Here is a 57121-nt window from a genome sequence, read left to right as displayed (position 1 = left end):
GGCATCGGAATGTCCCTGTACTTCGCCCCGGCGTCCAACCTGGTCATGTCCAGCGTCCGTCCGCAGGAACAGGGCATCGCCTCCGGCGCCAACAACGCGCTGCGCGAGGTGGGCGGCGCGCTCGGCATCGCGGTGATGTCGTCGATCTTCTCCGCCCAGGGCGGCTACGAGACCGCGAAGACCTTCGTGGACGGACTGCGGCCCGCGCTGGTGGTGGGCTCCGCGGTGGTCGCCCTGGCGGGAGTCGCGGTGCTGCTCATCCCCTCGGCACGGCGCGCGGCGCGCTCGGAGACCGTGACCGAGGTCCCGGCCCCCGCCCTCACCCCGGCCCTGGAAGCCGCCTCGCGCTGAATCGCCTGTCCGCATCCCGTACGACACGAGACGGCCCCGCCTCCACGGCGGGGCCGTCTCCATGCCGTCCTCGAGCCGCCTGCCGGCGCGGGCGCTGGTCCGGCGGCTCGCCCGTCCGTACCGCGGGCCGAGAGTCCCGAGCCTTCTCGTAGTCTTGAGCCCGTGCAGGAACTCCATGACGCCCCGCTCGCCCCGTTGACCACCTTCCGGCTCGGGGGGCCCGCGACCCGGCTGATCACCGCCACGACCGACGCCGAGGTGATCGCCGCCGTCCGCGAGGCCGACGACACCGGTACCCCGCTGCTGCTGATCGGCGGCGGATCGAACCTCGTCATCGGCGACAAGGGCTTCGCCGGTACCGCCCTGCGCATCGCGACGAGCGGGTTCGCGCTCGACGGGACGGCCCTGGAGCTGGCCGCGGGCGAGGTGTGGAGCGACGCGGTCGCCCGCACCGTCGAGGCCGGACTCGCGGGCGTCGAGTGCCTCGCAGGCATCCCCGGTTCCGCGGGCGCGACCCCGATCCAGAACGTGGGCGCGTACGGCCAGGAAGTGTCGTCGACCATCACTGAAGTGATCGCGTACGACCGGAAGACGCGCGAGACGGTCACCCTCACGAACGCCGACTGCTCCTTCTCCTACCGCCACAGCCGCTTCAAGGCCGACCCCGAGCGTCATGTCGTGCTGCGCGTCCGGTTCGAGCTGGAGGACGCGGCGGGACTGTCGGCTCCGGTCAAGTACGCCGAGACGGCCCGCGCGCTGGGCGTGGAGCCCGGCGACCGCGTGCCCCTCGCATCCGCCCGTGAAACCGTCCTCAAGCTGCGCTCCGGCAAGGGCATGGTGCTCGACCCCGAGGACCACGACACCTGGTCCGCCGGGTCGTTCTTCACCAATCCGATCCTCACGGACGACGAGTTCGCCGCGTTCCACGCGCGCGTGGCGCAGCGGCTCGGCTCCGACGTCGTGCCGCCCGCCTATCCGGCGGGCGAGGGACACACCAAGACGTCCGCCGCCTGGCTGATCGACAAGTCCGGATTCACCAAGGGGTACGGCTCCGGGCCCGCCCGGATCTCCACCAAGCACACGCTGGCCCTCACCAACCGCGGCCGGGCCACCACCGAGGACCTCCTCGCGCTGGCCCGCGAGGTCGTCACCGGCGTGCGGGACGCCTTCGGGATCACCCTGGTCAACGAACCGGTGACGGTGGGCGTGCGCCTGTAGGCCGTGTCCGGCCGAATCGCGTCGGCCCGGGAGCGACCCCCGCTCCCCCTCCTCCCACGTCCTCGCGTCGGCTCAATAGGCGATCCCCACCCCCTGCCCCACCGTCCCCGCGTCGGTGACCATCGCCAGCATCGCGTGCGCCACGTCGGCGCGCGCGATGAAGCGGCCCCTGAGCGGGAAGCCCCCCACCGCCGTCCGGTACGAGCCGGTCACCGGCTTGTTCCGCAGCCGCGGCGGGCGTACGACCGTCCAGTCGGTCGCGCTCCGGGCCAGTTCGCCCTCCATGGCTCTCAGGTCGGCGTAGACGTCCTTCAGGATCACGGAGATCAGGCCCCGCGCGGCACGGTCGGCGAAAGAGGCGCCCTCGGCGTCGGGACCGACCGGCCCGGCGCTCACCACCAGCAGCCGGCGCACCCCCTCGGCCCGCATCGCGCCGAGCACCGTACGGGTCAGCCGGGTCGTGACCCCGGCGTCCTTGCGGCTGCGGGCGCCGAGCCCGGAGAGGACCGCGTCCCGGCCCCGGACCGCGGGGCGCAGCGCCTCGGGGTCGGTGAGATCCGAGCGGAGGACCTCCAGGCCCGCGCCCGTGACGGACAACCGTGCCGGATCCCGTACGACGGCCGTGACCTGGTGGCCGGAGGCCAGTGCCTGCCGGACGATCTCCTGGCCGATACCGCCGGTGGCACCGAAGACGGTCAGTTTCATGGCGTGTTCCCCTTGGTCGAATTCATGGGGCGCTTCCGTCGGCCGGCGCGGCAGGACGGACGCGCGCCGCCGGGCGGAATCTCCGTCGCGGCGGGCCTCGCGAGGGTCACGCTCGTCAGGCGACCGGGGCGGCCAGCCAGTCGTCGATGCCGGCCAGCAGCTTCCCCCTGACGTCCTGGGGTGCCGCCGAGCCCCGTACGGACTGGCGGGCCAGTTCGGCCAGTTCGGCGTCCGTGAAGCCGTGGTGGTGGCGCGCCAGCTCGTACTGGGCGGCGAGCCGCGAGCCGAACAGGAGCGGGTCGTCGGCGCCGAGGGCCATCGGGACACCGGCTTCGAAGAGCGTGCGCAGGGGGATGTCCTCGGCCTTCTCGTACACGCCCAGGGCGACGTTCGACGCCGGGCACACCTCACAGGTGATGCCGCGCTCCGCGAGCCGCGCCAGCAGCCGTGGGTTCTCGGCGGCGCGCACCCCGTGCCCGATCCGGGTGGCGTGCAGGTCGTCCAGGCAGTCGCGGACCGAGGCCGGACCGGCCAGTTCGCCGCCGTGCGGCGCGGACAGCAGCCCGCCCTCGCGCGCGATCGCGAAGGCCCGGTCGAAGTCGCGCGCCATGCCCCGCCGCTCGTCGTTCGACAGCCCGAAACCGACGACGCCCCGGTCCGCGTAACGCACCGCGAGCCGGGCCAGCGTGCGCGCGTCCAGGGGGTGCTTCATACGGTTCGCGGCCACCACGACCCGCATCCCGATGCCGGTCTCGCGCACGGCCGAGTCGACGCCGTCCAGGATGATCTCCAGGGCCGGGATGAGGCCGCCCAGGCGGGGCGCGTACGAGGTCGGATCGACCTGGATCTCCAGCCACCCGGAGCCGTCCTTGATGTCCTCCTCGGCGGCCTCGCGCACCAGCCGCCGGATGTCGTCGGGCTCTCTGAGGCAGGACCGTGCCGCGTCGTACAGCCGCTGGAAGCGGAACCAGCCGCGCTCGTCGGTCGCCCGCAGCCTCGGCGGTTCCCCGCTGGTCAGCGCCTCGGTCAGGGCTTCGGGCAGCCGGACGCCGTACTTGTCGGCCAGCTCCAGCAGGGTGGTCGGCCGCATCGAACCGGTGAAGTGCAGGTGCAGATGGGCTTTCGGCAGTTCAGAGAGATCACGTACGCGCTCCATTCCAGGATCCTGCCGCACGTCCGGGTCGTCCCGGTAGCGCTTTCCCCTTTAGTGGTCTTGCTCGCACGAAGAAGCGGGCCGTCTCCCCGGGGGGAAACGGCCCGCACACGCGCGTGGAGCGCGCCCACGCGAAACGTACGACGAGAGGCGCCGGGGACGTCAGTCCTGCGCCTCGGCCAGCAGCTTCTGGATCCGGCTGACGCCCTCGACGAGATCCTCGTCACCCAGGGCGTACGAGAGACGCAGATACCCCGGCGTACCGAAGGCCTCGCCGGGGACGACCGCGACCTCGGCCTCCTCGAGGATGAGCGCGGCCAGCTCCACCGTGTCCTGGGGGCGCCTGCCGCGGATCTCCTTGCCGATCAGCGCCTTGACCGAGGGGTACGCGTAGAAGGCGCCCTCGGGCTCGGGGCACAGGACACCCTCGATCTCGTTGAGCATGCGCACGATGGTCTTGCGGCGGCGGTCGAAGGCCTCGCGCATCTCGGCCACGGCCGTCAGGTCGCCGGAGACGGCGGCGAGGGCGGCGACCTGGGCCACGTTGGACACGTTCGAGGTGGCGTGCGACTGGAGGTTGGTCGCGGCCTTGATGACGTCCTTGGGGCCGATGACCCAGCCCACGCGCCAGCCGGTCATGGCGTACGTCTTCGCCACGCCGTTGACGACGATGCACTTGTCGGCGAGCTCGGGCACCACCACGGGCACGGAGTGGAACTCGGCGTCGCCGTAGACCAGGTGCTCGTAGATCTCGTCGGTCAGGACCCACAGGCCCTTGTCGGCGGCCCAGCGGCCGATCTCCTCGATCTGCTCGCGGGTGTAGACCGCGCCCGTCGGGTTGGACGGGGAGACGAAGAGCAGCACCTTGGTGTTCTCGGTGCGGGCGGCCTCCAGCTGCTCGACGGACACGCGGTAGCCGGTGGTCTCGTCGGCGACGACCTCGACCGGGACACCACCGGCGAGACGGATGGACTCCGGGTAGGTCGTCCAGTAGGGAGCCGGGACGATGACCTCGTCGCCCGGGTCGAGGATGGCGGCGAAGGCCTCGTAGATGGCCTGCTTGCCGCCGTTGGTCACCAGGACCTGGGCGGCCTCCACCTCGTAGCCGGAGTCGCGCAGGGTCTTGGCGGCGATGGCGGCCTTCAGCTCGGGCAGGCCGCCGGCGGGCGTGTAGCGGTGGTACTTCGGGTTCGAGCAGGCCTCGATGGCGGCCTGGACGATGTAGTCCGGGGTCGGGAAGTCGGGCTCACCGGCGCCGAAGCCGATCACCGGCCGCCCGGCGGCCTTGAGGGCCTTGGCCTTGGCGTCCACGGCGAGAGTGGCGGACTCGGAGATCGCGCCGACTCGGGCGGAGACCCGGCGCTCGGTGGGAGGGGTTGCAGCGCTCATGGGGCCCATCGTTTCAGACCGGAAACGCCCCCGGCACGCGGGTTTCACAGACTGAACAGCGGGAGAACACCAGTCCGGACGCGCACCGCCCACCGGTCGATCTCCGACGCACAAAGTCCTTACGGACACTTTCTGTTCGACGCCCGGCCCCGGACCACGTACACTCTCACCTCGTTGGCCTTCACCGGCCGCACCCACCGTGCGCACAGCGAGCACTCGGTCGGATGCGGTACGTTGGGGGAAAACCAAAGGGTCGTAGCTCAATTGGTAGAGCACTGGTCTCCAAAACCAGCGGTTGGGGGTTCAAGTCCCTCCGGCCCTGCTACACACTCCTTCGCCAGGATGTGTGCACGCATGTACGTACTGCAATGCACCGCCGTGCGGCTCAACCGGGCGCGGCACGGCCACGACCCGGAATCAGGTGAGGACGAGTGACGGACGCCGTGGGCTCCATCGACATGCCTGATGCCGAGGCGCCCGAGTCCAAGAAGAAGGCTCGCAAGGGTGGTAAGCGTGCCAAGAAGGGCCCGCTGAAGCGCCTCGCCACCTTCTATCGCCAGATCGTCGCGGAGCTCCGCAAGGTCGTCTGGCCGACTCGCAATCAGCTGACGACGTACACCACAGTGGTGATCGTTTTTGTCGTCATCATGATTGGCCTGGTGACCGTGATTGACTATGGGCTCAACCACGCCGCCAAGTACGTCTTCGGCTGAGCCGAGAGCGAAGGGCGCCGTCACCGGCGCCCCTTTCGCGTGTTCCACCCCCATGTATCCAGGAAGAAGCAGCCACCGTGTCTGACCCGAACCTGAACGACGCCAGCGAGTCGGTCGAGTCCGTTGACGACGAGCTCGACATCGTCGAGGGAGCGGACGTCGTGGACGAGTTCGAGGCTGCCGATGCCGCCGCCGGCGAGCCCGCCGAGGAAACGGCCCTGCACGTCGAGGACGAGTCCGGTGAGGACGTCGAGGACGAGGACGTCCCCGAGGGCGCTCTCGCCGAGGACGAGGACGCCGATGAGGCGGAGGCCGAGCCGGCCGAGCCCGTCGACCCCGTGGAGGCCCTCCGCGAGGAGCTCCGCACCCTCCCCGGCGAGTGGTACGTCATCCACACCTACGCCGGTTACGAGAACCGCGTGAAGACCAACCTCGAGCAGCGTGCCGTCTCGCTGAACGTCGAGGACTTCATCTTCCAGGCCGAGGTGCCCCAGGAAGAGGTCGCGCAGATCAAGAACGGCGAGCGCAAGACCATCCGTCAGAACAAGCTCCCCGGCTACGTGCTCGTGCGCATGGACCTGACGAACGAGTCCTGGGGCGTCGTCCGCAACACTCCCGGCGTCACCGGCTTCGTGGGCAACGCCTACGACCCGTACCCGCTGACCCTGGACGAGATCGTCAAGATGCTCGCTCCGGAGGCCGAGGAGAAGGCCGCGCGTGAGGCCGCCGAGGCCGAGGGCAAGCCCGCTCCGCAGCGCAAGGTCGAGGTCCAGGTGCTGGACTTCGAGGTCGGCGACTCGGTCACCGTCACCGACGGCCCGTTCGCCACGCTGCAGGCGACGATCAACGAGATCAACGCCGACTCGAAGAAGGTCAAGGGCCTCGTCGAGATCTTCGGCCGCGAGACCCCGGTCGAGCTTTCCTTCGACCAGATCCAGAAGAACTAGCGGCTTCTGGACGTACGTCTTCCGAACAGGTCAGACGGGCTCACGCAGCCCGTCTGACCTGCTCGGTTTTTGGCCCCGCATGGATACCCGTTATCGTTGTGCGGTATGCCTCCATCCGGATGAACCGGACGGAAGCTGAAAACTCTCACTAGGACCCGGAGAGAGCACATGCCTCCCAAGAAGAAGAAGGTCACGGGGCTCATCAAGCTCCAGATCAACGCCGGTGCGGCGAACCCGGCCCCGCCGGTCGGCCCCGCGCTCGGTCAGCACGGCGTCAACATCATGGAGTTCTGCAAGGCCTACAACGCCGCGACCGAGTCGCAGCGTGGCTGGGTGATCCCGGTGGAGATCACGGTCTACGAAGACCGCTCCTTCACCTTCATCACCAAGACTCCGCCGGCCGCGAAGATGATCCTCAAGGCCGCTGGTGTCGAGAAGGGCTCGGGCGAGCCGCACAAGACCAAGGTCGCCAAGATCACCGAGGCGCAGGTCCGCGAGATCGCCACGACCAAGCTTCCCGACCTGAACGCCAACGACCTGGACGCCGCGTCGAAGATCATCGCCGGCACCGCCCGTTCCATGGGCATCACGGTCGAGGGCTGACGCCCACCTTCGTAGGCCACGCGGCGCGAGCCGCACATCGAGAACGACCGTGGCAGGGCCTGCTCGGCCCGCACCACGACTCCTCAGAACACATCAGGAGCAGTAGTGAGCAAGCGCAGCAAGTCTCTCCGCGCTGCGGACGCCAAGATCGACCGGGAGAAGCTCTACGCCCCGCTCGAGGCCGTCCGTCTCGCCAAGGAGACCTCCACGAGCAAGTTCGACGGCACCGTCGAGGTCGCCTTCCGTCTGGGTGTCGACCCGCGCAAGGCCGACCAGATGGTCCGTGGCACCGTGAACCTCCCGCACGGCACCGGCAAGACCGCCCGGGTCCTGGTCTTCGCGACCGGTGACCGTGCCGAGGCAGCACTCGCCGCGGGCGCCGACATCGTCGGCTCCGACGAGCTCATCGACGAGGTGTCGAAGGGCCGTCTGGACTTCGACGCCGTCGTCGCCACCCCGGACCTCATGGGCAAGGTCGGCCGCCTCGGCCGTGTCCTCGGCCCGCGTGGTCTGATGCCGAACCCGAAGACCGGCACCGTGACCCCGGACGTGGCCAAGGCCGTGACCGAGATCAAGGGCGGCAAGATCGAGTTCCGCGTCGACAAGCACTCGAACCTCCACTTCATCATCGGCAAGACCTCCTTCGACGAGGACAAGCTGGTGGAGAACTACGGCGCCGCGCTCGACGAGATCCTTCGTCTGAAGCCGTCGGCCGCCAAGGGTCGCTACATCAAGAAGGCCGCGATCAGCACCACGATCGGCCCCGGCGTTCCCGTCGACCCGAACCGCACCCGCAACCTCCTCGTCGAGGAGGACCCGGCCGCCGTCTGAGCCCTCCGCTCACCCCGGTGACCGCGTCGCATACGCGTTCTTGGTACGGGCCCCGCAACCTTTCGAGGTGCGGGGCCCGTCCCCATTCCTGGACACACGATCCGACAGGGGTGTCAGCGCGCTGCGCTAGCGTGCGGCTCTCAGGATTCGCATAGGGGTGGGGACGAATGAAGAGCACGACCATGCGCCGCGTGACCCTCTCGATCGCTCTGGTGAGCGCGCTGACGACAGTGACCGCCTGCTCCTCGGGCTCGTCGGGGGGATCCGGCAAGGACGACAAGGCGGCCCACAGGAGCACGACCCGTGTGAGCCCCGTGGCGGCACTGCAGTCCGCCGAGAAGTCCACCGACGGCGCGGACTCGGCCAAGGTCGAGTCGACGACGACCATGGGCACGCTGATGTCCATGAAGTCGGACGGCGTCATGGGCTGGAGCGACGGCCTCACCGGCAACATGACGATCACCTACACCGGCGGCACGATGGCCGAGACGATGCGCAAGGCGGGCGCGACGTCCATGCAGGCCCGCTATCTGTCGGACGCCTACTACGCGAAGATGGGCGAGACCTTCGCCCGGCAGACCGGCGGCAAGCACTGGATCAGGTACGCGTACGACGACCTGGCGAAGCTCGGGGGCGGCTCAGGAGCCCTTCTCAAGGACCAGATGCAGAACAACTCGCCGAACCAGTCGGTGAAGCTCCTGCTGGCCTCCGGTGACGTCAAGAAGGTCGCCGAGGAGAAGGTCCGGGGCGAGCAGACCACGCACTACGCGGGCACGGTGGAGGTCTCGGACCTCGCCGCCAAGAGCTCGCACCTCTCCGCCGGCCAGCTCGCCGACCTGAAGAAGCAGTTCACGCAGGCCGGTATCACCACGGAGGACGTCGACATCTGGGTCAACGGCGACGACCTGCTCGTCAAGGCAGTCTCCAAGGGAGATCTGTCGAGCGGCACGATGTCCTCGACGACGTACTACAGCGACTACGGGGTGAAGGTCTCCAGCCAGGCGCCGCCGGCGGGCGACACGGCCGACTTCAAGGACCTGCTGAAGACGCAGGGCGCCGCCGGCTGAGGCCACCGAGGTTCAAGAAAACCAAAAGAATTCAGGAGACCACCGGCACCCCCCTGGGCTAGGCTCGCGCCGAGTCTGTTAATCGTTCAAGTGTTCCCTGGGGGGATCCTGATGTTCTCTGTACGTGGTTCCGTGCGTCGTGGCGCGACGGGGGCGGCGCTCGCCGCCCTGGTCCTCGGCGGCGGCGCCGTCGCCTGTGCGAAGAGTGACGAGTCGCCGAAGATGACGCCCGCGGCGGCCGTGGCCCAGGCAGCGAAGAACACGGAGGCCATCACGTCCCTCACCTACCGGATGACCGGCAAGGTCCCGGAGACCGGCCGGGTCGAGGCCGAGGCGGCGATGAGCATGAAGCCGCTGGCCATGAGCATGAAGATGAACGCTCTCGACGAGGGCGCCGACGGCAAGGGCGAGATCCGGGTCGTCGACGGGGCGATGTACCTGGGCGGCGGAGAGGCCGTGGCGAAGGAGCTCGACGGCAAGCGCTGGATGAAGTTCGACCTCTCCGGGGCGGCCAAGGGCGCCGACGCCGCCGCGGGCCGCGGCGCCGGCGGACTGTCGAGCCAGGCCAACCAGGACCCGTCGCAGGAGTCCACCTACCTGACCGGGTCCAAGGACGTGAAGAAGGTCGGCACCGAGAAGGTCGACGGTGTCCGGACCACGCACTACAAGGGCACGGTCACCCTCGACGACCTCCGCGCCACGTTCAAGGACGAGGACAAGGCGACGCGGGAGAAGCGCGAGAAGAGCCTGAAGCAGTACGAGGACCTGGGCGCCGACAAGCTCACGATGGACCTGTGGATCGGTCCGGACGACCACGCCAAGCAGGTGCGGGTGCGCGCCGCCGCCGACAAGGGCCCGTTCGACGTGACCGTGACCTTCCTGGACTACAACAAGCCGGTGACGGTGAAGGCCCCGCCCGCCAAGGACACCGTCGACCTGGCCGAGATGATGAAGGACGCCCAGCAGGGCTGAACCCGGGCGCTGTCGAGCGGATTTGCTTGACAGCGCGCCCTTCACGTACTGTTCCCCAGAAGCCAAAGACCGCTGGTCGTTGCTTTGCGCTCGTAAGAGGGCAGGGTGGCCGAAGGATCCGCTGAAACTGCGGACGACCCGCGTAGGTGACCGTGGATGTGCTCCCGGAGTTCGCTTGCCCAGCTTGCGGACATGCCGGTCGAGCTACGCCCCGTGCGCCTGCGCCGGGGCGTTTCGTTTGCCCAGCCCCTTCCGAGCGGTCCTCATCACCCGGAAGGAGGCCGACGCTCTATGGCAAGGCCCGACAAGGCTGCCGCGGTAGCCGAGCTCGCGGACCAGTTCCGCAGCTCGAACGCCGCCGTGCTGACCGAGTACCGGGGTCTCACCGTGGCGCAGCTCAAGACGCTGCGCCGTTCGCTCGGTGAAGACGCCCAGTACGCCGTGGTGAAGAACACGCTGACCAAGATTGCGGCCAACGAGGCCGGGATCTCCACGCTCGACGACCTTTTCAACGGTCCGACGGCGGTCGCCTTCATCACCGGTGACCCGGTGACGTCGGCGAAGGGTCTTCGTGACTTCGCCAAGGACAACCCCAACCTCGTCATCAAGGGCGGTGTCCTTGACGGCAAGGCGCTGTCCGCCGACGAGATCAAGAAGCTTGCGGACCTCGAGTCCCGCGAGGTTCTGCTCGCCAAGCTGGCGGGTGCCTTCAAGGGCAAGCAGACGCAGACTGCTCGCCTCTTCCAGGCGCTTCCCTCGAAGTTCGTCCGCACCGCGGAGGCGCTTCGTGCCAAGCAGGCCGAGCAGGGCGGTGCCGAGTAATTCGGCTCGCGCATTGACCGCCGCCTGAGGCGACGGTCGTAGCGGGCCGAACGTACGCCCGCCTCACCAGTACATCCGGCACCTGCCGAATTAGTGGAAGGACGCCATCATGGCGAAGCTGTCCCAGGAAGAGCTGCTCGCGCAGTTCGAGAACCTCACCCTCATCGAGCTCGCCGAGTTCGTGAAGGCCTTCGAGGAGAAGTTCGACGTCACCGCCGCCGCCGCGGTCGCCGTCGGCCCCGCCGCCGCTGCCGCCCCGGCCGAGGCCGAGGCCGAGCAGGACGAGTTCGACGTCATCCTCACGGGTGCCGGCGAGAAGAAGATCCAGGTCATCAAGGTCGTGCGTGAGCTGACCTCGCTGGGCCTGAAGGAGGCCAAGGACCTCGTCGACGGCGCTCCGAAGCCCGTCCTCGAGAAGGTCGCCAAGGAGGCCGCCGAGAAGGCTGCCGAGTCCCTCAAGGGCGCCGGCGCCTCCGTCGAGGTCAAGTAGTCCCAGGAGCCCGCTGAGGGCTCCCTCGCGAGCTGCCGCAGTCGCCCGCGTGGCGCTGTAACGCTGACGCACCGAAGAGCGATCACCCAACTGGGTGGTCGCTCTTCGGCGTTCAGGGGGTCCGGCAGCGGCTGCCTTGCACTGCGGTTCGCGACGAGTATGGTGATCTTCGTTGTGCCTCCGGCCGAGCCCGTGACGGGCTGCAAGACGGGCTGCAAGACAGGTTGCACGTGACGATCGCGGCACTTGCTTTGGGCATGGGGGGCCTTGACGAACGGCACGCAGCGCGCAATTCTCAGGACGCGTCGTCACAACGATCCGGATCCGAGGCATGGATCGGCGACGAAGAGGGCAGTATCGATGTGCATTGAGGGCGTGGCTTGCCGCAGGTGTTGACGACAACGAGGGTCTCTAAAAACCGGGACTGGACATCAGTGGGCCTAGTGGCTACACTGACCCTTTGCGCTGCCTGTTAGCTGCCTCCTGCCCGTCACCAGGGGCATGCCCTCGCTTGAGCACCGACGACCGGATTATCTCTGACCTGGCCTTTTAGGCTGAGTCGGGAACAGTCTGTCTCTGTGTCCCAGTGGGGGGCCGGTACGCGCGTAGTGAGTCCGAGCCCTCGGAAGGACCCCCTCTTGGCCGCCTCGCGCACTGCCTCGACCGCGAATACGAACAACGGCGCCAGCACCGCCCCGCTGCGCATCTCCTTTGCAAAGATCAAGGAGCCCCTCGAGGTTCCGAACCTTCTTGCGCTGCAAACCGAGAGCTTCGACTGGCTGCTCGGAAACGAAGCGTGGAAGGCTCGTGTCGAGGCGGCTCTGGACAGCGGACAGGACGTCCCCACGAAGTCCGGTCTGGAGGAGATCTTCGAGGAGATCTCCCCGATCGAGGACTTCTCCGGGTCGATGTCCCTGACGTTCCGCGACCACCGCTTCGAGCCCCCGAAGAACTCCATCGACGAGTGCAAGGAGCGCGACTTCACGTACGCGGCCCCGCTCTTCGTCACCGCCGAGTTCACCAACAACGAGACCGGCGAGATCAAGTCCCAGACGGTCTTCATGGGCGACTTCCCGCTCATGACCAACAAGGGCACCTTCGTCATCAACGGCACCGAGCGTGTCGTGGTGTCCCAGCTGGTCCGCTCGCCGGGCGTCTACTTCGACTCCTCCATCGACAAGACGTCCGACAAGGACATCTTCTCCGCCAAGGTCATCCCGTCCCGGGGCGCCTGGCTGGAGATGGAGATCGACAAGCGCGACATGGTCGGTGTCCGCATCGACCGCAAGCGCAAGCAGTCCGTCACCGTTCTCCTGAAGGCTCTCGGTTGGACCACCGAGCAGATCCTCGAGGAGTTCGGCGAGTACGAGTCCATGCGCGCCACCCTGGAGAAGGACCACACCCAGGGCCAGGACGACGCGCTGCTCGACATCTACCGCAAGCTGCGTCCGGGTGAGCCCCCGACCCGTGAGGCCGCGCAGACGCTGCTCGAGAACCTCTACTTCAACCCGAAGCGCTACGACCTCGCCAAGGTCGGCCGCTACAAGGTCAACAAGAAGCTGGGCGGCGAAGCCCCGCTGGACGCCGGCATCCTGACCGTCGAGGACATCATCTCGACGATCAAGTACCTGGTGAAGCTGCACGCCGGTGAGACCGAGACCGTTGGTGACAACGGCACCTCGATCGTCGTCGAGACCGACGACATCGACCACTTCGGCAACCGTCGTCTGCGCAACGTCGGCGAGCTCATCCAGAACCAGGTCCGCACGGGTCTGGCTCGTATGGAGCGCGTCGTGCGCGAGCGCATGACGACCCAGGACGTCGAGGCGATCACGCCGCAGACCCTGATCAACATCCGGCCGGTCGTCGCCTCCATCAAGGAGTTCTTCGGCACCAGCCAGCTGTCGCAGTTCATGGACCAGAACAACCCGCTGTCGGGTCTCACCCACAAGCGCCGTCTGTCGGCTCTTGGCCCGGGTGGTCTCTCCCGTGAGCGGGCCGGCTTCGAGGTCCGTGACGTGCACCCCTCGCACTACGGCCGCATGTGCCCGATCGAGACGCCCGAAGGCCCGAACATCGGTCTGATCGGCTCGCTCGCCTCCTACGGCCGGGTCAACGCGTTCGGTTTCGTCGAGACCCCGTACCGCAAGGTCACGGGCGGCGTCGTCACCGACGACGTCGACTACCTGACGGCCGACGAAGAGGACCGCTTCGTCATCGCGCAGGCCAACGCGCCGCTGACCGACGAGCTCCGCTTCGAGGAGTCCCGCGTCCTGGTTCGCCGTCGTGGCGGAGAGGTCGACTACGTCCCCGGTGAGGACGTCGACTACATGGACGTCTCGCCGCGCCAGATGGTGTCGGTCGCGACCGCGATGATCCCGTTCCTGGAGCACGACGACGCCAACCGTGCCCTCATGGGCGCGAACATGATGCGCCAGGCCGTTCCGCTGATCAAGTCCGAGGCCCCGCTCGTCGGCACCGGCATGGAGTACCGCTGCGCCGTCGACGCCGGCGACGTGCTCAAGTCGGAGAAGGACGGTGTGGTCCAGGAGGTCTCCGCGGACTACGTCACCACCGCCAACGACGACGGCACGTACACCACGTACCGCCTGCACAAGTTCTCCCGCTCCAACCAGGGCACGTCCGTCAACCAGAAGGTTGTCGTGGACGAGGGCGCCCGGGTCATCGCCGGCCAGGTACTGGCCGACGGCCCGGCGACCGAGAACGGCGAGATGGCGCTCGGCAAGAACCTGCTCGTGGCGTTCATGCCGTGGGAGGGTCACAACTACGAGGACGCGATCATCCTGTCGCAGCGCCTCGTGCAGGACGACGTCCTCTCCTCGATCCACATCGAGGAGCACGAGGTCGACGCCCGTGACACCAAGCTCGGCCCCGAGGAGATCACCCGGGACATCCCGAACGTCTCCGAGGAGGTCCTCGCCGACCTCGACGAGCGCGGCATCATCCGTATCGGTGCCGAGGTCGTCGCCGGCGACATCCTGGTCGGCAAGGTCACGCCCAAGGGTGAGACCGAGCTGACCCCCGAGGAGCGCCTGCTCCGCGCGATCTTCGGTGAGAAGGCGCGCGAGGTGCGCGACACCTCGCTGAAGGTGCCGCACGGCGAGATCGGCAAGGTCATCGGCGTCCGCGTCTTCGACCGTGAAGAGGGCGACGAGCTGCCGCCGGGCGTGAACCAGCTGGTTCGTGTCTACGTGGCGCAGAAGCGCAAGATCACGGACGGTGACAAGCTCGCCGGCCGCCACGGCAACAAGGGCGTCATCTCGAAGATCCTGCCGATCGAGGACATGCCGTTCCTGGAGGACGGCACCCCGGTCGACATCATCCTCAACCCCCTCGGTGTCCCGTCCCGAATGAACCCGGGACAGGTCCTGGAGATCCACCTCGGCTGGCTCGCCAGCCGCGGCTGGGACGTCTCCGGCCTCGGGGAGGACTGGGCGCAGCGCCTGCAGGCCATCGAGGCCGACCAGGTCGCCCCGGGCACCAACGTCGCCACCCCCGTCTTCGACGGTGCGCGTGAGGACGAGCTCGCGGGTCTGCTGCAGCACACGATCCCGAACCGCGACGGCGAGCGCATGGTGCTCCCGACCGGCAAGGCGCCGCTGTTCGACGGCCGCTCCGGCGAGCCGTTCCCGGAGCCGATCTCGGTCGGCTACATGTACATCCTCAAGCTCCACCACCTGGTCGACGACAAGCTGCACGCCCGCTCGACCGGTCCGTACTCGATGATCACCCAGCAGCCGCTGGGTGGTAAGGCCCAGTTCGGTGGCCAGCGCTTCGGTGAGATGGAGGTGTGGGCGCTGGAGGCGTACGGCGCCGCCTACGCCCTCCAGGAGCTGCTGACCATCAAGTCCGACGACGTGACCGGTCGCGTGAAGGTCTACGAGGCCATCGTCAAGGGCGAGAACATCCCCGAGCCCGGCATCCCCGAGTCCTTCAAGGTGCTCATCAAGGAGATGCAGTCTCTCTGCCTCAACGTGGAGGTGCTGTCCAGCGACGGTATGTCCATCGAAATGCGTGACACCGACGAGGACGTCTTCCGCGCGGCGGAGGAGCTCGGCATCGACCTGTCCCGGCGCGAGCCGAGCAGCGTCGAAGAGGTCTGACGGGAGTCCGGTTACGGGGGCTCGACGATGAACATCGCTGAGCCCCCGGCCGGCCCCAGGACCCCCGTATCAGACCCCATGACTTACAACCCTGAGAGGGATTGACGCATAGTGCTCGACGTCAACTTCTTCGATGAGCTCCGGATCGGTCTGGCCACCGCTGACGACATCCGTCAGTGGAGCCACGGCGAGGTCAAGAAGCCCGAGACCATCAACTACCGCACCCTCAAGCCCGAAAAGGACGGACTCTTCTGCGAGAAGATCTTCGGTCCGACCCGGGACTGGGAGTGCTACTGCGGCAAGTACAAGCGCGTCCGCTTCAAGGGCATCATCTGTGAGCGCTGCGGCGTCGAGGTCACTCGCGCCAAGGTGCGCCGTGAGCGGATGGGCCACATCGAGCTGGCCGCTCCCGTCACCCACATCTGGTACTTCAAGGGCGTTCCGTCGCGTCTGGGCTACCTGCTCGACCTCGCCCCGAAGGACCTCGAGAAGGTCATCTACTTCGCCGCGTACATGATCACGTACGTCGACGAGGAGCGCCGCACCCGCGACCTGCCCTCGCTGGAGGCGCACGTCTCCGTCGAGCGTCAGCAGATCGAGAACCGCCGCGACGCCGACCTGGAAGCCCGCGCCAAGAAGCTCGAGACCGACCTGGCCGAGCTGGAGGCCGAGGGCGCCAAGGCCGACGTGCGCCGCAAGGTGCGCGAGGGTGCCGAGCGCGAGATGAAGCAGCTGCGCGACCGTGCGCAGCGCGAGATCGACCGTCTCGACGAGGTGTGGACCCGCTTCAAGAACCTCAAGGTCCAGGACCTGGAGGGCGACGAGCTCCTCTACCGCGAGCTGCGTGACCGCTTCGGCACGTACTTCGACGGTTCGATGGGTGCCGCGGCGCTGCAGAAGCGCCTGGAGTCCTTCGACCTCGACGAGGAGGCCGAGCGCCTCCGCGAGATCATCCGCACCGGCAAGGGCCAGAAGAAGACCCGTGCGCTCAAGCGCCTCAAGGTCGTCTCCGCGTTCCTGCAGACCAGCAACAGCCCCAAGGGCATGGTGCTCGACTGCGTGCCGGTCATCCCGCCGGACCTGCGTCCGATGGTGCAGCTGGACGGTGGCCGCTTCGCGACCTCCGACCTGAACGACCTGTACCGCCGCGTGATCAACCGCAACAACCGTCTGAAGCGCCTTCTCGACCTCGGTGCCCCCGAGATCATCGTGAACAACGAGAAGCGCATGCTTCAGGAGGCCGTCGACGCGCTCTTCGACAACGGCCGTCGTGGTCGCCCGGTCACGGGCCCCGGCAACCGCCCGCTGAAGTCGCTGTCCGACATGCTCAAGGGCAAGCAGGGTCGATTCCGTCAGAACCTGCTCGGCAAGCGTGTGGACTACTCCGCGCGTTCCGTGATCGTCGTCGGTCCGCAGCTGAAGCTGCACCAGTGCGGTCTGCCGAAGGCCATGGCGCTGGAGCTCTTCAAGCCGTTCGTGATGAAGCGCCTGGTCGACCTGAACCACGCGCAGAACATCAAGAGCGCCAAGCGGATGGTCGAGCGCGGCCGCACGGTCGTCTACGACGTCCTGGAAGAGGTCATCGCCGAGCACCCGGTTCTGCTGAACCGTGCGCCGACGCTGCACCGCCTCGGCATCCAGGCCTTCGAGCCGCAGCTGGTCGAGGGCAAGGCCATCCAGATCCACCCGCTCGTCTGCACCGCGTTCAACGCGGACTTCGACGGTGACCAGATGGCCGTCCACCTGCCGCTCTCCGCGGAGGCGCAGGCCGAGGCCCGCATCCTGATGCTGTCCTCGAACAACATCCTCAAGCCGGCCGACGGCCGCCCGGTCACGATGCCGACCCAGGACATGGTCCTCGGTCTGTTCTTCCTGACCACGGACGGCGAGCTGCGCGACGTCAAGGGCGAGGGCCGCGCGTTCGGCTCCACCGCCGAGGCGACGATGGCCTTCGACGCCGGGGAGCTCGCTCTCCAGTCGGCGGTCGACATCCGCTTCCCGGTGGGCACCATCCCGCCGCGCGGCTGGACCCCGCCGGCCGTCGAGGAGGGCGAGCCGGAGTACCAGACCGGTGACACCTTCCGGCTGCGCACCACCCTGGGCCGCGCGCTCTTCAACGAGCTGCTGCCCGAGGACTACCCGTTCGTCGACTACTCGGTCGGCAAGAAGCAGCTCTCCGAGATCGTCAACGACCTCGCCGAGCGCTACCCCAAGGTCATCGTGGCGGCGACGCTCGACAACCTGAAGGCGGCCGGCTTCTACTGGGCGACCCGTTCCGGCGTCACCGTGGCCATCTCCGACGTCGTCGTTCCCGAGGCGAAGAAGGAGATCGTCAAGGGCTACGAGGCGCAGGACGAGAAGGTCCAGAAGCAGTACGAGCGTGGTCTGATCACCAAGGACGAGCGCACGCAGGAGCTCATCGCGATCTGGACCAAGGCGACCAACGAGGTCGCCGAGGCGATGAACGCGAACTTCCCGAAGACGAACCCCATCTTCATGATGGTCGACTCGGGTGCCCGAGGAAACATGATGCAGATGCGTCAGATCGCGGGTATGCGTGGTCTGGTGTCGAACGCCAAGAACGAGACGATCCCGCGTCCGATCAAGGCCTCCTTCCGTGAGGGCCTGTCGGTGCTGGAGTACTTCATCTCGACCCACGGTGCTCGTAAGGGTCTGGCGGACACCGCTCTGCGTACCGCCGACTCGGGTTACCTCACCCGTCGTCTGGTCGACGTCTCCCAGGACGTCATCATCCGCGAGGAGGACTGCGGCACCGACCGTGGCCTCAAGCTGCACATCGCGGAGCGCGGCGCGGACGGCGTGCTGCGCAAGGCGGAGAACGTCGAGACCAGCGTGTACGCCCGTGCGCTGGCCGAGGACATCACCGTCGACGGCAAGGTGCTGGCCCCGGCCAACACCGACCTCGGCGACGTCCTCATCGACGAGCTGGTCAAGCACGGCATCGAGGAGGTCAAGACCCGCTCGGTCCTGACCTGCGAGTCCGCCGTCGGTACCTGCGCCATGTGCTACGGCCGTTCGCTGGCCACCGGCAAGCTGGTCGACATCGGTGAGGCGGTCGGCATCATCGCCGCCCAGTCCATCGGTGAGCCCGGTACCCAGCTGACGATGCGTACCTTCCACACCGGTGGTGTGGCCGGTGACGACATCACCCAGGGTCTGCCCCGTGTCGTCGAGCTCTTCGAGGCTCGTACGCCCAAGGGTGTCGCCCCGATCTCGGAGGCGGCCGGCCGCGTCCGTATCGAGGAGACCGAGAAGACCAAGAAGATCGTCGTCACCCCGGACGACGGCAGCGACGAGACGGCGTTCCCGATCTCGAAGCGTGCCAAGGTCATGGTGCGTGAGGGTGACCACGTCGAGGTGGGCCAGAAGCTCACCTTCGGTGCCACCAACCCGCACGACGTGCTGCGGATCCTCGGTCAGCGCGCGGTCCAGGTCCACCTGGTCGGCGAGGTCCAGAAGGTCTACAACTCGCAGGGTGTGTCGATCCACGACAAGCACATCGAGATCATCATCCGGCAGATGCTGCGCCGCGTGACGATCATCGAGTCGGGCGACGCGGAGCTGCTGCCCGGCGAGCTGGTCGAGCGTTCGAAGTTCGAGACCGAGAACCGTCGTGTGGTGCAGGAAGGCGGCCACCCGGCCTCCGGCCGTCCGCAGCTGATGGGTATCACCAAGGCCTCGCTGGCGACCGAGTCGTGGCTGTCGGCGGCGTCCTTCCAGGAGACGACCAGGGTTCTGACGGACGCGGCGATCAACGCCAAGTCCGACTCCCTGATCGGCCTCAAGGAGAACGTCATCATCGGTAAGCTCATCCCGGCCGGTACGGGTCTGTCCCGTTACCGCAACATCCGGGTCGAGCCGACCGAAGAGGCCAAGGCCGCGATGTACTCGGCCGTCGGTTACGACGACATCGACTACTCGCCGTTCGGCACGGGCTCCGGCCAGGCCGTTCCGCTGGAGGACTACGACTACGGTCCGTACAACCAGTAAGGCGTACGTCAACTGACGGGCGGTCACCCTTCGTGGGTGGCCGCCCGTCGGCGTTCTCCGGGCTCGTCCGGCGGTATGGAGGTCCTGCGGGAACCGGTGCCGGAAATGCCGCGTTGGAGCATGATGGAGGAATCCGTCTGGGGGGAGGCATTCCGTGTCGTACCCGACGCCGTGGCAGCCGTGGCAGGGGCAGAGCGGGCCGTCGATGCTCGCGTCGCACGCCGACCGGGAGCGGGCGGTGGACGTGCTGAGAGCCGGCTTCGGCGAAGGCCGCCTGGATCAGGACGAGTTCGAGAAGCGGGTGGCGCGGGCCTACGCGGCCAGGACGGTGGGCGAACTGGCCGTGCTCGTCGGCGACCTGCCACAGGGTCCCGTGCCGATGTCGGCGGGCTCCGGGGCCGTCGTCCCGCTGACCTTCCTGCCCGCGCCGCGTCCGGTGACGAACGGGAAGGCGGTCGGGGCCGTGGTCTGCGGACTGCTCACCCTGGTGACGCTCGGTGCCACCGGCATTCCCGCGGTCGTCCTGGGGCACGCCGCGCGCTCGGAGATGCGCCGTACCGGGGAGAGCGGTGAGGGCCTCGCGATGACCGGTCTCGTGCTGGGCTGGCTGTCGGTCTCGGCCTGGGCGCTGTTCCTGATGCTGGTCATGATCGTCGGGGTGGTGTCCGGGAGCTGAGCGGCCGGCCGGCCTCCGGCGTCAGCCGCGGATTCGGCCGGCCCCTCTGCCGTCAGGCGGGCGGCTGGAGATACGGCTGGAGGTGGTGCAGCCGTGTGTAGTGGTCCGGGTGGGACGAGAGCAGCTTGCTGAGCGGGCTCTCCCGCGGGGGGACGCCCCCGTTGCGGGCGGTGAGCGCGGCCGTCTCGTACTGCTCCTGCTGGTGCAGCTTGTGGAGGACGGCGGCCAGCATCGGGGCGAAGCCGAGGGCCGCGGCGTGCTCGTCGGCGCGCAGTTCGGCCCGGCGCCCGACGGCGGCGAGCGCGTACGGCACGGCGAGGACGAGCAGCGGAAGTCCGTACAGCGTGCTGACCGTCGCCAGGGCGAGGCCGCCGAGGACCAGCACGACGAACGCGGCCCCGAAGCAGGAGAACGCGCGCGACACCTTGAGGACGATGCTCGCGAACCCGCGCAGGACCCGCCAGGCGAGCCGGCCGGGCAGCGCGTACCAGTAGCCGAGCAGCGAGGACCAGGCGTGGCCGCCGACGTGGTGGCCCAGTTCGTGTGCGAGGACCGCGGCGAGTTCCCCGTTGGGGAGGTGGTTCATGGCGAAGCGGGTGACGCCGACGATGTGGCCGGCCGCGGCGACCGCGTTCAGGCCGTCGCTGTCCTCCACCCACAGTTCGTAGGTGCGGCCCTCGACTCCGGCGCGCGCCGTGACCTCGTGCCAGACCGGTTCGAGTTTGGCTCGTTCTTGCGGGGTGGGGTAGCGCAGGCGGAGCAGACGGCGCGCGATGGCGCTCTCGGTGGGCCGGTGGAACACCAGTGCGCCGCTGACCAGCCAGGCGAGGACCACGAGGAACCCGAGGTCGCCGAAGAAGGCGGAGAACAGGGCGACGACGAACAGGCTGCACAGGAAGTTCGGCAGGTGGAGCAGCAGACTGCCCACGGCGGTGGAGTCGGTGCGGCGCTGCTGGCTGCGGATGTGGACGCGGCCGTGGTCGGTGCTGATGTGGTGCGGGTGGGCGGGGTCGTCGGGGGAGAGGGCCTGGGCCGGGATGGAGGGCGGCGCGGCCTGCGGGTACCCGGGCTGGGGCGGGGGAGTGGCGGTCTGTGGGTATTGCGGGGGCTGCGGGTGGTACAGGGCCTGTGGGTGTTGGCCTCCTGGATAGGTCGGGGGTTGCTGGCCCGGATACGGCGGGGGTTGCTGGCCCGGATAGGCCGGGGGTTGGTGGCCCGGATAAGGCGCGGGTTGCTGGCCTGGATACGACGGAGGTTGTTGGCCTGGATACGACGGGGGCAGCTGTTGACCGGGGTAGGTCGGGGGCTGTTGTCCCGGGTAGGGCGGGGGTACCTGGGACGGGGGCGGTGCGGGGTGCTCGGGGTACTCCGGTGGCGAGGGCGGTGGCTGGGTCACGGTGCTTCCTTTGCGTGGGGACGAGCGGCGAGTACGGCCGGCCGGTGTCAGCCGATCAGCAGTGAGGCGGGCAGCAGGACCGTGCCGACGCAGAAGGCGATCAGCCCGGTGCGGATCCACTGGTGTTTGCGCGCGGCGATCCCGCTCGTCTCGGCGAGGGCCTTGGCCAGGCCTCCGGTGGGATCGCGCCCGGTGTCCGCGAGGGCGCTCCGCAGACAGCCGAGCCGTACGGCCTGCTGGATGTCGCCGAAGTACGACAGCGGATGGCCCGGCGCCCAGTCCGCGGCGCCGTAGCGCGGGAGCACCGCCAGCAGCAGGGCGAGAAGGGAGAGGGCGAGGGAGCCGACGCCCGCCCAGCACAGTGCCGCACCCGGAACGGAGAGCGCTGCCGGCGTCCAGTCGTGCCCCGCGAGCAGACCGCTGAAGACGCCCGCGGTCATGCCGAGCGCGGCGACCAGCACCGATGCCTTGCTGTCGGCGCGGGTGATCTCGGCACGGAGGTCCGTGAGGAGGCGCTCGCACAGGCGGACGATCTCGGGCGTGGTGGCGTCCTGGTGGTGGTCCGGGAGGGGAGCGCCGGTGGCCGGGGCTCCGGGCGGGACCCCGAGCGGAGCGGCCGGGTCCCCGTCCGGGTCGGTGGCGGGCGTGGGTACCGGTGCCGGGTCGAGTGCGGTCACGTGCCGTCCTCCGCGGTGCCGGCGGCCGGCTCGTCGGGCCTTGATCCGGGCCTCGGTGCGTCGGGCTTCGGTGCGTCGGACCGCGGTGCGTCGGGCCCCGGTTCAGCGGATCTCGGTCCTTCGGGGCGCGGATGGTCGGGGCGCGGATGGTCGGCCCGCGGGGTGTCGTGGACCGGTTGGCCGACGGCTGTCACGTCCTGCGCGGGCAGGGTCGGGGTGCTGCCGTAGCCCGGGGGCGGCTGCCAGGCCGGGGTTGCGGGCGCGAAGGGCCCGGTCGGCGGGGCGGGGACGCCCGGGTAAGGGGTCGGAGGCACCAGTGGAGGCACGACCGGGGGCGGCGGGGCGTACGGCTGCGGGGACTGCCCGCTGGGACCGCCAGGAGCCCCGTACGGGCTTCCCACCGGTCCCGGCTGGGCACCGGGGTGCTGACCCGCCGCCGGGCCCGGCTGCCCGGCGTACGAGCCGTACGGCCCGTACGGCTGCGTGGCGGCGGGGCCCGCTCCGGGACCCGCTCCGGGCGCCGGTGCGGATGCGGGTGCCGACGCGGGTGTGGACGTGGGCGTCGGTGCGAGGCGGCCGTCCTGGTCGGCTGCCTGCGCCGTGGGCTCCTGGAGCGGCGGCCGGCCGGGAGCCGGGGGTTCGGCCTGGCCGGGGCCGGTCGGCGCGTATCCCGGCATCGGAGGGTCCGGGTACGCCGGACCGGCGGCCGACGGAAGGAGCGGAGGGGTCTGCGGAACCCCCGGGAGGCGCTGGTTGAGGATGTCGCTGACCGTGCGCAGGGCCAGCTGCTTCGGGCCCTCCAGCTCGTAGCCCTCGGCCGTGTCGCCGCTCAGCAGCTGTTTCACCAGGTCCATCTGGGCCTGGATCATCCGGAGCTGGTCCTCGCGCATGCTGGACATGACGAGGTGGGAGTCCTCCGGGCGCTGGGCGAGATGCAGCGCCCAGGCATGGACACCGCCCTGCTGGAGGTGCCACTGGTAGAAGGCGATCTTCTCCTCCTCCAGTTTCTGGAGTTCGATCTGCTGGTGCCCCTGCTGGAGGGCGAGCTGATGCTGCTGCCCGCTGAGCAGGAGCGCCTGCTCGTGCTGCCACCGCTGCTGCTGGAGCGCGAGTTCCTGCTGCCGGTTGCCGTACGCCATCGCCCGGTCGATCTGGAGGGCGTCCTGCTGCCGGAACCGGCGGTCGGCCTCGACGTCGACCTCCATGCCGCGCTGCGCCACCCGCACCTGTTCGGCGGCGGAGTACTCGATGGCCTGCAGCCGCTGCTGGTGCTCGATGTTCGCCTGGTCGCGACGGAGCCGCAGGGTCCAGGTGACCTGCAGTCCCGCCGGTGCCCCGAGCGGCCCGAGCACGGTGACCGCCTGGAGCAGTTCCCGCTCGGCCGCGGCGCTGTCCGCGATGGCGAAACGGCGGCTCACCGGCCGGGCCGCCTGCTGGAGTTCGCCGATGAGCGCCGCCGGAACGTTCCGGTGCCCGCTCTCCACGAACCGGCCCGGATCGAGGACCTGCCAGGACAGGTCGAGGACCGCGGTGAACTCGAAGGCGTCGTTGTCGCTCGGGAGGGTGAGTTCGGCCGAGTGGGGATGCACGCCCATGTCCACCTCGTACACGGCCGAGTACCGCTTCGCCGCGATCTCGCTGCGCGTCGGCCTCCGGGGCGGCAGATACGTCTCGTAGCCGCCCTTGGGAGTGGAGAAGACCAGGGCGTGGTCGATGCGGACCAGATGCTTCAGCGAGAGCTCGAAGCGCGACAGCTGGCGCACGGTGAGCACCGGGTCGACCAGGTCGGAGTGACGGTCCGCCTGCTGCTGCCACTCGGGCGGGCGGTTGAAGGTGGGCATGTGCGTGTCTCCTCGGGAACGCCGGGGCGCTTCGCCTCCGGTCGCCTGGGTCGGAAGGTTCTGGCGGCGGGCCCCCGGTCAGCGGGCCGGAAGGGTGGTCAGCAGGCGGGCGGCCACCAGGGGCGGGGGCGCTCCGTCCTCGCCGGGCATGGTCCGCAGCAGATGGCTCAGCCGCTGGTGCTCGGCGGTGGTGGTGACGAGAGCGGGCAGCAGGGCGGCCAGCGCCCATTCGGCGGCCGGCGTCCGGTCGGCGATCAGCACCCAGTCGCGCAGCACGTCGAGCGCGTGCCGGGTGGCCCGGGGGTCGGCGAGCGCCGCCCGCCACAGGGCCGGGATGCCGTGGGCGGCCGCCGCGCCCTCGGTCGCCGCCCGCGCGTACCAGCCGAGGACCAGCGGGGTGCCGTACCGCTCGTCGTCCTCGGTGCGGCGGCAGGCGTTGACGAAGCCGCCGAGGGTGAGGTCGTGTACGGCACGGTCGTCGTCGAGGCGGCCGAGCAGCTCGGCGAGCACGACATCGCTGGCGGGGGAGAGGAGCAACAGCTCCACGGCCTCGGCGAGTTCGCGCGCCATCTCGCCGTCCAGGTCGTCGGGGGCGTCCGTGTACAGGCGGCGGACGGCACCGCGCAGCGCGGCGAGCGCCTGTACCGGCCGCTCGGGTCCGATCAGCGCGTACGCCCGCGCCGCCACCCAGCGCAGCCGCGGATCGTCGTGGGTGCACCAGTCGTCGAGGATGCGCGGGATGTTGGGCGTGCCGACGAGGTGCGCGAGGGTGAGTGCGTTGACGGCCACGAGCCGGTGCCGGAACAGCTTGGACGTGCCCCAGGGTTCGATGACCAGGGCCATCGCGGAGGGCAGGTCGGTACGGGCGAGGACGGCGACGGTGGAGGCGGCCCGGGTACGGACCAGGGGGCGGCCGTCGTCGGCGAGCCGGCGCAGCCAGGCGATCAGGGCGGGCCGCGCGGACGGGTGGCCCGTCCACACCTCGCGGAGCAGGACGAGGGAGGCCCGGTCGTCGCGGAACGCCGCCTTCCGCTGGGTCACCGGGCCCCATTCGGTGTGCTCGTCCTCCTCGTAGCGGTGGGCGCGGGCCAGTTGGAGGCGTTTGCCGACATGCGTGCCGAAGACGGGGACCTCCGGGACGCGGGCCCGGTTCTCGGTCTCCTGGAGGAAGCGGTAGAGCAGATCGCTGAGTTCGGCGGTGAGGGCGTACGGGCCGCCGTCGAAGGCGGCCAGCGCGACGAGGAACGCCTTGTCCCGCAGGTGGATCGAGGCCTCGTCCTCCTCGAACCACTCCTGGACCTGGTTCTCCAGCGACACGAGCGAGAACCGCGCCACGGCGTCCTCGGTCACCTCCCCGGCCGCGTACCGACCGAGCAGCCGGGCGAAGGCGGCGACCTCGCGCAACTGGTGCCCGCGGCCCAGGAATTCGGTGGTGTCGGGGAGCCCGAGCAGCTTGGCGGCGCTCTCCTCGTCGGTGCGGGCGCGCAGGTGGGTGGCGAGGACGTCGGCCGCGGCCGGGGGCTCCCAGCGGACGGCGGGGACGTCCTCCAGTGCGGCGCTGGGGCCGACGGTGATCACCAGGTAGGCGTCCTGCTCGGCGAGGCGGTCCCGGGCGGCGAGCAGATGGGGTTCGCGCAGCGGGCGGTCCCGGCGGGTGGCGAGGTCGCACAGGACGTACCCGCGCGCACGGTCGCCGTCGCGCTTCTCCACGGCTTCCGGCGTGAACCCGTCGGCGAGGCTGCCCGGGGCGGTGTCGGGAACGAGGGTGCGGACGGGGGCGGCGCCGAGGCGGTGCAGGAGCATCAGGGCGGCCGTGCGTCTGCCGGTGAAACGGGCGCCGGACAGGACCAGGACGCGGTCGCGGCGCAGCCGGTCGAGCAGGTCGTCCATGACCCGGGCGTCGGCGACGAAGCTGCCGTCCAACCGCTCCAGGGTGGAGCGCGGGACCTCGCCGGCGGACGGTGCGGGCGAGGCCGTGCCGGCCGTTGCCAGGTGGTAGATCTCCGTCCTGCCGCCCATGAAGACGTCACCGGTGAAGTGACCGCCGCTGATACCGCCGTGCTGGTCACCCCCGAGCAGGCCGCCGCCGAAGCGGGCCCGGGCGCCGACGTTCATGGTCCGAGGGCTGTGGTCGACCAGGTCACGCCGGGCCGACCAGGCGGTCTGTGGCTGGTCGTGCTCCTCGGACGCGTCCTGGTCGTCGCCACGGGGGGTGTCGTCGGGTACGGGGGTGGTGGAGGGCTGGTCCGCGGCGGGGCCGGGGCCGCCGTGGCCGGAGGGCGGGCCGTCGTGGCCGGGGCGGGGGCCGGCCGGGGAACCCTGGCCGGCCGGCTCCTGGGTGCTCACGCGCTGCCGCCCCGCTCCTGGCCGTCCTGTGCCCGGCCGCCGTGGCTGCGGCCGCCCCGCTCCCGGTCGCCGGGGTCGCCGAAGGTGACGTTGCCGCTGAAGTGGCCGCCGCTGATCCCGCCGTACTGGTTGCCGCCGAGCACTCCACCGCTGATGTCGACGGAGCCGCCGTCGACGCGGAGCGCGGGGCCCGGCGCCGGGGCTCCCCCTGATCCGGCCGGCGCCGGGCGGTCCTCGCCGGGGCCGCCCCGCGGGGGGACCGTGGGCGCCGGGCGGTCCCCCGAACCGCCCGGTGCCCCGGCCTCCCCCGCCCCCGTGTCGGCGTGGTCTCGTGTGGGCGCCGCGGCGCCGGGAAGCGGGCCGTGCAGCCATGCCTTCAGCGGGCCGTTCTTGCTGTCCACCGTCATCGGACGGAAGTCGGCGGCCGGGACTCCGGGGTGGTCGTGCCGTACGACGCCGGTGTAGAGCGCGTCGGAGACACAGAGCGCGAAGTCGTCGGCGCGCTCGCGCAGGGCGGCACGCAGGGGCCGGGCGTCCAGCAGGCGGCAGGCGTGGTTCAGGTCGGAGCCGACCCAGCCGTCGAGCGCGTCGACCGCGACGTAGCCGGTGGCGAGGACGCCGCGCAGGCGGATCTGGGCGGAGCGGGACGCCATGCGGTTGACGGTCCTCAGCTGGGCCGGGACCTCCGTGAGCAGCGCGCGGAGCAGGGTGGTCACCGGGGCGTTCGCGTCGATGAGCGCCATCACGGCGTCACCGCGGTCGGCACGCAGCCGCCGGGTCTCGTCGATGCCGGCGTGTTCCAGGGCGCGGTCGGTGACGTCGTAGAGCATGCGCCGCAGGTACGCCTGCTCCACGTCGTCCCGGTCGCTGAACCTCTCGATGTCCAGCAACAGGATCGTGCGGCTCACGGGGTGGGTCATGGTCGCCTCTCGGAGGTGTGCCGTGCAGACCAGCAGCCTGGTGGCGGGACGCCCCGGGCCGTGAGGGCGGATGACCCACTCGGAGTGTGACCGTGTGCACAGAAGGTCCCCGGGAGGCCGGGGGACACGGCGGGACACCGGGGGACGCCTCGGGGACATGGGGCGAGCCGCTCCTCGGCCGTCCCGGACGGCTCAGTCACCCCGGACGGACAGGGGCCCCGGACGCACAGTCACCGCCGACGGCTCCGGCACTCCGGACGGACAGTCACCCCGGACGGCGCGCCCCGACTTCACCCGCGCCCCCGCTTCCCTCCCGACGCCGCCCGCCGCCCGCCGCCCGCCGCCCGCCGCGCCTACGTCTTGCCGCCTACGCCTCGCCGCCTACGCCTCCCCGCCCGAGCCGCCCCGGGGCAGCTGTCCCTCCCCCTCCCGAGGGACCTGCGGGGACGGAATCCCGGCGGCCGGGAACTCCGTGGCCGCGATGCGGCGGAGTATGTCGGGGCGCAGGATCAGCAGCGTGCGGCGCCCCGTGGAGACGGCCTGCTTGTCGCGGAGTTCTCTGAGCAGCCGCTGCACCATCTCGCGCGACGCGCCGACCGAGCCCGCCAGTTCCTGCTTGCTCAGCGGCACCGCGAGCTCGATGCCCTCGGCCGTCCGGCGGCCGTGCGTACGGGCCAGGTCCAGGAGCAGGACCGCGAAACGCTGCCGCACGCTCATCGAGGCGAACTCCAGCCGCCGCCGGTCGGCCGCCCGCGTGCGGTCCGCGGTCAGGCCGAGGAGCGCGAAGGAGACGTCGGGTGAACGGCTCAGGAAATCACGGAAGCGCTCGTGCTCCACGGCCACCGCCCGCACCGGCTCCAGCGCGGTCACCGTCGCGGACCGCGGCCGCCCGGTGAGCACCGCGGACTCCCCGACGATGTCACCGGGGCCACGCAGCGCGAGCAGGGCCTCGTACCCGTTGGCGGCCGAGGCGGTGACCTTCGTCCAGCCGGTCACGAGGAAGAGGACGTGCGCGGACGGTTCGTGCTGGTGCAGCAGGATGACGCGCGGGGCGAAGTCCAGCGAGCGGCCGAGTCCGAGCAGTGCCGAACGGTCCTCGGCCTCCAGCCGGGCCAGGAAGGGCACCCGGTCGTCCAGGCCCCCGTCGTCCGACGGATGGGCCACCGTCCCTGTCGTCATGCTCGTCCCCCAGTCCTCGCAGCGGACGGATCAACGTACTGAAAGCGCAAGACCGCCGAGCCCGAAAGGGCGCGATCCGGCCAGGATGCGCAGCCCGTCTCCCGGGCTCCGGCGGCCCCGGCACGGCCTACCGTGCGACGGTCGCGGGGGCCCGGACAGGTCGTCGCGGACGTGGTCGGCGAGCCCGTCCGAGGGGGGTGGGAAGTCCGGCGTGTCGCCCTGGACAGCATTTGTTTTGACCGAAGTCCGTGAGGTAGGTACGCTCAGACCTTGTGCCTGGGGTGTGCCCTGGCTCGCGTGCGTGCCTTCAAACCGCAAGGCGAGCCGTAACCGGCCACCGTAATCTGCGCCCTTTTCGCCTCGCGGCGGGAATCTGCAGCATTCGACACACCCGACCGCGTGGGTCGGTGGCGTTCCAGGTTAGCTTCACCATTCGGCACACAGAAACCGGAGAAGTAGTGCCTACGATCCAGCAGCTGGTCCGGAAGGGCCGGCAGGACAAGGTCGAGAAGAACAAGACGCCCGCACTCGAGGGTTCGCCCCAGCGTCGCGGCGTCTGCACGCGTGTGTTCACGACCACCCCGAAGAAGCCGAACTCGGCCCTGCGTAAGGTCGCGCGTGTGCGTCTGACCAGCGGGATCGAAGTCACCGCTTACATTCCGGGTGAGGGACACAACCTGCAGGAGCACTCCATCGTGCTCGTGCGCGGCGGCCGTGTGAAGGACCTGCCGGGTGTTCGCTACAAGATCATCCGTGGCTCGCTCGACACCCAGGGTGTCAAGAACCGCAAGCAGGCCCGCAGCCGCTACGGCGCCAAGAAGGAGAAGTAAGAATGCCTCGTAAGGGCCCCGCCCCGAAGCGCCCGGTCATCATCGACCCGGTCTACGGTTCTCCTCTTGTCACGTCGCTGATCAACAAGGTGCTGCTCAACGGCAAGCGCTCCACCGCCGAGCGCATCGTCTACGGCGCCATGGAGGGTCTGCGTGAGAAGACGGGCAACGACCCGATCATCACGCTGAAGCGCGCGCTGGAGAACATCAAGCCGACCCTCGAGGTCAAGTCCCGCCGTGTCGGTGGTGCGACGTACCAGGTTCCGATCGAGGTCAAGCCCGGTCGCGCCAACACGCTCGCGCTGCGCTGGCTCGTCGGTTACTCCCGCGCCCGTCGCGAGAAGACCATGACCGAGCGTCTGCTCAACGAACTTCTCGACGCGTCCAACGGCCTCGGTGCCGCTGTGAAGAAGCGCGAGGACACCCACAAGATGGCCGAGTCCAACAAGGCCTTCGCGCACTACCGCTGGTAGTCGCTACCCACATCGAGACCGAGAGAAGACCGAAGCCTTATGGCTACCACTTCACTTGACCTGGCCAGGGTCCGCAACATCGGGATCATGGCCCACATCGACGCGGGCAAGACGACCACCACCGAGCGGATCCTCTTCTACACCGGCGTCAGCTACAAGATCGGTGAGGTCCACGACGGCGCTGCCACCATGGACTGGATGGAGCAGGAGCAGGAGCGTGGCATCACGATCACCTCTGCTGCCACCACCTGTCACTGGCCGCTTGAGGACAACGACTACACGATCAACATCATCGACACCCCGGGTCACGTCGACTTCACGGTCGAGGTGGAGCGTTCGCTCCGCGTCCTCGACGGTGCCGTCACGGTGTTCGACGGTGTCGCCGGTGTCGAGCCGCAGTCCGAGACGGTGTGGCGTCAGGCCGACCGTTACGGCGTGCCGCGCATCTGCTTCGTGAACAAGCTGGACCGTACGGGCGCCGAGTTCCACCGCTGCGTGGACATGATCTCGGACCGCCTGGGCGCTCAGCCGCTGGTCATGCAGCTCCCGATCGGTGCCGAGATGGACTTCAAGGGCGTTGTGGACCTGGTCCGCATGAAGGCGCTCGTGTGGTCCGCCGAGGCGGCGAAGGGCGAGATGTACGACGTCGTCGACATCCCGGCCACGCACACCGAGGCCGCCGAGGAGTGGCGCGGCAAGCTGATCGAGGCCGTCGCGGAGAACGACGAAGAGATCATGGAGCTGTACCTGGAGGGCCAGGAGCCCACCGAGGAGCAGCTGTACGCCGCGATCCGTCGCATCACCATCGCGTCCGGCAAGTCCAACGACACCACGGTCACCCCGGTGTTCTGTGGCACCGCGTTCAAGAACAAGGGCGTCCAGCCCCTGCTCGACGCGGTCGTGCGCTACCTGCCGACCCCGCTTGACGTCGAGGCCATCGAGGGCCACGACGTGAAGGACCCCGAGGTCGTCGTCAAGCGCAAGCCGTCCGTGGACGAGCCGCTCTCCGCGCTCGCGTTCAAGATCATGAGCGACCCGCACCTGGGCAAGCTCACCTTCGTCCGGGTGTACTCGGGCCGCCTGGAGTCCGGCAGCGCTGTGCTGAACTCCGTCAAGGGCAAGAAGGAGCGCATCGGCAAGATCTACCGTATGCACGCGAACAAGCGTGAGGAGATCGAGGCGGTGGGCGCCGGCGACATCGTCGCCGTCATGGGCCTGAAGCAGACCACCACCGGTGAGACGCTGTCGGACGACAAGAACCCGGTCATCCTGGAGTCCATGGACTTCCCGGCGCCGGTCATTCAGGTCGCCATCGAGCCCAAGTCCAAGGGTGACCAGGAGAAGCTGGGTGTAGCCATCCAGCGTCTCGCGGAGGAGGACCCCTCCTTCCAGGTTCACTCGGACGAGGAGACCGGCCAGACCATCATCGGTGGTATGGGCGAGCTGCACCTCGAGGTGCTGGTCGACCGTATGCGCCGTGAGTTCAAGGTCGAGGCCAACGTCGGCAAGCCGCAGGTCGCGTACCGCGAGACGATCCGCAAGGCCGTCGAGCGTCACGACTACACGCACAAGAAGCAGACCGGTGGTACCGGTCAGTTCGCCAAGGTGCAGATCGCGATCGAGCCCATCGAGGGCGGCGAGGCGTCGTACGAGTTCGTGAACAAGGTCACCGGTGGCCGTATCCCGCGGGAGTACATCCCGTCGGTGGACGCCGGCGCGCAGGAGGCCATGCAGTTCGGCATCCTGGCGGGCTACGAGATGACGGGCGTTCGCGTCATTCTTCTCGACGGTGGCTACCACGAGGTCGACTCCTCCGAGCTCGCGTTCAAGATCGCCGGTTCGCAGGCCTTCAAGGAGGCCGCGCGCAAGGCCAGCCCCGTGCTGCTCGAGCCGATGATGGCCGTCGAGGTCACCACGCCCGAGGACTACATGGGTGAGGTCATCGGCGACATCAACTCCCGCCGTGGTCAGATCCAGGCCATGGAGGAGCGGGCCGGTGCCCGTGTCGTGAAGGGCCTCGTGCCCCTCTCGGAGATGTTCGGCTACGTCGGAGACCTCCGCAGCAAGACGTCGGGTCGCGCAAGCTACTCGATGCAGTTCGACTCCTACGCCGAGGTTCCCCGGAACGTCGCCGAGGAGATCATCGCGAAGGCCAAGGGCGAGTAACGCACACCGTTTGCACGCTTTAGGCTTGACACCGACCGCCGGGGTTCAACCGGTAAGGGAGAATCCCGGCGGGCGGCACCCCAGCAAAGATCACCTGGCGCCGATGAGTAAGGCGTACAGAACCACTCCGTAGGAGGACCCCAGTGGCGAAGGCGAAGTTCGAGCGGACTAAGCCGCACGTCAACATCGGCACCATCGGTCACATCGACCACGGTAAGACGACCCTCACGGCCGCCATTACCAAGGTGCTGCATGACGCGTTTCCGGACCTGAACGAGGCCTCGGCCTTCGACCAGATCGACAAGGCTCCTGAGGAGCGCCAGCGCGGTATCACCATCTCCATCGCGCACGTCGAGTACCAGACGGAGACCCGTCACTACGCCCACGTCGACTGCCCCGGTCACGCGGACTACATCAAGAACATGATCACGGGTGCGGCGCAGATGGACGGCGCCATCCTCGTTGTCGCCGCCACGGACGGCCCGATGCCGCAGACCAAGGAGCACGTGCTCCTGGCCCGCCAGGTCGGCGTTCCGTACATCGTCGTCGCCCTGAACAAGGCCGACATGGTGGACGACGAGGAGATCCTGGAGCTCGTCGAGCTCGAGGTCCGTGAGCTGCTCTCCGAGTACGAGTTCCCGGGCGACGACCTGCCGGTCGTCAAGGTCTCGGCGCTCAAGGCCCTTGAGGGCGACAAGGAGTGGGGCCAGTCCGTCCTCGACCTGATGAAGGCCGTCGACGAGAACATCCCGCAGCCCGAGCGTGACGTCGACAAGCCGTTCCTGATGCCGATCGAGGACGTCTTCACGATCACCGGTCGTGGCACCGTCGTCACCGGTCGTATCGAGCGTGGTGTCCTCAAGGTCAACGAGACCGTTGACATCGTGGGCATCAAGCAGGAGAAGACCACCACCACGGTCACCGGCATCGAGATGTTCCGCAAGCTGCTCGACGAGGGCCAGGCGGGCGAGAACGTCGGTCTGCTCCTCCGTGGCATCAAGCGCGAGGACGTCGAGCGCGGCCAGGTCATCATCAAGCCCGGTTCGGTCACGCCGCACACCGAGTTCGAGGCCCAGGCCTACATCCTGTCCAAGGACGAGGGCGGCCGTCACACGCCGTTCTTCAACAACTACCGTCCCCAGTTCTACTTCCGTACGACGGACGTGACGGGCGTTGTGACCCTCCCCGAGGGCACCGAGATGGTCATGCCGGGCGACAACACTGAGATGACGGTCTCCCTCATCCAGCCCGTCGCCATGGAGGAGGGCCTGAAGTTCGCCATCCGTGAGGGTGGCCGGACCGTGGGCGCCGGCCAGGTCATCAAGATCAACAAGTAGTCCTTGTCGATCTGATCTCCTGGTAGCTCCTCGCGAGCTCCTTGGAAGGGCCCGTACGACTTCGGTCGTACGGGCCCTTTCGCGTTCCGGACACGAAAGGGCGCCCCCGGGAATCCCCGGGGGCGCCCGTCCGAGACGTCACCTCATGTCCCGCCGGCTCACCTCACCAGGCGACGGGCAGCGCGAGCGGGCCGCGGATCATCGTGCGCTGCCGGAAGGGGACCTGATCGGCGGGCACGGCGAGGCGCAGGTCGGGGAGGCGGTCCAGCAGAGTGTCGATCAGCAGCTCGATCTGCATCCGGGAGAAGACGGCGCCCGTGCAGAAGTGCGGCCCGTTGCCGAACGCCACGTGCGCGCCGGCGTCCCGGTCGAGGTCGATCCGGTCGGGGTCGGGGAAGACCGCCGGATCGCGGTTCGCGGCGAGGTACGAGACGTACACGGCGTCACCCGCGCGGATGCGGACACCCTGGAGGTCGACGTCCTCCGTGGCGATCCGGGGCAGGCCGACGGCAGCGCGGTGCGGGATGTAGCGCAGGAGTTCCTCGATGGCCGCGGGGCGCGACGCGGGGTCGCTGCGGAGGCGCTCCAGCAGGTCGGGACGGGTCAACAGGAGGTAGAACATCTGGCCGGAGTTGTTGGTGACGGCCTCTCCGCCGATCTGGAGCGGGCCGGCGACGCTGACCGCCTCCTCCTCGCCGAGTTCGCCCCGCCGCACGGCGGCCCCGAGCAGCGAGAGAACGTCCTCGCTGTCGCCGTCACCCCCGCCCTCGTTGTCACGGCGGTCGCGGACGGCCTGTCCGATCCACCCGAACAGCCCCTTCTTGGCGAGCTCGGCGGCATCCGCGCCACCCGCGGTGGAGATGATCTCCCGCGTCCAGGCGTGCAGCTTCTGCCGTTCGTCCAGGGGTACGCCCATGACCTCGCAGACGACCGAGATCGGGAAGGGCTCGAGGACCCGCTCGATGAGATCGGCGGGCGACCCGTCCCGCACCATGTCGTCGACCAGGGCGTCGAGCATCTCCTGCGCACGGGGACGCAGCCGCTTGACCGCGCTCACGGTGTAGGCGGCCGAGACGGCGTGCCGCAACCGGTTGTGGTCGGGCTGGTCGGCCCACGCCAGCGCGCCGGGCCGCGGCGCGAAGTGCGGCGCCAGCCGGGTGACCTGACGGACAGCGGCCTCCGCCCGGCTGAACCGGGGGTCGTTCGTGATCACCTTCACGTCGTCGTGACGCGTCGCCAGCCACGCCCAGCCCTCTCCGTGCGGCAGCCGGATCCGCGTCAGCGGCCCCTCCCGCATCAGCTCCGCGAGCACCGGTTCGAACTCGGTGGCGTTCAGCTCGCCGGCGGGCCAGTCCCGGACGGGGGGAAGGGGCTGCTCGGGCCGCTCGGGGAGGGTGACGGTTTCTTCTGCCATGCGTTCAGCATGGTCGGGCGGGGGTGAGGTGTCGCGCGGGAGTGCTCCAGGCGGAGTGAGGGCGGGCTACGTCTGGTGGTGGTTGGGGGGAGGGTAGATCGCCGCCGGGTGGGTCGGAGCCCCGACTGATCCATCATGGCGAAGCTCCGGCCGCTTGATAGCCTGACAGGCGCACGCCAAGTAAGCGCAACGGGGGCAGGTATTCATGGCTGAGTCTGCAGGAGAGCAACACATAGTCAGCAGGGAGGCCGTAAGCCCGGTCGGCATGCGGCTGAACCAACTCCCCGCAGACCCCGGCGGTGGGGTTCCTGCCGGTCAACCGGATCTGGCGTCGTCGCCTGCCGAGAAGAGGGCCGCGGCTCGCGCCATCGAACTGTACATCGAGCCCGACACCCGGAAGTCGGGTGACTGGGCGGACGGGGAGACCGGCGTCGCCGTCAAGGCATTCGGGCCCAAGGATGGCCACGGATGGTTCACCTCAGGATGCCTCAAGAAGGCACACAGGACGTGGGGCGAACAGGTTCAGAACCTCATGAACCGGCTCGCGTCTGAGAAGGCGGCCTTGGGGAGCACCAACATCTTGCTGCAGAGCACGGACCTCGGAGTCGGGACAGGCGTGCGCGGGGTTTCTCCGATCGACGAGTACTGACCGAAGCGCGGTTGTCCTCACCGCCATCGTGACCGACTCGCACGCCAACGCAGACAACGGGGACCCATGCCGACATACCACGAGATCATGACGACCGACCTGGCCACGCTCACCACGGCCGCTGAGCGCTGGGACGGTATGGCGAAGGAGTTCCACAAGCAGGAGACGGCGTACAAGCGGGATGTGTACGGCATCTCCATGGGCCGGACCTGGACGGGACTGAGCGCAGAGGCCGCCAACAGACGCTTCGATGTCACGCTGAAGGAGTTCCAAAACGCCCAGACCGAGGCCAAGGCGATCGCCTCCCTGCTGCGTGACGCCCACACGCAGTTTGTGGACCTGCGCAAAAAACTGGAGGCGGCTCGGGACGAAGCCCTAGCGAAGGGCATGAAGGTCTCGGGCCAGGGCGTGATCTCGTACGACACCGAGAAGCTGAGCCAGGGGGATCGGACCGCTCTTGCTCATGACCCTGATTACCAGGAGAGCATTCGCAAGAGTGTCAGTTCGTGGCAGCAGCGCATCGACCAGCTGGTCGGAGACGTGGACGACGCCGACAAGGGCGTCGAGGTCGCCTTCACCGCCGTCGTGATCGACTCCGACGTCAACGATGGCACCCTCAACGGTTTCAACGGGAAGGCCCAGGGCGACATCGAGAAGTACGAGGCGGACGAGGCCAGGGACATCGCGCTGCGCATCGATGCCGGTAAGGCGTCCGCGCGCGACTACCAGAAACTGCAGCGGCTCTTCCGTGACAATTCGGGCGACATGGCGTTCAGCCAGACCTTGCTTGATGACCTCGGCGCGCGCAGGACGTTGAAGCTCGCCAACGACCTCGACAGCCTCGCCCACTACGACGACAAGAAGCACAGCAGCCAGGACCTGGACATCCAGAAGGGCCTCGCGACCACGCTGGCGACTGCGACGCGTGACCCGAATTCCTCCTTCTACAAGCACTTTCGTGCGGAAATACAGAAGGCTGGAACCGAGGAATTCAAGGTGGACGGCCTCAGCCCGATTCCGGATGAGAAGGTCCGGGGCTATCAGAGCCTGGTCACCCTGATGCAGCAGGGGCACGGTTATTCCGGCCAGTTCCTTGATGACACCGCGGACGACATCCGGCACGCGGAGGAGTCGTACACAGCCAAGGGGCACACCGAGTCCGTCTGGGCCCTGCGGGACAACTTCACTGGCAAGGATCGGGGTTGGTTCGCCAACGACCCGCTCGACGGTGTCCTTGGCATCATGTCCGATGACCCGGCGACCAGCACCGAGTACCTGGATCCGGCGCACAACGACAATCTGGAGTACCTCCTCCACGGGCGAGACTGGGACACCGTTATCGACCATTACGCAACCCCCCCAGGTGGCACCACGACAGGTCCTCCGGTCGTCGTCGAGGACGGTGACGTCCGTAAGGGGTTCGGCGCCGCTCTGGAGGCCGCTACGACCGGGGGCGCGCCGGGCGCCTATCACGCCGTCCGAGAGCACACTCTGCCCCAGGCCCGCATCCTGCAGCACACCATCAACACCCTGTACTCGGCGGATCAAGCACAGGAACTGCCGAAGAATCTCGCCACGCCCTTGGCGCACATCCTGACGTCGTACACGCCCGACACGCACGGCATCTACGCGGAGTCATCGTCGCGCTACGACATCGACTGGGACAGTTCGGGTTCCGTCTGGCACGACAAGGATGGAGCGCACCTCGCTGTGGGGCACCAACGCCTCGCCGCTGTCATGCGAGGCGTCGCAGACGATCCGGAGGCATTCGGGCATCTCTACGGGGCGGAGCAGCAGTACTCGCACCATGTCCTGGCCGGTATACCCCAGGACGCTGGTGACAAGACGATCCACGACCGCGTCGTCGACAGCTCACGCGCCATGGGTGCCTACGACGGCGTACGGTCCGACGTCATCTTCGACGAACGGTTCAAGAAGACTCAGTGGGCCGCCGACTTCAACCACGGTCTGGGCACCTCCCTGAGCACGGCACTGATGTTCAATCCCGTGTCCGATCTCAGCCCCGTCGGAGACCTCGCCACGAAGACCGTCGATGTGTGGGCGTACGAGTCCAACAAGGAGCATGTGGCCGAGGCGAATCTCGCTGCCACACAGAAGAATGCCGAGACCTACGATGCCGGCCAGCACGATGTGGAGCACATGGTCAGGGCGTGGGCGAACAGTCGCGGCCACGGCATCGACAGCGACTACACGCAGTTCTTTGTCCACGCAGGACAGGATCAGTACGACTTCGGCCGCAACCACACGCTCAACACCCTTCGTAGCGACCGCTGAACGCCGCGGGGAACAGCCCTCGACAGAATGAGCACGATGCAGATCAACTCCAGGCTCCGACGCATACACGCAGGCTGGTACGTGGGGGCATTCGTCCTCGTCCTAGGCGTCGTGGCTCAGGTGCTGTACAGCACCGGGGCATACGACTCCTGGCGGAACGGCCGCTCGCTGGACCAGGCGTGCGACGGCACGCTGGCCCAAGGCGGACTCGACGCCGCCCTGGGCTCCTCGAACCTGCGGGCCGGATCACTTGATTCCGGCGGTGACTACCTGGCTCAGTGCTCAGTGAGGACCACGGAGTCCGGCGTGCGGGGCGGCACCCTGCAGATCAAACTGCGCTGGAGCAGCGACACGCCCCCCTCCGACACCCTCGCGCGGTACGACTCCGACACCGACGGAGTCGAGGGCCGGGCGGCACCGCTCGGCAACGGCTGGCCCGGCATCGTCACCGACCAAGGGTTCCCGCAGGTCGTGGTCGCGCTCGACTGCCAGAACCAGAGAAGTAGGGCTCTTGTCGCATACGGTGACCTTCATGCCTCGAACAACGGCCCCGCACTCACCGGGCTGGGTCGGGTCATCACGGAGACCGCCCAGAAAGCGGCTGCCAAGCACGGATGCCGGGCGAGGACCGGGAAGCAGCTCACTGACGTGTCCGCTCCCACGCTCGGTAAGTCTCTTGCGGTCAAACCACTTGCGCAGGCGCAGGGCTCCTGCGCCGCGCTTCGAGAGCCGGCTTCCACAGCGGCGGAGAGCAGCACGCCCTCGATCATGGAGTTTCCCGCGGATACGCAGGCTCCACAGGTGAATTGTTACCTCGTCACACCGACCAAGAAGCCTGGATACGGCCTGTATGCCTACTACGGTGCTGCCGCCAAGGACTTCCTTGCGAGTGAGGGTCGCAATCTCAAGGAGGGATACGGCCCCACCCACAAGGACGACGACTACTCCTGGGCCACCGCGAAGTGCCCTCAGTCCACGCAGCCTGCCGTGTTCGTGCTGTATCACCTCTACGACAGGGACACTGGCACATACCCGGTCCGTCACTACTCCGCCCGATTCGCCGCATCCGCGGTGACGGCGTTCGCCGACCACGAGGCGAAACAGCGCGGTTGCACCGACGTGCAGATGGCATCCCAGCCTTAGGGGCCTGTCCGGTGGATCAGGGAACAGGGGAGCAACAGTGCCTCATGAACAAACACAGGCGAAAGAAAATAGGCCAAACGACGCAAAGGTGGAATTTCAAGCTGAGCGTAGGGCGAGCAACCTGGCTCGGATGCAGCCGAGTTGCGCATTCTCACTCGAGGGAGTGAGTTTGCGCGACAGCCGGGAGGGAGGGGTGGGGCTTCCCTCACGTGTTCCTTAGAGAGGGGCGCGGGCCGCACCGGACGGGAACGGGCCCGAGTTGGACTGTCGGCGGCCCACAGCTCAGGCCGGGGCCGGTACTGCGGCTGGGGCCGGTGGCCGGGACCAGGGCTCGCGCTCGCGCCATAGCCACGGACGGACTTCGTGCCGTACGCCTCCGAAGGCTGACCCGCAGGAGCACCTGGAATACTCCCGCTCCCACATATGAGTACGGGCACTCATGTGCCGTGTTTCCGCGGCGAGGTTGAGTGGAGCCATGCTCTTCGTCACCGCCCTCGGCAACCGGCCGAGCCGCGCCTCGGGATGGCCCGATTCTGGTCACTCTTCGCCACAGGCCCGGTGTGGACTGTCACAGCCGATAGCTAGAGTTGCCGGTGAAGCTTCGGCTGTTTTGGCTGTACGGGGGAGAGATTGTGTTGCCGAGTGATAGCGGGGCGGCGCCCGGACCGACGTCGTGGGCGTCGGACGTGTTCGACGCGGCGCGGGACGCCGTCGGTGACGTGGTCACCGAACTGTCGTCGTTCACGAAGTTCCGCAAGCGCGTCGACGACCTGATCCGCGACCTCAAGGGTTCGGCGGCCGGCCCGGGCGAGGTGGGCCAGGAGCAGCTGGTCCGGCACCAGTTCGGCGGTGGAGCGGGCGCGTGGACAGAGGCGTCCGGCCTGTTCAGCTCGTACGAGACGGTGATCACCGAGCTGGAGAGCCTGTCGAAGCTGCTGTCCGACTCGATGGAGGGCATGAACATCGCGGTGCTGGCCGCGCACAAGGGCTACCAGAACATCGAACTGGACATCCGCGACCGCATGCAGGCGATCAGCGCGGAGACCACGCACCACTACGGCGGGGAATACGACCCCGGACTCCCGAAGAAGAGCCACGGCAGCGGCGACGCGAAGCCGGACCGGCCCCCGGTGGGCGGCGACTCGGGCGGCAGCATCTGATGGCTTCGATGGGAGAGTGCTGATGCCCGGCAAGGGAACCGGTGGTGCCACGTCCTTCGAGGACATGAGCCACGAACAGATGCTGGCGTGGCTGGACCAGGCGAACGCCGGCACGGTGCAGGCCGCCGCCACTCGGCTGACCGCGGCCGCCAAGGAGATCCGCAAGATCGCCGAAGAGCTCAAGGTGCGTCCGCAGTGGGTGGAATGGAAGGGCGAGGGTGCGGACGCGTTCCGTACCTGGACCGGCGACCTCGCCAACGCGACGCTGCGCCTCGGTGACTTCGGCGAGGACTCCGCGACCTGGCTGGGACACGCCTCCGACGCGATCGCCCAGGCCCAGGCGTCGATCCCCCGCGACAAGGCCGGCGCCCAGGCGAACCTGGACGCGGCGACAGCGGCCCACAACGACCCCGACGCGGCGACGGTGAGCCACAAGTCCACGACCGAACTCGCGGCCCTCGCCGCCGACAAGGAGAAGGTCCGCCAGGAGGCCGCCGCCCAGATGACGAAGCTGGGCCAGGCGTACAGGCTGTCTGCGACACAGCTGGACGGGTTGGAGAGGCCCAGGTTTCCGCCGCCGCCGAAGGCTTTTGTGCCTCTCCGTGAGAAGTCCGAGGATCTGGTTCGCCCCGGGGCCCAGCGCTCCAGGGGGGTGAGCGGGGGCCGCACCGGCTCCGGAGGCTTCGCCACCGCCAGCCACGTGGGGACCGAGAGCGGACATGCAGTGACCCCAGAGCGGCCTGGGACGGACCTGCCGACAAGTGAGGCACCGTCTGTTCACCTGCATGCGCGGACGGTCGAGCCCGCCACTCATGTCGGTATCGACTCGGCCACCACGACCCCCGAAGTTCACCAACGGCCCACAGGAGCGACGGACGGGATGCTCCCCGCTTCCCGCCTGAACACAGGGGCACCTTCGGCAGGCAGTGGCATGACGCTGCCGATCTCGGGCGCTGCTCCACGCGTACCTTCGGCCTCCGTCGGCCCGGGCAGGTCGGACGTTGTCGGACGCATGGCCGGCCGGCCCGGGCAGCGAGCCGTCGACTCTCTTCCCGGCCGTGGAGCTGCTGGTGCCGGACCGGCCCCGAGCCGCAACATGCCGGGCTCCGGAGTGGCTCCGGGCCGTACCGTTCCAGGGCAAGGCTCCAGCCGTGGGCTTCCGGGCAATTCGGGCATCGCCGGTGGACGTCCTACCACGACGCCCACCACTGGCCGGCCGACGAGTCGGCTACCCGGTGGGACGGTCGTTGGTGGTGAGCCTGCAGGTAGTCGAGGTTCGACCGGTCGCATGCCGACATCAGGACAGGGTGGGCGGGTAGTTGGCGGCCCGCCCGTGGGCCGACCTACCGGGCGCGCCGCGCCGATGCCCTCTGACGGCGTCGTGGGTGGCACCCCACAGCAGACAGGCCGCGCGCCGGCCCGCCCCGGCGCACCGGTAGCCTCCGGGCCGACGCGAGGAGGCATCTCCGGCGGTACGCCCAGTGAGGCAGGCAATCGCAGAGGTGCTCGCGGCGGCGCCCCTGGCCAGACTGGTGGCGCCCGGCAGACAAAGCGGAGGCGACAGACCGACCGCCGCGGTGAAGCACCGACCACTGACTGAACTATAAAAAATACGAAAGGGACATAGATGTCCACCGGCAATGCGCGGCGCAAGAGGCTCCAGGTTCTGGCCTCAGCAGCCATCGGCCTGCTGTTGGTGGGGGGCATGTCCATGCAGGCTCACGCCGATTCCACCCGCTCCCAGCAGTGGTACCTGGACGCCATGCACGCCGAGGAGATGTGGCGGACGAGCACGGGCAAAGGCATCACCGTCGCTGTGATCGATACCGGAGTCGACCCGAACAATCCCGATCTGAAGGGACGAGTCCTCGACGGACTGGACTTGGCGCCTTCAAGCCGTTCCGGAGACGAGCACACGGACTACGACGGCCACGGCACGGGGATGGCCGGTCTCATCGCCGGCACAGGAGCGTACGGAGGTGGAAACGGTGCGTTCGGTCTCGCGCCGGGCGCCAAGATTCTGCCCGTTCGTATGCCTGCCAAGGATGACGGGAACGGCTTTGCGGGGCCCTCGTTCCTCGGGAAGGCCATCCGCTACGCGGCAGACTCAGGCGCTCAGGTCATCAACATTTCAGCGGGTACGACGATCACTGCACCCCAGCTGACTGCTGCCGTGAAATACGCCCTGGACCACGGCTCGCTCGTTTTCGCCGCCGTGGGGAACAGCGGCGACAAGGGCAACTCCGTCGAGTATCCAGCGGCCACTCCCGGTGTCGTCGGTGTGGCAGCTGTGGGCAAGAACCTCCGGCGGACTTCCTGGTCCCAATACGGCTCTCAAGTGGACATCTCCGCCCCAGGGGAAGACATGGTCCATGCCTGCGGCGGCCAGACGGGCCTCTGCAAGGGCAGCGGCACCAGCGACGCCACCGCCCTGGCCTCCGCCAGCGCCGCCCTGATCTGGTCCAAGCACCCGACCTGGACCAACTACCAAATCCTGCGCGTCATGCTCAACACGATCGGCGCTCCCACGGACGGAGCCAAGCGCAACGACTCCATCGGCTACGGTATCGTCCGCCCCCGCATCGCCCTCAGGGATCCGGGCGACACGGGCCCTGCCCATGCCTTTCCGCTCCAGGACTTCCCGGCCACGGCACCGTCCACTCAGGGTGCTGCCTCCAAGGAACCTGCCGCTCAAGCGAAGGGTGACGACACGGCGGCCGAAGCCTCATCCCACGGCAACGACCGCGGCATCCTGTGGCTCGCGCTCGGCTCCGCCGTAATCGTCGGCGGAGCCGTAACGGCCGCCGTCATCGCCAAACGCCGACGTTCCCTTGCGTAGCCGGAAGTGCGCGAGAATATCCGGTTCTTCATCGCTAGCCTTCTAGCCAGGCAGTTTCTCGGGAAAGCCGCGGGGATCTTCGCACGCCGCCAGGTTGTGAGCTGCGCTGGGCGTGTTGGGCGAGTTGATAGGCGAGGTCCGTTAGTCCGCGACGGCTCGTCCGTGGCCTTGGCAGGTACGTGATCTGTCAACCGATCAGACCCGCCGGCCCCGAACCAAATGCGCCTCGTCCCGGCGAGGACAGGGCTGTCACGTCGCTTCCTGAGTACCAGTTGAGTACGCCCGCTCATGCCGTCCTTCCCCGTCCCGCGGCACGCTGTCACCATGAGCTTCACACAAGGCCGCGTATGCGCCGTCAAGCCTCCGCGATCTCGCCGACAAGGCCGCCTTCGCCTTGCTCGCCCCGTTTGTTCAAACGAGGTCCCGGCTTGAAGACGAAACTGGGCGCCCTCGCGCTCACCTTGCCCACGGCCCTTGGGATCCTCGTCGGTTGCCGCGTGGCCAACGCCGAGAACCACGACGACATCCCGTCTTCCGGCGTCAGCACGTCGAGTGACGCCGCCGAGGATGCGAAGAAGACTTCCAGTGAGCTGTACAACCTGATCGGCCTCAAAGGGAAGGCGCCCGACACCGGGCCGGGAGTCAAGGAATGCGGAATGAAGGACCCGGACAGGTACTTCCAGATCTTCCACTCCTGGTCCTTCAGACCGACCTCGCCCGAGCAGCTCGAGGACGTGATGGATCAGCTGAAGTCAAAACTGCCCAAGCATGGCTGGGAGGTTGTCGCCTACGGACCGGACAGTAGCCGGAACAAGAATCTCGGCCTCACGGCCGACAACGACGCGAAGAAGTTCAGCGTCAACATCATCTACCAGGCCAAGGACAATCCGCCGAACCTCAACTTCTTCGTCGTATCCGGCTGCTATCTGGTTCCGGACGGCCAGAAGATCGAGCAGTTCTGATAGAGATCGACTCGACGCCGGCCGTGGGCGATGGCCAGGACACAGCCACTGCCACTCCCGTGAGGATGGCGCGCAGCGTGGGATGACGCGTGCACCCGAGCGTGACGGAGCCAGCATCTGCCCGGTGCGTCCACATGGACTGGGGTGAGGTAAAGCCCTGGCGATCGCGAGCAGGCGCATGGCCCAATAGACCAGGTCTCAGAGTTCGCCGTGGTCCCGGCACCTGCTGCCCCGGGGCGATGAGCAGCAGGACCCCGTCAACGGCGGCCGCCCGAGGCATCGGGAGGCGTACTCATCCCGTTCGCGCGCACATACCCAGGCAGGTTGGTCCGATGGGCTTCTTCGACAAGTTGACCGGCACCAAATACCCCGACAACGGTGCCGCACCGTGTTCTGCCGAGGAGGTCCGAGCCGCACTGCTCGCGATCAACGGGCGGGACGTGCCGTTCCGCGTGCGCAACGCCCTCCCCGACGAGAAGGCCGACCTCGTGGCGGAGTGGCGGGTTCTGGAACCCGCCACGGGCCGCGGATCCACCCGTAGGCAGTTGGAGAGGTCCCTCAAGACCCGGATGCGGCTGGCCCCGGGGAGGCGCGAGGTGCGATCTCTCGACGAGCAGTGGCAGGTGACCTTGATCGGGGACCCACCCAGGCGGAGCATGTCGCGCGAGTACGGCCGCGGGCGGTCCACCACCGTCTCCCGCCGGTGGACGTACGAGCGGGCGACCGACGGCCGCCGGCGCAGGGCCGAGACGTTTCGTCTCGACACGCGCGAGATGAGCAGCCTCCTTCAGCAGGTGGTTCTTGACGCGGGTTGGATCTGGCGCGGAGTGCTGTTCAGCCTGTGACCGGTCGTTGGACTCAGGGTGGGGGTGGGGGACTCGGCGACGGGTGGCCCCACACGGCGACTGAACACGGGGGCTCATGACTCCTAGCCACGGCCGCCGGGTTGGCCATGGCGAGGACGCCAGCCCAAGGTGAGGGGCAAGGACATCTCCAGGCTGTTCCGGCCGTCGATGCCGCCGTACTTCTCGGACGTTGCCGTGGCTATAGCGAGAGTCAGGACCGGCGTCCCGGTATCCGACCGCCGACGCCTGTCACTCCTGAGTGTCAATTCCGACGTCGATGAGTACGGATACTCAGGGCTTCTGGCCGTTTGCGCGGATGGGCCACGTGATCGGGGTCGCTACCGTCGGGTCCAACGCTGTACACGGCTGGAGCGAACGCCTTTCGCCCTTGCCACCGAGGTCCAAGGCGGCTCGGCAGCGCATGACGGCACATGGGGAGGGGACCACGCATGGCGTGGGATGAGTGGGAGCAGCTCAAGAGCGCAGCTGCCAAGCGGCACACGACGCAGATGCAGCTCAACCAGCTGTCCGCGGACCCGGGCGGGTCCTCCGTGTCCGGCCACGGAGCGGGTGGTGCGGGGACGCTGAAGCACTCGAGTGGGCCCTGGACACGGGCCGCGGGTACCGCCGGTGACCTCCGGACCAGTACCGGCATGTCGAAAGCGGACCTGGGCTCCGCCCATGACGGCATCGCGAGCGCGACGGAGGGGCTCGCCAGCCTCGGCCCTCTGAAGTCCGTGGTCGCCTCGTGGCAGAGGCGGCTGGGGTCCGTACGGGACGAGTGCGATTCCCTGGAACCCGCGTTGCGGCAGGTGGCCAAGGACATGGGCGAAGTCGACGTCAAGGTGGCAACCCAGGCCGACTCGGTGAAGGTCGCCACTACGGGGAAGAGCGAGTAGCGGTGGTCTCCACACTCACCTGGCAGCAGCTTCGTGATCTGAAACTGTCCGAGCTGTCCGAAGCCGCCGACGCGTGGAGCGGGGCGTCCAAGCACGCCGACTCCGCGCGTGAACGGGTGGACGGGCAGATGAGTGGGACGTTGGCCAAGACGCAGGAGAGCGAGTCTGCGTCGGCAGCGGTCAAGCGGCTCAGGCGACTGAGCGACAACTATCACTACATCCGGACCGAGTGTGGGCTCATCCGCGGTGCGCTGGACGGCCTGGCGTCCGAACTGGCCTCACCACGAAGGAGCCTGCGCGAGGCCTTGGACGACGTGGCGGCGCTCGGCTACACCCTCGACGAGAACGGCGGTGTCGGGTACCCGGCCGGCGGTAGGAACGAGCTGACAGGGGACGAGATCCCGGGCGGGACGGTCATCGGCAACAACGGCCTGCTCGGTTCGGGTAACCCGGGCCTCTACCCGGCGGACAAGAACGGGCTCTATCAGTCCGGGACGGGTGCCGGCGCGGCTGGCCTCAAGAGCCCGAATCCCCATCGGGCGAGGGCGCAGGAGGCTGCGGACCGGATCGCTCACGCCGTGCGCGAGGCCCAGGAGATCGACGCCCGGTACTGCGAGGCGCTGAGGAGGCTCAAAGCCGGTCCGGGACTGACGGTCGACACCAGGACATGGGCGGACGTGGCGTCGGACGTCGATTCCGTGAGCTCGGCAGCCAGTGACTACATCGCGGACCACATCCCCCTGACCAAGTCTCCGGCGGAGCGCAAGGACTGGTGGGACCACCTGAGCGATGCCGAGCGCCAGGAATACAAGGCAGCTTTCCCGGAGATCATCGGAAATCTCGATGGTATGCCGACAGTGGTGCGTGATGAGGTCAATCGCGAGAACCTTCACATGTTGATTGCCAAGCTGGAGGGACAGCATGATGACATTTCTCGTGATCAGTTGGCAGGTATGAGGGGCATCGAACATAAATTGTCCTCGCCCAGTAACCCTCCCATGTTTCTCCTGGGAATTGGAGACGAGGGAAACGGGCGAGCCATCGTGAGCTACGGAAACCCGGACACCTCCAAAAATGTCTCCGCCTATGTCCCCGGTCTCGGAACCGCACTCAATTCCGAATTTGCCGGCAGCACGCTAGATCGAGGTCTCAACACCGCAAAGGGCGCTAGGGTCTACAGTAAATCGAGCGCTTCCATTGTGTGGCTCGGCTATGACGCGCCGGATCTGTTTGAGGTCGGGTCGACCACCAGCGCCGAAAAGGGGGCTCGCGCCTACAGCGGTTTCATGGACGGATTGCGAGCTACCAATGATCAGAGAGATCCACATGTCACGGCAATCGGGCATTCTTATGGATCTCTTGCTGTCGGTACTGCAGCCAGGCGGCACGGTGGAATCCCAGGCGTCGATGACATTATTCTGCTGGGAAGTCCGGGAACAGGGGCGGAGAGGGCGTCCGACCTCAATGTCGGGAGGGAGCACGTTTTCGTTGGTTCTGCGGGGAACGACCCCGTGACCCGGCTTCCCTCGAAGACTCAGGCCGCGGCAGCGCTCCTCGGGGGCCCGGTACTAGGTACTCTCGCCGACCCGGAAGGCGATGACGTCTGGTTCGGCAAGGACCCGGCCAGTAAGGCGTTCGGAGCCACGCGCTTCCGTGTCAGCGATGGCCCCCTGCCGTTCGGTCTGTCCGGCGAGGGGATGACGCCTGCTCATTCCGACTACTTCACTCCGGCCGCAGACCCGACGCATGTAGGCCCACGAGAAGATCCAGAATCGGCAAGGAACATCGCTAAAATCGTGGCTGGAAGGTCAGACAAAATCACGACGGAGGCACCGCGATGAAATTTCGTCAGTTCCGCATAATGTGCGTCGTGGTCATTGCCCTCGCTGTCACGAGTTGTGCTGCCGGGGACGGGGATTCCGAAGACAGTGAGAGCAGTCCAAAGATGAACATGCAAGAAGCCGCAGAAAGGGCCGATGGGATGGTGTTTGACACGCTTTCATCGGTCGATCCATCGCTTCACTGGACCCATGACACTTCAAGCAGCGGAGACTGCACAGACTTCAATAATGATTCTCACGGGTATGGGTCTGTCATTCGTAACGCGGTGGTGATGACGGATGTTTCGGAGGTGCGTCGAGGGGCGCTCCTCGGAGTGATCGAGCGGCGGTGGAAGAGCAAAGGCTACAAGATCACAAATGTGGACTCCGACCAGGAGTTCCCCGCCATCGACGCGGCAATCGGCGACGGTTTCAGTGCGAGTTTGCTCGTGGGTGAAAAGGGGCAGTTCTACCTGCGGGTCCAGACGCCGTGCGTCGAGAAATCTGAAGTCTCCGCTCCTGGCCGCAAGGGCAATGGTCGGGACTACTACGGACACGAGATCCCCCGCCCTAACGTCCACGACTCCTTCTGGTCATCGACTCACCCACTTGCTTCGACCCCTTCGAGCGATACGTGACGAACGAGGCTCTCGTGGTGCGCCGACAGCCTGACAGCAACGCGCATACTCCGGCGGCCATGCGTGTGCGCGGAGCTGGGTGAAGAGTTCCCCGGAGGCCGCGAGGCGCCGACTCCGGCGAGCTCCGACACTCCCGCGCAACCGCACCCACGGTTTGACCCACGTCACCCAAGGGGTACGATCCTCGGCTCGATTGGCCAGCCCCCCGCACCGTATGGCAGACTAGCGGGGTTGCTCGGTCGAGTGCCGATGCTGCGCGCCTCCCGCCGGGGGGACCGGAAGCGAGTCCCACAGTACTCGTCGCCCCATCTGTCGTAAGGCAGCGCTGGAGCGGACGTACGGGAATCTTCCGGGAAGTGTCAGCGGGGTGCAGACCAGGCGCCCGGTGGGTGTTCAGCCCCCGGTCCCGCGGTTGTCTTTTGGGCTGAGCCGCGTCCCTGAGCAGGGAAATCCTTTGCGGATATCTGTGCGGCAGGAGCGCGACACACCCGACCGCGTGGGTCGGAGACAAGGAACGCGAACCCCCGGGTTCCAGAGCGTTTCACGAGACAAAGGACTACTGAGTAGCCATGGCGGGACAGAAGATCCGCATCCGGCTCAAGGCCTACGACCACGAGGTCATCGACTCCTCGGCGAAGAAGATCGTCGAGACGGTGACGCGCACTGGTGCGTCGGTCGCGGGCCCGGTGCCGCTGCCCACTGAGAAGAACGTGTACTGCGTCATCAAGTCGCCGCACAAGTACAAGGACTCGCGCGAGCACTTCGAGATGCGCACGCACAAGCGCCTGATCGACATCCTCGACCCCACGCCCAAGACCGTTGACTCTCTGATGCGACTCGACCTCCCGGCCGGTGTCGACATCGAGATCAAGCTCTAAGGGCCGGTGATCTGAGAATGGGTAAGCAGATCAAGGGCATCCTGGGCGAGAAGCTCGGCATGACGCAGGTGTGGGACGAGAACAACCGCGTTGTTCCCGTCACCGTCGTCAAGGCCGGGCCGAATGTCGTGACCCAGGTTCGTACGAATGACTCCGACGGCTACGAGTCGGTCCAGATCGCCTTCGGCGAGATCGACCCGCGCAAGGTGAACAAGCCCCTCAAGGGCCACTTCGCCAAGGCCGACGTCACTCCCCGCCGTCACCTCGTCGAGATCCGTACCGCTGACGCCAGCGAGTACACCCTCGGCCAGGAGATCACCGCCGAGACCTTCGAGGCCGGCATCAAGGTGGACGTGACCGGCAAGAGCAAGGGCAAGGGCTTCGCCGGTGTCATGAAGCGTCACAACTTCAAGGGCCTCGGCGCCGGACACGGCACCCAGCGCAAGCACCGCTCGCCCGGCTCCATCGGTGGCTGCGCCACCCCGGGTCGTGTGTTCAAGGGCCTCCGCATGGCGGGTCGCATGGGCAACGAGCGGGTCACCACCCAGAACCTGACCGTTCACGCCGTTGACGCGGAGAAGGGCCTGCTCCTCATCAAGGGCGCGGTTCCTGGTCCGAACGGCGGCCTCGTCCTGGTCCGCACCGCGGCCAAGGGGGCCTGAGGACTATGAGCACCATTGACATTCTGTCGCCCTCCGGCGACACCGCCGGGACCGTTGAGCTCCCGGCCGAGATCTTCGACGTAGAGAAGATCAGCATCCCGCTGCTTCACCAGGTCGTCGTCGCGCAGCTGGCCGCCGCCCGTCAGGGCACGCACAAGGTCAAGCGTCGTGGCGAGGTCCGCGGTGGTGGTAAGAAGCCTTACCGCCAGAAGGGCACCGGCCGCGCGCGCCAGGGTTCGACCCGTGCGCCGCAGTTCGCCGGCGGTGGCGTCGTCCACGGCCCCACCCCGCGTGACTACTCGCAGCGGACCCCGAAGAAGATGAAGGCCGCGGCCCTGCGCCACGCCCTCACCGACCGGGCCCGCAACGCTCGCATCCACGTCATCACCGGCGTGATCGAGGGCGAGACCCCCTCCACCAAGGCCGCGAAGAGCTTCCTCGGCAAGGTCAGCGAGCGCAAGAACGTGCTCCTGGTCATCGAGCGCTCCGACGAGGCCGCGCTGCTTTCCGCGCGCAACCTGCCCCAGGTCCACATCCTGGAGCCGGGCCAGCTGAACACGTACGACGTTCTCGTCTCGGACGACGTGGTCTTCACCCAGGCCGCTTTCGAGTCCTTCGTGTCTGGCCCCCAGGCCGCTGACACCGAAGGGAGCGAAGCCTGATGGCTACGCGTCACCCGAGCATTGCCTCGAAGGCCGCCAAGGCCGCCAAGGCCGCGCGCGTCGCCAAGGCGAAGCGCCACGAGGCCGAGGGCAAGAACACCGTCGAGACGCCGCTGAGCAAGAGCTTCACGGACCCCCGTGACGTCCTCCTCAAGCCGGTCGTCTCCGAGAAGAGCTACGCGCTGCTCGACGAGGGCAAGTACACCTTCGTCGTGGACCCGCGGGCCAACAAGACCCAGATCAAGCAGGCCGTCCAGGCGGTCTTCTCGGTCAAGGTCACCGGGGTCAACACGATCAACCGCCAGGGCAAGCGCAAGCGGACCAAGAGCGGTTTCGGTAAGCGTGCTGACAGCAAGCGCGCGATCGTGACCCTCGCTGAGGGCGACCGTATCGACATCTTCGGCCAGGCCTCCTAACGGAGCGCCCTGGTCCGAATATCGGACGAGGACTGAGAAATGGGAATCCGCAAGTACAAGCCGACTACGCCGGGCCGTCGTGGCTCCAGCGTCGCCGACTTCGTCGAGGTCACGCGGTCCACGCCGGAGAAGTCGCTGGTCCGCCCGCTGCACAGCAAGGGCGGCCGTAACAACGCCGGTCGTGTGACCGTTCGCCACCAGGGTGGCGGACACAAGCGCGCCTACCGAGTGATCGACTTCCGTCGTCACGACAAGGACGGCGTGCCGGCGAAGGTCGCGCACATCGAGTACGACCCCAACCGCACCGCGCGCATCGCGCTGCTGCACTACGCCGACGGCGAGAAGCGCTACATCCTCGCCCCGCGCAACCTGCAGCAGGGTGACCGCGTGGAGAACGGTCCTGGGGCCGACATCAAGCCGGGCAACAACCTGGCCCTCCGCAACATCCCGGTCGGTACCACGATCCACGCGATCGAGATCCGTCCCGGTGGCGGTGCCAAGTTCGCCCGCTCCGCCGGTGCCTCGGTGCAGCTGCTCGCGAAGGAGGGCACCATGGCCCACCTCCGCATGCCCTCCGGTGAGATCCGCCTGGTCGACCAGCGCTGCCGCGCCACGGTCGGCGAGGTCGGCAACGCCGAGCAGAGCAACATCAACTGGGGTAAGGCCGGCCGTAAGCGCTGGCTGGGCGTTCGCCCGACCGTCCGCGGTGTGGCGATGAACCCGGTTGACCACCCGCACGGTGGTGGTGAGGGCAAGACCTCCGGTGGTCGCCACCCGGTCTCCCCGTGGGGTCAGAAGGAGGGTCGTACTCGTTCGCCGAAGAAGGCTTCGAACAAGTACATCGTCCGCCGCCGCAAGACGAACAAGAAGCGCTAGGAGCGGGTTTAGATGCCGCGCAGTCTCAAGAAGGGGCCCTTCGTCGACGACCACCTGATCAAGAAGGTGGACGTACAGAACGAAGCCGGCACCAAGAACGTCATCAAGACCTGGTCCCGTCGCTCGATGATCATCCCGGCCATGCTCGGCCACACGATCGCGGTGCACAACGGCAAGACCCACATTCCGGTGTTTGTCACCGAGTCGATGGTCGGCCACAAGCTCGGCGAGTTCTCGCCGACGCGCACCTTCCGGGGTCACGTCAAGGACGACCGGAAGTCGAAGCGCCGCTAACGCGGGGTGGAATGACCATGACAGACACTGGAAGGACAACCATGGAAGCCAGGGCCCAGGCGCGGTACATCCGCGTTACGCCCATGAAGGCCCGCCGCGTGGTGGACCTTATCCGTGGCATGGATGCCACGGAGGCTCAGGCGGTCCTGCGTTTCGCCCCGCAGGCCGCGAGCGTGCCGGTCGGCAAGGTGCTTGACAGCGCCATTGCCAACGCCGCGCACAACTACGACCACACCGACGCTTCTTCGCTGGTCATCAGCGAGGCGTACGTGGACGAGGGCCCGACCCTGAAGCGGTTCCGTCCGCGTGCTCAGGGCCGCGCCTACCGGATCCGTAAGCGGACCAGCCACATCACCGTGGTCGTCAGCAGCAAGGAAGGAACCCGGTAATGGGCCAGAAGGTTAACCCGCATGGGTTCCGGCTCGGTGTCACGACCGACTTCAAGTCGCGTTGGTACGCCGACAAGCTGTACAAGGACTACGTCAAGGAAGACGTCGCCATCCGTCGGATGATGACGTCCGGCATGGAGCGCGCCGGCATCTCGAAGGTTGAGATCGAGCGCACCCGTGACCGTGTGCGGGTGGACATCCACACCGCGCGTCCGGGCATCGTCATCGGCCGCCGTGGCGCCGAGGCCGACCGCATCCGCGGTGACCTCGAGAAGCTCACGGGCAAGCAGGTCCAGCTGAACATCCTCGAGGTCAAGAACCCCGAGACCGATGCTCAGCTGGTCGCCCAGGCCGTTGCCGAGCAGCTGTCGTCCCGCGTCTCCTTCCGCCGTGCCATGCGTAAGAGCATGCAGTCGGCGATGAAGGCGGGCGCCAAGGGCATCAAGATCCAGTGCGGTGGCCGCCTCGGCGGCGCCGAGATGTCCCGCTCGGAGTTCTACCGCGAGGGCCGTGTGCCCCTGCACACGCTCCGTGCGAACGTCGACTACGGCTTCTTCGAGGCCAAGACGACCTTCGGCCGTATCGGTGTGAAGGTCTGGATCTACAAGGGCGACGTCAAGAACATCGCCGAGGTCCGCGCCGAGAACGCCGCTGCCCGTGCCGGCAACCGCCCGGCCCGTGGTGGCAACGACCGCCCGGCCGGCCGTGGTGGCCGTGGTGGCGAGCGTGGCGGTCGCGGTCGTAAGCCGCAGCAGGCTCCCGCTGCCGAGGCCCCCAAGGCCGAGGCTCCGGCTGCCGCTCCGGCTGAGAGCACCGGAACGGAGGCCTGACCGACATGCTGATCCCCCGTAGGGTCAAGCACCGCAAGCAGCACCACCCGAAGCGCCGTGGTCAGGCCAAGGGCGGTACGCAGGTTTCGTTCGGCGAGTACGGCATTCAGGCCCTCACGCCGGCGTACGTGACGAACCGCCAGATCGAGGCCGCTCGTATCGCGATGACCCGTCACATCAAGCGTGGCGGCAAGGTCTGGATCAACATCTACCCGGACCGCCCGCTGACCAAGAAGCCTGCCGAGACCCGCATGGGTTCCGGTAAGGGTTCTCCCGAGTGGTGGGTCGCGAACGTGCACCCGGGCCGGGTCATGTTCGAACTGTCCTACCCCAACGAGAAGATCGCCCGTGAGGCCCTGACTCGCGCAGCCCACAAGCTGCCGATGAAGTGCCGGATCGTCAAGCGCGAGGCAGGTGAAGCGTGATGTCGGCCGGTACCAAGGCGTCCGAGCTGCGCGAACTGGGTGACGAGGAGCTTCTCGCGAAGCTTCGCGAAGCCAAGGAAGAGCTGTTCAACCTCCGCTTCCAGGCGGCGACCGGTCAGCTCGAGAACCACGGTCGGCTCAAGGCCGTCCGCAAGGACATCGCGCGGATCTACACCCTGATGCGTGAGCGCGAGCTGGGCATCGAGACGGTGGAGAGCGCCTGATGAGCGAGAGCAACGTGACTGAGACCAACGAGCAGCGCGGTTTCCGCAAGACCCGTGAGGGTCTGGTCGTCAGCGACAAGATGGACAAGACCGTCGTCGTCGCCGTCGAGGACCGCGTCAAGCACGCCCTGTACGGCAAGGTCATCCGCCGTACGAGCAAGCTCAAGGCCCACGACGAGCAGAACGCCGCGGGTATCGGCGACCGCGTCCTCCTCATGGAGACGCGTCCGCTGTCCGCGACGAAGCGCTGGCGCATCGTCGAGATCCTCGAGAAGGCCAAGTAATTACCTGAGGGGTTTCCCTCAGGTTCGTTCCGCCAGGCTCGGGGCGGGGCCGCCGTAAGGTCGGCCCCGCCCCGGGAACCGGCAGACAAATCAGGAGATAGACGTGATCCAGCAGGAGTCGCGACTGCGTGTCGCCGACAACACTGGTGCGAAGGAGATCCTTTGCATCCGTGTGCTCGGTGGCTCCGGTCGCCGCTACGCGGGCATCGGTGACGTCATCGTCGCCACCGTCAAGGACGCGATCCCCGGTGGCAACGTGAAGAAGGGTGACGTCATCAAGGCCGTCATCGTTCGCACCGTCAAGGAGCGCCGCCGTCCGGACGGCTCGTACATCCGCTTCGACGAGAACGCCGCCGTCATTCTGAAGAACGACGGCGACCCTCGCGGCACCCGTATCTTCGGCCCTGTCGGCCGTGAGCTGCGCGAGAAGAAGTTCATGAAGATCATCTCGCTCGCGCCGGAGGTGCTGTAAGCATGAAGATCAAGAAGGGTGACACGGTTCAGGTCATCACCGGCAAGGACAAGGGCAAGCAGGGCAAGGTCATTGCCGCTTACCCGCGCGACGAGCGCGTCCTGGTCGAGGGTGTCAACCGGGTCAAGAAGCACACCAAGGCCGGCCCGACCGCCAGCGGTTCGCAGGCCGGCGGCATCGTGACGACCGAGGCCCCGATCCACGTGAGCAACGTTCAGCTCGTCGTGGAGAAGGACGGCAACAAGGTCGTCACGCGTGTCGGTTACCGCTTCGACGACGAGGGCAACAAGATCCGCGTTGCCAAGCGGACGGGTGAGGACATCTGATGGCTACCACCACCACTCCGCGTCTCAAGACGAAGTACCGCGAGGAGATCGCGGCGAAGCTGCAGGAAGAGTTCTCCTACGAGAACGTCATGCAGACGCCGGGCCTCGTCAAGATCGTGGTCAACATGGGTGTCGGCGACGCCGCCCGTGACTCGAAGCTCATGGACGGTGCCGTCCGTGACCTGACCACCATCACCGGTCAGAAGCCGGCCATCACCAAGGCCCGCAAGTCCATCGCGCAGTTCAAGCTGCGTGAGGGTCAGCCGATCGGTGCCCACGTCACGCTCCGTGGCGACCGCATGTGGGAGTTCCTGGACCGCACCCTGTCGCTCGCGCTGCCGCGCATCCGCGACTTCCGTGGTCTGTCCCCCAAGCAGTTCGACGGCCGTGGCAACTACACCTTCGGTCTCACGGAGCAGGTCATGTTCCACGAGATCGACCAGGACAAGATCGACCGCGTCCGGGGTATGGACATCACCGTGGTGACCACGGCGACCAACGACGCTGAGGGCCGTGCCCTTCTCCGTCACCTCGGCTTCCCCTTCAAGGAGGCGTAAGCGAGATGGCGAAGAAGGCTCTGATTGCCAAGGCTGCTCGTAAGCCCAAGTTCGGTGTGCGTGGCTACACGCGCTGCCAGCGCTGCGGTCGTCCGCACTCCGTGTACCGCAAGTTCGGCCTGTGCCGCGTCTGCCTTCGTGAGATGGCTCACCGTGGCGAGCTGCCGGGCGTGACCAAGAGCTCCTGGTAGTCCGGTACTTCCGGACACCAGAGGCTCTCGGTAAGTAAAGGGCGCTGTCAGGTGCCCACCTCTCCATGGCGTAGGCTAGGAGGGTTGGGCGCCTGACGCCCGTACGACTTACTACGCCGTAGGTCCCCGCACCGCACCCGTCCCGCCACTGAGTGGGGAGAGGGATGGCGCATACAGGAAACCCCGGCGAGAGAGGCCGAAGGCCAATTCATGACCATGACTGATCCGATCGCAGACATGCTTACGCGTCTGCGTAACGCGAACTCGGCGTACCACGACACCGTGGGAATGCCGCACAGCAAGATCAAGTCGCACATCGCGGAGATCCTCCAGCAGGAGGGCTTCATCACGGGCTGGAAGGTCGAGGACGCCGAGGTCGGCAAGAACCTCGTCCTCGAGCTGAAGTTCGGCCCGAACCGTGAGCGCTCCATCGCGGGCATCAAGCGGATCTCCAAGCCCGGTCTCCGGGTGTACGCGAAGTCCACCAACCTGCCCAAGGTGCTGGGTGGCCTCGGCGTGGCGATCATCTCCACGTCCCACGGGCTCCTCACCGACAAGCAGGCCGGCAAGAAGGGCGTAGGCGGAGAAGTCCTCGCCTACGTCTGGTAGCGGAAGGGAACGGAGGAAACAGCTATGTCGCGCATTGGCAAGCTCCCCATCACGGTTCCCGCCGGCGTGGACGTCACCATCGATGGCCGTACGGTTCAGGTGAAGGGCCCCAAGGGCACCCTCTCCCACACCGTCGTCGCGCCGATCGAGATCGTCAAGGGTGAGGAAGGCGTTCTGAACGTCACCCGCCCCAACGACGAGCGTCAGAACAAGGCCCTGCACGGCCTGTCCCGCACGCTGGTGGCGAACATGATCACCGGCGTGACCCAGGGTTACGTGAAGAAGCTCGAGATCAGCGGTGTCGGTTACCGCGTGACGGCCAAGGGTTCGAACCTCGAGTTCGCGCTCGGCTACAGCCACCCGATCACGGTCGAGGCCCCCGAGGGCATCACCTTCAAGGTGGAAGCCCCCACCCGTTTCTCGGTCGAGGGCATCGACAAGCAGAAGGTCGGAGAGGTTGCGGCCAACATCCGCAAGCTGCGGAAGCCCGACCCGTACAAGGCCAAGGGCGTCAAGTACGAAGGCGAAGTCATCCGCCGCAAGGTCGGAAAGGCGGGTAAGTAAGCCATGGCATACGGTGTCAAGATTGCTAAGGGCGACGCTTACAAGCGTGCTGCCATCAAGCGTCGTCACATCCGGATCCGTAAGCACATCTCGGGTACGGCTGAGCGTCCGCGCCTGGTCGTGACGCGTTCCAACCGCCACATCGTGGCCCAGGTCATCGACGACGTTAAGGGTCACACCCTTGCGTCGGCTTCGACCCTGGACACGACGATCCGCGGCGGCGAGAACGACAAGTCGGCCCAGGCGAAGTCGGTCGGCGCTCTCGTCGCCGAGCGCGCCAAGGCCGCCGGTGTCGAGGCTGTCGTATTCGACCGTGGTGGAAACCAGTACGCCGGGCGCATTGCCGCCCTGGCGGACGCCGCCCGCGAAGCCGGACTCAAGTTCTGAGTCGGTTCCGTAGCTAGCGGAAACAGAGAGAGGTAATTCCAATGGCTGGACCCCAGCGCCGCGGTGGCGGTGCCGGTGGCGGCGAGCGGCGGGACCGGAAGGGCCGTGACGGCGGCGCAGCTGCTGCCGAGAAGACCGCGTACGTTGAGCGCGTCGTCGCGATCAACCGCGTCG

Annotated in this window: 56 protein-coding genes and 1 tRNA gene (2 of these 57 running past the window's edge); 47 read left to right on the top strand and 10 right to left on the bottom strand. The window is 67.8% G+C overall.

What is annotated here, in order from left to right; genetic code table 11:
- Together OG199_RS18660 and OG199_RS18655 are read left to right on the top strand one after the other, a co-directional pair.
- On the top strand, positions 1 to 351 hold the 3' end of the coding sequence (locus tag OG199_RS18660) for a DHA2 family efflux MFS transporter permease subunit (RefSeq protein ID WP_405830388.1). 1101 nt of this gene lie to the left of the window's left edge; the window shows 351 of its 1452 coding nt (coding positions 1102-1452); the start codon falls outside the window, past its left edge; it ends in the stop codon at positions 349 to 351.
- 162 nt (positions 352 to 513) lie between these two features.
- Positions 514 to 1569 (top strand): UDP-N-acetylmuramate dehydrogenase, encoded by a 1056-nt coding sequence (locus tag OG199_RS18655; RefSeq protein ID WP_356801569.1) that lies wholly within the window; start codon positions 514 to 516, stop codon positions 1567 to 1569.
- A 72-nt stretch (positions 1570 to 1641) separates the two neighbouring features.
- Here OG199_RS18655 and OG199_RS18650 read toward each other — a convergent pair whose 3' ends face one another.
- The 3 genes from OG199_RS18650 to OG199_RS18640 form a co-directional block, all read right to left on the bottom strand.
- Positions 1642 to 2274, bottom strand: coding sequence for an NAD(P)H-binding protein (locus OG199_RS18650; protein WP_356801571.1), 633 nt, complete (start codon positions 2272 to 2274; stop codon positions 1642 to 1644).
- Positions 2275 to 2389: 115 nt separating this feature from the next.
- On the bottom strand, positions 2390 to 3430 hold the full coding sequence (locus tag OG199_RS18645; RefSeq protein ID WP_356801573.1) for an adenosine deaminase: 1041 nt from the start codon (positions 3428 to 3430) through the stop codon (positions 2390 to 2392).
- A gap of 159 nt (positions 3431 to 3589) precedes the next feature.
- On the bottom strand, positions 3590 to 4816 hold the full coding sequence (locus tag OG199_RS18640) for a pyridoxal phosphate-dependent aminotransferase (RefSeq protein ID WP_401805457.1): 1227 nt from the start codon (positions 4814 to 4816) through the stop codon (positions 3590 to 3592).
- 249 nt (positions 4817 to 5065) lie between these two features.
- Between OG199_RS18640 and OG199_RS18635 the strand changes: the two genes are divergently transcribed.
- The 12 genes from OG199_RS18635 (at position 5066) to OG199_RS18580 (ending at position 20072) form a co-directional block, all read left to right on the top strand.
- Positions 5066 to 5138 (top strand) — tRNA-Trp (locus tag OG199_RS18635).
- Positions 5139 to 5247: 109 nt separating this feature from the next.
- On the top strand, positions 5248 to 5529 hold the full coding sequence (secE, locus tag OG199_RS18630) for a preprotein translocase subunit SecE (RefSeq protein WP_153289137.1): 282 nt from the start codon (positions 5248 to 5250) through the stop codon (positions 5527 to 5529).
- Positions 5530 to 5606: 77 nt separating this feature from the next.
- A complete protein-coding gene (nusG, locus tag OG199_RS18625; protein WP_356801576.1) occupies positions 5607 to 6476 on the top strand; it encodes a transcription termination/antitermination protein NusG in 870 nt (289 codons plus the stop codon).
- A gap of 168 nt (positions 6477 to 6644) precedes the next feature.
- Positions 6645 to 7079, top strand: a complete 435-nt coding sequence (gene rplK / locus OG199_RS18620) for a 50S ribosomal protein L11 (protein WP_020132675.1) — start codon at positions 6645 to 6647, stop codon at positions 7077 to 7079.
- Positions 7080 to 7184: 105 nt separating this feature from the next.
- On the top strand, positions 7185 to 7910 hold the full coding sequence (gene rplA, locus OG199_RS18615; protein ID WP_356801577.1) for a 50S ribosomal protein L1: 726 nt from the start codon (positions 7185 to 7187) through the stop codon (positions 7908 to 7910).
- 167 nt (positions 7911 to 8077) lie between these two features.
- On the top strand, positions 8078 to 8977 hold the full coding sequence (locus OG199_RS18610; protein WP_405830384.1) for a hypothetical protein: 900 nt from the start codon (positions 8078 to 8080) through the stop codon (positions 8975 to 8977).
- Between the two features lie 111 nt (positions 8978 to 9088).
- Positions 9089 to 9949 carry a DUF1396 domain-containing protein gene (locus OG199_RS18605; protein ID WP_405830382.1) on the top strand — a complete coding sequence of 287 codons (861 nt, stop codon included), beginning with the start codon at positions 9089 to 9091 and terminating at the stop codon, positions 9947 to 9949.
- Between the two features lie 291 nt (positions 9950 to 10240).
- On the top strand, positions 10241 to 10771 hold the full coding sequence (rplJ, locus tag OG199_RS18600; RefSeq protein ID WP_103549163.1) for a 50S ribosomal protein L10: 531 nt from the start codon (positions 10241 to 10243) through the stop codon (positions 10769 to 10771).
- A 109-nt stretch (positions 10772 to 10880) separates the two neighbouring features.
- The gene (gene rplL / locus OG199_RS18595; protein WP_266700828.1) at positions 10881 to 11261 is read left to right on the top strand and encodes a 50S ribosomal protein L7/L12; all 381 of its coding nucleotides are present in this window, start codon (positions 10881 to 10883) and stop codon (positions 11259 to 11261) included.
- Positions 11262 to 11899: 638 nt separating this feature from the next.
- The gene (gene rpoB, locus OG199_RS18590) at positions 11900 to 15385 is read left to right on the top strand and encodes a DNA-directed RNA polymerase subunit beta (RefSeq protein WP_148010013.1); all 3486 of its coding nucleotides are present in this window, start codon (positions 11900 to 11902) and stop codon (positions 15383 to 15385) included.
- 111 nt (positions 15386 to 15496) lie between these two features.
- Positions 15497 to 19396 carry a DNA-directed RNA polymerase subunit beta' gene (locus OG199_RS18585; RefSeq protein ID WP_401805463.1) on the top strand — a complete coding sequence of 1300 codons (3900 nt, stop codon included), beginning with the start codon at positions 15497 to 15499 and terminating at the stop codon, positions 19394 to 19396.
- 154 nt (positions 19397 to 19550) lie between these two features.
- A complete protein-coding gene (locus tag OG199_RS18580; RefSeq protein WP_356807178.1) occupies positions 19551 to 20072 on the top strand; it encodes a DUF1707 and DUF4190 domain-containing protein in 522 nt (173 codons plus the stop codon).
- Positions 20073 to 20124: 52 nt separating this feature from the next.
- Here OG199_RS18580 and OG199_RS18575 read toward each other — a convergent pair whose 3' ends face one another.
- From OG199_RS18575 to OG199_RS18550, 6 genes are all read right to left on the bottom strand, one after another.
- The gene (locus tag OG199_RS18575; protein WP_405830379.1) at positions 20125 to 21468 is read right to left on the bottom strand and encodes a M48 family metalloprotease; all 1344 of its coding nucleotides are present in this window, start codon (positions 21466 to 21468) and stop codon (positions 20125 to 20127) included.
- A 47-nt stretch (positions 21469 to 21515) separates the two neighbouring features.
- A complete protein-coding gene (locus tag OG199_RS18570; protein ID WP_405830378.1) occupies positions 21516 to 22145 on the bottom strand; it encodes a Pycsar system effector family protein in 630 nt (209 codons plus the stop codon).
- Positions 22142 to 23986, bottom strand: a complete 1845-nt coding sequence (locus OG199_RS18565; RefSeq protein ID WP_405830376.1) for a hypothetical protein — start codon at positions 23984 to 23986, stop codon at positions 22142 to 22144. The genes OG199_RS18570 and OG199_RS18565 overlap by 4 nt, the downstream gene beginning before the upstream one ends.
- A 78-nt stretch (positions 23987 to 24064) precedes the next feature.
- Positions 24065 to 26332 (bottom strand): hypothetical protein, encoded by a 2268-nt coding sequence (locus tag OG199_RS18560; protein ID WP_405830375.1) that lies wholly within the window; start codon positions 26330 to 26332, stop codon positions 24065 to 24067.
- On the bottom strand, positions 26329 to 27252 hold the full coding sequence (locus OG199_RS18555; protein WP_405830373.1) for a hypothetical protein: 924 nt from the start codon (positions 27250 to 27252) through the stop codon (positions 26329 to 26331). Before OG199_RS18555 ends, OG199_RS18560 begins: the two co-directional genes overlap by 4 nt.
- Positions 27253 to 27633: 381 nt before the next feature.
- The gene (locus OG199_RS18550) at positions 27634 to 28431 is read right to left on the bottom strand and encodes a Crp/Fnr family transcriptional regulator (RefSeq protein ID WP_356807170.1); all 798 of its coding nucleotides are present in this window, start codon (positions 28429 to 28431) and stop codon (positions 27634 to 27636) included.
- Positions 28432 to 28889: 458 nt separating this feature from the next.
- Here OG199_RS18550 and rpsL point away from each other — a divergent pair, with 458 nt between their 5' ends.
- From rpsL to tuf, 4 genes are all read left to right on the top strand, one after another.
- Positions 28890 to 29261 (top strand): 30S ribosomal protein S12, encoded by a 372-nt coding sequence (gene rpsL, locus OG199_RS18545; RefSeq protein ID WP_003948652.1) that lies wholly within the window; start codon positions 28890 to 28892, stop codon positions 29259 to 29261.
- Between the two features lie 2 nt (positions 29262 to 29263).
- Entirely contained in the window at positions 29264 to 29734 is a 471-nt protein-coding gene (rpsG, locus tag OG199_RS18540; protein WP_003992340.1) for a 30S ribosomal protein S7, read from the top strand.
- Positions 29735 to 29773: 39 nt separating this feature from the next.
- Entirely contained in the window at positions 29774 to 31900 is a 2127-nt protein-coding gene (gene fusA / locus OG199_RS18535) for an elongation factor G (protein WP_266700837.1), read from the top strand.
- 143 nt (positions 31901 to 32043) lie between these two features.
- A complete protein-coding gene (gene tuf, locus OG199_RS18530; protein ID WP_153289127.1) occupies positions 32044 to 33237 on the top strand; it encodes an elongation factor Tu in 1194 nt (397 codons plus the stop codon).
- 163 nt (positions 33238 to 33400) lie between these two features.
- Here the strand turns inward: tuf and OG199_RS18525 are convergent, their stop codons facing one another.
- Positions 33401 to 34651 carry a cytochrome P450 gene (locus tag OG199_RS18525; protein WP_405830370.1) on the bottom strand — a complete coding sequence of 417 codons (1251 nt, stop codon included), beginning with the start codon at positions 34649 to 34651 and terminating at the stop codon, positions 33401 to 33403.
- Between the two features lie 205 nt (positions 34652 to 34856).
- Here OG199_RS18525 and OG199_RS18520 point away from each other — a divergent pair, with 205 nt between their 5' ends.
- The 29 genes from OG199_RS18520 to rpsE form a co-directional block, all read left to right on the top strand.
- Entirely contained in the window at positions 34857 to 35300 is a 444-nt protein-coding gene (locus OG199_RS18520) for a hypothetical protein (protein ID WP_405830369.1), read from the top strand.
- Positions 35301 to 35387: 87 nt separating this feature from the next.
- On the top strand, positions 35388 to 37595 hold the full coding sequence (locus tag OG199_RS18515) for a hypothetical protein (protein ID WP_405830367.1): 2208 nt from the start codon (positions 35388 to 35390) through the stop codon (positions 37593 to 37595).
- A 36-nt stretch (positions 37596 to 37631) separates the two neighbouring features.
- Entirely contained in the window at positions 37632 to 38738 is a 1107-nt protein-coding gene (locus OG199_RS18510) for a hypothetical protein (protein ID WP_405830365.1), read from the top strand.
- A gap of 632 nt (positions 38739 to 39370) precedes the next feature.
- Entirely contained in the window at positions 39371 to 39898 is a 528-nt protein-coding gene (locus tag OG199_RS18505; RefSeq protein ID WP_405830363.1) for a hypothetical protein, read from the top strand.
- 1627 nt (positions 39899 to 41525) lie between these two features.
- Positions 41526 to 42737: a type VII secretion-associated serine protease mycosin gene (mycP, locus tag OG199_RS18500; RefSeq protein ID WP_356804115.1), complete on the top strand. Its 1212-nt coding sequence runs from the start codon at positions 41526 to 41528 to the stop codon at positions 42735 to 42737.
- Between the two features lie 428 nt (positions 42738 to 43165).
- Positions 43166 to 43699 (top strand): hypothetical protein, encoded by a 534-nt coding sequence (locus OG199_RS18495; protein WP_405830361.1) that lies wholly within the window; start codon positions 43166 to 43168, stop codon positions 43697 to 43699.
- A 332-nt stretch (positions 43700 to 44031) separates the two neighbouring features.
- Complete coding sequence (locus OG199_RS18490) at positions 44032 to 44544, top strand: hypothetical protein (RefSeq protein WP_405830359.1); 513 nt, start codon at positions 44032 to 44034, stop codon at positions 44542 to 44544.
- Between the two features lie 449 nt (positions 44545 to 44993).
- Complete coding sequence (locus tag OG199_RS18485) at positions 44994 to 45443, top strand: amino acid ABC transporter permease (protein WP_405830357.1); 450 nt, start codon at positions 44994 to 44996, stop codon at positions 45441 to 45443.
- A 2-nt stretch (positions 45444 to 45445) separates the two neighbouring features.
- On the top strand, positions 45446 to 47284 hold the full coding sequence (locus tag OG199_RS18480) for an alpha/beta hydrolase (protein WP_405830355.1): 1839 nt from the start codon (positions 45446 to 45448) through the stop codon (positions 47282 to 47284).
- The gene (locus OG199_RS18475; RefSeq protein WP_405830354.1) at positions 47281 to 47901 is read left to right on the top strand and encodes a hypothetical protein; all 621 of its coding nucleotides are present in this window, start codon (positions 47281 to 47283) and stop codon (positions 47899 to 47901) included. The genes OG199_RS18480 and OG199_RS18475 overlap by 4 nt, the downstream gene beginning before the upstream one ends.
- A gap of 569 nt (positions 47902 to 48470) precedes the next feature.
- Entirely contained in the window at positions 48471 to 48779 is a 309-nt protein-coding gene (rpsJ, locus tag OG199_RS18470) for a 30S ribosomal protein S10 (RefSeq protein ID WP_003948644.1), read from the top strand.
- 17 nt (positions 48780 to 48796) lie between these two features.
- The gene (gene rplC, locus OG199_RS18465; RefSeq protein WP_266700849.1) at positions 48797 to 49441 is read left to right on the top strand and encodes a 50S ribosomal protein L3; all 645 of its coding nucleotides are present in this window, start codon (positions 48797 to 48799) and stop codon (positions 49439 to 49441) included.
- A gap of 5 nt (positions 49442 to 49446) precedes the next feature.
- The gene (gene rplD, locus OG199_RS18460) at positions 49447 to 50103 is read left to right on the top strand and encodes a 50S ribosomal protein L4 (RefSeq protein ID WP_037747970.1); all 657 of its coding nucleotides are present in this window, start codon (positions 49447 to 49449) and stop codon (positions 50101 to 50103) included.
- On the top strand, positions 50103 to 50519 hold the full coding sequence (rplW, locus tag OG199_RS18455; protein WP_356804105.1) for a 50S ribosomal protein L23: 417 nt from the start codon (positions 50103 to 50105) through the stop codon (positions 50517 to 50519). Before rplD ends, rplW begins: the two co-directional genes overlap by 1 nt.
- 39 nt (positions 50520 to 50558) lie before the next feature.
- A complete protein-coding gene (gene rplB, locus OG199_RS18450) occupies positions 50559 to 51395 on the top strand; it encodes a 50S ribosomal protein L2 (RefSeq protein ID WP_030039757.1) in 837 nt (278 codons plus the stop codon).
- A gap of 12 nt (positions 51396 to 51407) precedes the next feature.
- The gene (gene rpsS, locus OG199_RS18445) at positions 51408 to 51689 is read left to right on the top strand and encodes a 30S ribosomal protein S19 (protein ID WP_005481224.1); all 282 of its coding nucleotides are present in this window, start codon (positions 51408 to 51410) and stop codon (positions 51687 to 51689) included.
- A gap of 41 nt (positions 51690 to 51730) precedes the next feature.
- Entirely contained in the window at positions 51731 to 52078 is a 348-nt protein-coding gene (gene rplV, locus OG199_RS18440; RefSeq protein WP_004571827.1) for a 50S ribosomal protein L22, read from the top strand.
- Positions 52078 to 52908 (top strand): 30S ribosomal protein S3, encoded by an 831-nt coding sequence (gene rpsC / locus OG199_RS18435; RefSeq protein ID WP_351947971.1) that lies wholly within the window; start codon positions 52078 to 52080, stop codon positions 52906 to 52908. Before rplV ends, rpsC begins: the two co-directional genes overlap by 1 nt.
- Positions 52909 to 52913: 5 nt before the next feature.
- Positions 52914 to 53333 carry a 50S ribosomal protein L16 gene (gene rplP, locus OG199_RS18430; RefSeq protein WP_099500627.1) on the top strand — a complete coding sequence of 140 codons (420 nt, stop codon included), beginning with the start codon at positions 52914 to 52916 and terminating at the stop codon, positions 53331 to 53333.
- Positions 53333 to 53557: a 50S ribosomal protein L29 gene (rpmC, locus tag OG199_RS18425; RefSeq protein ID WP_003998824.1), complete on the top strand. Its 225-nt coding sequence runs from the start codon at positions 53333 to 53335 to the stop codon at positions 53555 to 53557. The genes rplP and rpmC overlap by 1 nt, the downstream gene beginning before the upstream one ends.
- Complete coding sequence (gene rpsQ, locus OG199_RS18420) at positions 53557 to 53841, top strand: 30S ribosomal protein S17 (RefSeq protein WP_148010025.1); 285 nt, start codon at positions 53557 to 53559, stop codon at positions 53839 to 53841. The genes rpmC and rpsQ overlap by 1 nt, the downstream gene beginning before the upstream one ends.
- A gap of 103 nt (positions 53842 to 53944) precedes the next feature.
- Complete coding sequence (gene rplN, locus OG199_RS18415) at positions 53945 to 54313, top strand: 50S ribosomal protein L14 (protein ID WP_003992364.1); 369 nt, start codon at positions 53945 to 53947, stop codon at positions 54311 to 54313.
- Between the two features lie 2 nt (positions 54314 to 54315).
- A complete protein-coding gene (rplX, locus tag OG199_RS18410) occupies positions 54316 to 54639 on the top strand; it encodes a 50S ribosomal protein L24 (RefSeq protein WP_060901494.1) in 324 nt (107 codons plus the stop codon).
- Positions 54639 to 55196 (top strand): 50S ribosomal protein L5, encoded by a 558-nt coding sequence (rplE, locus tag OG199_RS18405; protein WP_148010026.1) that lies wholly within the window; start codon positions 54639 to 54641, stop codon positions 55194 to 55196. The genes rplX and rplE overlap by 1 nt, the downstream gene beginning before the upstream one ends.
- Before the next feature lie 5 nt (positions 55197 to 55201).
- Positions 55202 to 55387, top strand: a complete 186-nt coding sequence (locus tag OG199_RS18400; RefSeq protein ID WP_003948630.1) for a type Z 30S ribosomal protein S14 — start codon at positions 55202 to 55204, stop codon at positions 55385 to 55387.
- Positions 55388 to 55597: 210 nt separating this feature from the next.
- Positions 55598 to 55996 carry a 30S ribosomal protein S8 gene (gene rpsH / locus OG199_RS18395; protein WP_010986352.1) on the top strand — a complete coding sequence of 133 codons (399 nt, stop codon included), beginning with the start codon at positions 55598 to 55600 and terminating at the stop codon, positions 55994 to 55996.
- 24 nt (positions 55997 to 56020) lie between these two features.
- Complete coding sequence (gene rplF / locus OG199_RS18390) at positions 56021 to 56560, top strand: 50S ribosomal protein L6 (protein WP_266700851.1); 540 nt, start codon at positions 56021 to 56023, stop codon at positions 56558 to 56560.
- Positions 56561 to 56563: 3 nt separating this feature from the next.
- A complete protein-coding gene (gene rplR, locus OG199_RS18385; protein ID WP_081218896.1) occupies positions 56564 to 56947 on the top strand; it encodes a 50S ribosomal protein L18 in 384 nt (127 codons plus the stop codon).
- Between the two features lie 41 nt (positions 56948 to 56988).
- Positions 56989 to 57121, top strand: the start of a protein-coding gene (rpsE, locus tag OG199_RS18380) for a 30S ribosomal protein S5 (RefSeq protein ID WP_037694140.1). It continues 473 nt past the right edge of the window; 133 of the gene's 606 nt are visible here — the first part of the coding sequence; the start codon lies at positions 56989 to 56991; the stop codon falls past the right edge of the window.

It is taken from the genome of Streptomyces sp. NBC_01176, assembly GCF_045039825.1.
Lineage (GTDB): Bacteria > Actinomycetota > Actinomycetes > Streptomycetales > Streptomycetaceae > Streptomyces.
The sequence above is the reverse complement of the archived record's forward strand: the minus strand, read 5'-3'. Positions and strand labels throughout refer to the sequence as shown.

What these genes read in the sequence shown, in the direction of transcription:
- OG199_RS18650 (WP_356801571.1), bottom strand. Translation starts at nt 2,274, where the DNA reads ATGAAACTGACCGTCTTCGGTGCCACCGGCGGTATCGGCCAGGAGATC.
- OG199_RS18645 (WP_356801573.1), bottom strand. Translation starts at nt 3,430, where the DNA reads ATGGAGCGCGTACGTGATCTCTCTGAACTGCCGAAAGCCCATCTGCAC.
- OG199_RS18640 (WP_401805457.1), bottom strand. Translation starts at nt 4,816, where the DNA reads ATGAGCGCTGCAACCCCTCCCACCGAGCGCCGGGTCTCCGCCCGAGTC.
- rplK (WP_020132675.1), top strand. Translation starts at nt 6,645, where the DNA reads ATGCCTCCCAAGAAGAAGAAGGTCACGGGGCTCATCAAGCTCCAGATC.
- OG199_RS18610 (WP_405830384.1), top strand. Translation starts at nt 8,078, where the DNA reads ATGAAGAGCACGACCATGCGCCGCGTGACCCTCTCGATCGCTCTGGTG.
- OG199_RS18605 (WP_405830382.1), top strand. Translation starts at nt 9,089, where the DNA reads ATGTTCTCTGTACGTGGTTCCGTGCGTCGTGGCGCGACGGGGGCGGCG.
- rplJ (WP_103549163.1), top strand. Translation starts at nt 10,241, where the DNA reads ATGGCAAGGCCCGACAAGGCTGCCGCGGTAGCCGAGCTCGCGGACCAG.
- rplL (WP_266700828.1), top strand. Translation starts at nt 10,881, where the DNA reads ATGGCGAAGCTGTCCCAGGAAGAGCTGCTCGCGCAGTTCGAGAACCTC.
- OG199_RS18565 (WP_405830376.1), bottom strand. Translation starts at nt 23,986, where the DNA reads ATGCCCACCTTCAACCGCCCGCCCGAGTGGCAGCAGCAGGCGGACCGT.
- OG199_RS18555 (WP_405830373.1), bottom strand. Translation starts at nt 27,252, where the DNA reads ATGACCCACCCCGTGAGCCGCACGATCCTGTTGCTGGACATCGAGAGG.
- OG199_RS18550 (WP_356807170.1), bottom strand. Translation starts at nt 28,431, where the DNA reads ATGACGACAGGGACGGTGGCCCATCCGTCGGACGACGGGGGCCTGGAC.
- rpsG (WP_003992340.1), top strand. Translation starts at nt 29,264, where the DNA reads ATGCCTCGTAAGGGCCCCGCCCCGAAGCGCCCGGTCATCATCGACCCG.
- fusA (WP_266700837.1), top strand. Translation starts at nt 29,774, where the DNA reads ATGGCTACCACTTCACTTGACCTGGCCAGGGTCCGCAACATCGGGATC.
- OG199_RS18525 (WP_405830370.1), bottom strand. Translation starts at nt 34,651, where the DNA reads ATGGCAGAAGAAACCGTCACCCTCCCCGAGCGGCCCGAGCAGCCCCTT.
- OG199_RS18520 (WP_405830369.1), top strand. Translation starts at nt 34,857, where the DNA reads ATGGCTGAGTCTGCAGGAGAGCAACACATAGTCAGCAGGGAGGCCGTA.
- OG199_RS18515 (WP_405830367.1), top strand. Translation starts at nt 35,388, where the DNA reads ATGACGACCGACCTGGCCACGCTCACCACGGCCGCTGAGCGCTGGGAC.
- OG199_RS18510 (WP_405830365.1), top strand. Translation starts at nt 37,632, where the DNA reads ATGCAGATCAACTCCAGGCTCCGACGCATACACGCAGGCTGGTACGTG.
- mycP (WP_356804115.1), top strand. Translation starts at nt 41,526, where the DNA reads ATGTCCACCGGCAATGCGCGGCGCAAGAGGCTCCAGGTTCTGGCCTCA.
- OG199_RS18490 (WP_405830359.1), top strand. Translation starts at nt 44,032, where the DNA reads ATGGGCTTCTTCGACAAGTTGACCGGCACCAAATACCCCGACAACGGT.
- OG199_RS18485 (WP_405830357.1), top strand. Translation starts at nt 44,994, where the DNA reads ATGGCGTGGGATGAGTGGGAGCAGCTCAAGAGCGCAGCTGCCAAGCGG.
- OG199_RS18475 (WP_405830354.1), top strand. Translation starts at nt 47,281, where the DNA reads ATGAAATTTCGTCAGTTCCGCATAATGTGCGTCGTGGTCATTGCCCTC.
- rpsJ (WP_003948644.1), top strand. Translation starts at nt 48,471, where the DNA reads ATGGCGGGACAGAAGATCCGCATCCGGCTCAAGGCCTACGACCACGAG.
- rplC (WP_266700849.1), top strand. Translation starts at nt 48,797, where the DNA reads ATGGGTAAGCAGATCAAGGGCATCCTGGGCGAGAAGCTCGGCATGACG.
- rplD (WP_037747970.1), top strand. Translation starts at nt 49,447, where the DNA reads ATGAGCACCATTGACATTCTGTCGCCCTCCGGCGACACCGCCGGGACC.
- rplW (WP_356804105.1), top strand. Translation starts at nt 50,103, where the DNA reads ATGGCTACGCGTCACCCGAGCATTGCCTCGAAGGCCGCCAAGGCCGCC.
- rplB (WP_030039757.1), top strand. Translation starts at nt 50,559, where the DNA reads ATGGGAATCCGCAAGTACAAGCCGACTACGCCGGGCCGTCGTGGCTCC.
- rpsS (WP_005481224.1), top strand. Translation starts at nt 51,408, where the DNA reads ATGCCGCGCAGTCTCAAGAAGGGGCCCTTCGTCGACGACCACCTGATC.
- rplV (WP_004571827.1), top strand. Translation starts at nt 51,731, where the DNA reads ATGGAAGCCAGGGCCCAGGCGCGGTACATCCGCGTTACGCCCATGAAG.
- rpsC (WP_351947971.1), top strand. Translation starts at nt 52,078, where the DNA reads ATGGGCCAGAAGGTTAACCCGCATGGGTTCCGGCTCGGTGTCACGACC.
- rplP (WP_099500627.1), top strand. Translation starts at nt 52,914, where the DNA reads ATGCTGATCCCCCGTAGGGTCAAGCACCGCAAGCAGCACCACCCGAAG.
- rpmC (WP_003998824.1), top strand. Translation starts at nt 53,333, where the DNA reads ATGTCGGCCGGTACCAAGGCGTCCGAGCTGCGCGAACTGGGTGACGAG.
- rpsQ (WP_148010025.1), top strand. Translation starts at nt 53,557, where the DNA reads ATGAGCGAGAGCAACGTGACTGAGACCAACGAGCAGCGCGGTTTCCGC.
- rplX (WP_060901494.1), top strand. Translation starts at nt 54,316, where the DNA reads ATGAAGATCAAGAAGGGTGACACGGTTCAGGTCATCACCGGCAAGGAC.
- rplE (WP_148010026.1), top strand. Translation starts at nt 54,639, where the DNA reads ATGGCTACCACCACCACTCCGCGTCTCAAGACGAAGTACCGCGAGGAG.
- OG199_RS18400 (WP_003948630.1), top strand. Translation starts at nt 55,202, where the DNA reads ATGGCGAAGAAGGCTCTGATTGCCAAGGCTGCTCGTAAGCCCAAGTTC.
- rpsH (WP_010986352.1), top strand. Translation starts at nt 55,598, where the DNA reads ATGACCATGACTGATCCGATCGCAGACATGCTTACGCGTCTGCGTAAC.
- rplF (WP_266700851.1), top strand. Translation starts at nt 56,021, where the DNA reads ATGTCGCGCATTGGCAAGCTCCCCATCACGGTTCCCGCCGGCGTGGAC.
- rplR (WP_081218896.1), top strand. Translation starts at nt 56,564, where the DNA reads ATGGCATACGGTGTCAAGATTGCTAAGGGCGACGCTTACAAGCGTGCT.